This window comes from Variovorax sp. 10N420, from assembly GCF_056394705.1.
Window position 1 is genome coordinate 449,578 of record NZ_JBFTIJ010000003.1, and the last position, 54,075, is coordinate 503,652.

General features: G+C 63.4%; 59 protein-coding genes and 3 riboswitches (2 of these 62 cut by a window edge). Of the genes, 19 read left to right on the plus strand and 40 right to left on the minus strand.

The features are described from left to right. The 16 genes from AC1DEK_RS10165 to rplN all read right to left on the minus strand — a co-directional run. A protein-coding gene (locus tag AC1DEK_RS10165) for a DNA-directed RNA polymerase subunit alpha (RefSeq protein ID WP_158721727.1) crosses the window boundary here: on the minus strand, window positions 1-342 show its 5' portion. The gene continues 648 nt to the left of window position 1, outside the view; the window shows 342 of its 990 coding nt (coding positions 1-342); the start codon lies at window positions 340-342; the stop codon falls past the left edge of the window. A gap of 146 nt (window positions 343-488) precedes the next feature. Next, complete coding sequence (gene rpsD, locus AC1DEK_RS10170; protein WP_478098886.1) at window positions 489-1,112, minus strand: 30S ribosomal protein S4; 624 nt, start codon at window positions 1,110-1,112, stop codon at window positions 489-491. Window positions 1,113-1,237: 125 nt separating this feature from the next. Next, window positions 1,238-1,642: a 30S ribosomal protein S11 gene (rpsK, locus tag AC1DEK_RS10175; RefSeq protein WP_009124825.1), complete on the minus strand. Its 405-nt coding sequence runs from the start codon at window positions 1,640-1,642 to the stop codon at window positions 1,238-1,240. Between the two features lie 12 nt (window positions 1,643-1,654). Next, a complete protein-coding gene (gene rpsM, locus AC1DEK_RS10180; RefSeq protein WP_019653977.1) occupies window positions 1,655-2,020 on the minus strand; it encodes a 30S ribosomal protein S13 in 366 nt (121 codons plus the stop codon). 24 nt (window positions 2,021-2,044) lie between these two features. Continuing rightward, a complete protein-coding gene (rpmJ, locus tag AC1DEK_RS10185; RefSeq protein ID WP_038201958.1) occupies window positions 2,045-2,158 on the minus strand; it encodes a 50S ribosomal protein L36 in 114 nt (37 codons plus the stop codon). Between the two features lie 145 nt (window positions 2,159-2,303). Then, window positions 2,304-3,614 carry a preprotein translocase subunit SecY gene (gene secY, locus AC1DEK_RS10190; RefSeq protein ID WP_478125101.1) on the minus strand — a complete coding sequence of 437 codons (1,311 nt, stop codon included), beginning with the start codon at window positions 3,612-3,614 and terminating at the stop codon, window positions 2,304-2,306. Window positions 3,615-3,637: 23 nt separating this feature from the next. Then, window positions 3,638-4,069: a 50S ribosomal protein L15 gene (gene rplO, locus AC1DEK_RS10195; RefSeq protein WP_478125102.1), complete on the minus strand. Its 432-nt coding sequence runs from the start codon at window positions 4,067-4,069 to the stop codon at window positions 3,638-3,640. 23 nt (window positions 4,070-4,092) lie between these two features. Then, window positions 4,093-4,278 carry a 50S ribosomal protein L30 gene (gene rpmD, locus AC1DEK_RS10200; RefSeq protein WP_009124818.1) on the minus strand — a complete coding sequence of 62 codons (186 nt, stop codon included), beginning with the start codon at window positions 4,276-4,278 and terminating at the stop codon, window positions 4,093-4,095. Window positions 4,279-4,293: 15 nt separating this feature from the next. Beyond that, entirely contained in the window at window positions 4,294-4,812 is a 519-nt protein-coding gene (gene rpsE, locus AC1DEK_RS10205; protein WP_028250822.1) for a 30S ribosomal protein S5, read from the minus strand. 18 nt (window positions 4,813-4,830) lie between these two features. Then, a complete protein-coding gene (gene rplR / locus AC1DEK_RS10210) occupies window positions 4,831-5,196 on the minus strand; it encodes a 50S ribosomal protein L18 (RefSeq protein WP_478125287.1) in 366 nt (121 codons plus the stop codon). Window positions 5,197-5,210: 14 nt separating this feature from the next. Next, on the minus strand, window positions 5,211-5,744 hold the full coding sequence (rplF, locus tag AC1DEK_RS10215) for a 50S ribosomal protein L6 (RefSeq protein ID WP_478125103.1): 534 nt from the start codon (window positions 5,742-5,744) through the stop codon (window positions 5,211-5,213). A 24-nt stretch (window positions 5,745-5,768) separates the two neighbouring features. Continuing rightward, entirely contained in the window at window positions 5,769-6,164 is a 396-nt protein-coding gene (gene rpsH / locus AC1DEK_RS10220) for a 30S ribosomal protein S8 (protein ID WP_478125104.1), read from the minus strand. Between the two features lie 20 nt (window positions 6,165-6,184). Then, window positions 6,185-6,490 (minus strand): 30S ribosomal protein S14, encoded by a 306-nt coding sequence (rpsN, locus tag AC1DEK_RS10225; protein WP_068674578.1) that lies wholly within the window; start codon window positions 6,488-6,490, stop codon window positions 6,185-6,187. An 8-nt stretch (window positions 6,491-6,498) separates the two neighbouring features. Further along, entirely contained in the window at window positions 6,499-7,038 is a 540-nt protein-coding gene (rplE, locus tag AC1DEK_RS10230; protein ID WP_478125105.1) for a 50S ribosomal protein L5, read from the minus strand. An 11-nt stretch (window positions 7,039-7,049) separates the two neighbouring features. Continuing rightward, window positions 7,050-7,367: a 50S ribosomal protein L24 gene (gene rplX, locus AC1DEK_RS10235; RefSeq protein ID WP_478125106.1), complete on the minus strand. Its 318-nt coding sequence runs from the start codon at window positions 7,365-7,367 to the stop codon at window positions 7,050-7,052. 10 nt (window positions 7,368-7,377) lie between these two features. Beyond that, window positions 7,378-7,746: a 50S ribosomal protein L14 gene (gene rplN, locus AC1DEK_RS10240; protein WP_093105273.1), complete on the minus strand. Its 369-nt coding sequence runs from the start codon at window positions 7,744-7,746 to the stop codon at window positions 7,378-7,380. Between the two features lie 464 nt (window positions 7,747-8,210). Between rplN and proC the strand changes: the two genes are divergently transcribed. Further along, window positions 8,211-9,068, plus strand: a complete 858-nt coding sequence (gene proC / locus AC1DEK_RS10245; RefSeq protein WP_478125107.1) for a pyrroline-5-carboxylate reductase — start codon at window positions 8,211-8,213, stop codon at window positions 9,066-9,068. 48 nt (window positions 9,069-9,116) lie between these two features. Here proC and ubiA read toward each other — a convergent pair whose 3' ends face one another. The 4 genes from ubiA to recG all read right to left on the minus strand — a co-directional run bounded on the left by ubiA (window position 9,117) and on the right by recG (window position 13,856). Next, window positions 9,117-10,013, minus strand: coding sequence for a 4-hydroxybenzoate octaprenyltransferase (gene ubiA, locus AC1DEK_RS10250; RefSeq protein ID WP_478125288.1), 897 nt, complete (start codon window positions 10,011-10,013; stop codon window positions 9,117-9,119). A gap of 10 nt (window positions 10,014-10,023) precedes the next feature. Further along, window positions 10,024-10,611 (minus strand): Dps family protein, encoded by a 588-nt coding sequence (locus AC1DEK_RS10255; protein ID WP_478125108.1) that lies wholly within the window; start codon window positions 10,609-10,611, stop codon window positions 10,024-10,026. A gap of 113 nt (window positions 10,612-10,724) precedes the next feature. Then, on the minus strand, window positions 10,725-11,690 hold the full coding sequence (locus tag AC1DEK_RS10260) for a LysR substrate-binding domain-containing protein (protein ID WP_478125109.1): 966 nt from the start codon (window positions 11,688-11,690) through the stop codon (window positions 10,725-10,727). A 27-nt stretch (window positions 11,691-11,717) separates the two neighbouring features. Continuing rightward, window positions 11,718-13,856 (minus strand): ATP-dependent DNA helicase RecG, encoded by a 2,139-nt coding sequence (gene recG, locus AC1DEK_RS10265; RefSeq protein WP_478125110.1) that lies wholly within the window; start codon window positions 13,854-13,856, stop codon window positions 11,718-11,720. 75 nt (window positions 13,857-13,931) lie between these two features. Here recG and queA point away from each other — a divergent pair, with 75 nt between their 5' ends. Further along, on the plus strand, window positions 13,932-14,972 hold the full coding sequence (gene queA, locus AC1DEK_RS10270) for a tRNA preQ1(34) S-adenosylmethionine ribosyltransferase-isomerase QueA (protein WP_478125111.1): 1,041 nt from the start codon (window positions 13,932-13,934) through the stop codon (window positions 14,970-14,972). A 3-nt stretch (window positions 14,973-14,975) separates the two neighbouring features. Continuing rightward, window positions 14,976-16,148 (plus strand): tRNA guanosine(34) transglycosylase Tgt, encoded by a 1,173-nt coding sequence (tgt, locus tag AC1DEK_RS10275; RefSeq protein ID WP_478125112.1) that lies wholly within the window; start codon window positions 14,976-14,978, stop codon window positions 16,146-16,148. Here tgt and AC1DEK_RS10280 read toward each other — a convergent pair. Then, window positions 16,145-17,062, minus strand: coding sequence for an aldose 1-epimerase (locus AC1DEK_RS10280; RefSeq protein WP_478125113.1), 918 nt, complete (start codon window positions 17,060-17,062; stop codon window positions 16,145-16,147). The genes tgt and AC1DEK_RS10280 overlap by 4 nt on opposite strands. Window positions 17,063-17,148: 86 nt before the next feature. Between AC1DEK_RS10280 and AC1DEK_RS10285 the strand changes: the two genes are divergently transcribed. Further along, entirely contained in the window at window positions 17,149-17,937 is a 789-nt protein-coding gene (locus tag AC1DEK_RS10285; RefSeq protein WP_478125114.1) for an SDR family NAD(P)-dependent oxidoreductase, read from the plus strand. Here the strand turns inward: AC1DEK_RS10285 and AC1DEK_RS10290 are convergent. The 5 genes from AC1DEK_RS10290 to AC1DEK_RS10310 all read right to left on the minus strand — a co-directional run bounded on the left by AC1DEK_RS10290 (window position 17,910) and on the right by AC1DEK_RS10310 (window position 22,787). Then, window positions 17,910-19,010 carry a serine endopeptidase gene (locus AC1DEK_RS10290; protein WP_478125115.1) on the minus strand — a complete coding sequence of 367 codons (1,101 nt, stop codon included), beginning with the start codon at window positions 19,008-19,010 and terminating at the stop codon, window positions 17,910-17,912. The genes AC1DEK_RS10285 and AC1DEK_RS10290 overlap by 28 nt on opposite strands. 52 nt (window positions 19,011-19,062) lie before the next feature. After that, on the minus strand, window positions 19,063-19,269 hold the full coding sequence (locus AC1DEK_RS10295; RefSeq protein WP_478125116.1) for a hypothetical protein: 207 nt from the start codon (window positions 19,267-19,269) through the stop codon (window positions 19,063-19,065). A gap of 165 nt (window positions 19,270-19,434) precedes the next feature. Continuing rightward, window positions 19,435-20,097 carry a phosphatase PAP2 family protein gene (locus AC1DEK_RS10300; RefSeq protein ID WP_478125117.1) on the minus strand — a complete coding sequence of 221 codons (663 nt, stop codon included), beginning with the start codon at window positions 20,095-20,097 and terminating at the stop codon, window positions 19,435-19,437. 10 nt (window positions 20,098-20,107) lie between these two features. Then, window positions 20,108-22,060, minus strand: a complete 1,953-nt coding sequence (locus AC1DEK_RS10305) for an MFS transporter (protein ID WP_478125118.1) — start codon at window positions 22,058-22,060, stop codon at window positions 20,108-20,110. A gap of 25 nt (window positions 22,061-22,085) precedes the next feature. Continuing rightward, window positions 22,086-22,787 (minus strand): hypothetical protein, encoded by a 702-nt coding sequence (locus tag AC1DEK_RS10310; RefSeq protein ID WP_478125119.1) that lies wholly within the window; start codon window positions 22,785-22,787, stop codon window positions 22,086-22,088. A 158-nt stretch (window positions 22,788-22,945) separates the two neighbouring features. On the opposite strand from AC1DEK_RS10310, the gene AC1DEK_RS10315 reads away from it, so the two are divergent. The 3 genes from AC1DEK_RS10315 (at window position 22,946) to AC1DEK_RS10325 (ending at window position 26,907) form a co-directional block, all read left to right on the plus strand. Then, window positions 22,946-23,680: a helix-turn-helix domain-containing protein gene (locus AC1DEK_RS10315; protein WP_478125120.1), complete on the plus strand. Its 735-nt coding sequence runs from the start codon at window positions 22,946-22,948 to the stop codon at window positions 23,678-23,680. A gap of 144 nt (window positions 23,681-23,824) precedes the next feature. After that, a riboswitch (glycine riboswitch) is annotated at window positions 23,825-23,931 on the plus strand. Between the two features lie 78 nt (window positions 23,932-24,009). After that, entirely contained in the window at window positions 24,010-25,257 is a 1,248-nt protein-coding gene (locus AC1DEK_RS10320; protein WP_478125121.1) for an FAD-dependent oxidoreductase, read from the plus strand. A gap of 26 nt (window positions 25,258-25,283) precedes the next feature. Continuing rightward, a riboswitch (glycine riboswitch) is annotated at window positions 25,284-25,384 on the plus strand. Between the two features lie 4 nt (window positions 25,385-25,388). Next, a riboswitch (glycine riboswitch) is annotated at window positions 25,389-25,494 on the plus strand. An 87-nt stretch (window positions 25,495-25,581) separates the two neighbouring features. Next, entirely contained in the window at window positions 25,582-26,907 is a 1,326-nt protein-coding gene (locus AC1DEK_RS10325; RefSeq protein ID WP_478125122.1) for a D-amino acid dehydrogenase, read from the plus strand. Here the strand turns inward: AC1DEK_RS10325 and AC1DEK_RS10330 are convergent. The 5 genes from AC1DEK_RS10330 to AC1DEK_RS10350 form a co-directional block, all read right to left on the minus strand. After that, the gene (locus AC1DEK_RS10330) at window positions 26,868-28,136 is read right to left on the minus strand and encodes an FIST signal transduction protein (RefSeq protein WP_478125123.1); all 1,269 of its coding nucleotides are present in this window, start codon (window positions 28,134-28,136) and stop codon (window positions 26,868-26,870) included. The two genes, AC1DEK_RS10325 and AC1DEK_RS10330, sit on opposite strands and share 40 nt — an antisense overlap. A 38-nt stretch (window positions 28,137-28,174) precedes the next feature. Beyond that, a complete protein-coding gene (locus AC1DEK_RS10335) occupies window positions 28,175-28,915 on the minus strand; it encodes a PhaM family polyhydroxyalkanoate granule multifunctional regulatory protein (RefSeq protein WP_478125124.1) in 741 nt (246 codons plus the stop codon). 67 nt (window positions 28,916-28,982) lie between these two features. Further along, on the minus strand, window positions 28,983-29,882 hold the full coding sequence (locus tag AC1DEK_RS10340; RefSeq protein ID WP_478125125.1) for a copper chaperone PCu(A)C domain-containing protein: 900 nt from the start codon (window positions 29,880-29,882) through the stop codon (window positions 28,983-28,985). A 25-nt stretch (window positions 29,883-29,907) separates the two neighbouring features. Further along, window positions 29,908-32,208, minus strand: a complete 2,301-nt coding sequence (locus tag AC1DEK_RS10345) for a TonB-dependent receptor (protein WP_478125126.1) — start codon at window positions 32,206-32,208, stop codon at window positions 29,908-29,910. A 103-nt stretch (window positions 32,209-32,311) separates the two neighbouring features. Beyond that, window positions 32,312-32,668 (minus strand): DUF2946 family protein, encoded by a 357-nt coding sequence (locus tag AC1DEK_RS10350; RefSeq protein WP_478125127.1) that lies wholly within the window; start codon window positions 32,666-32,668, stop codon window positions 32,312-32,314. Between the two features lie 75 nt (window positions 32,669-32,743). On the opposite strand from AC1DEK_RS10350, the gene AC1DEK_RS10355 reads away from it, so the two are divergent. After that, window positions 32,744-33,154 (plus strand): VOC family protein, encoded by a 411-nt coding sequence (locus AC1DEK_RS10355; RefSeq protein WP_478125128.1) that lies wholly within the window; start codon window positions 32,744-32,746, stop codon window positions 33,152-33,154. Next, a complete protein-coding gene (locus tag AC1DEK_RS10360; RefSeq protein ID WP_478125129.1) occupies window positions 33,151-34,344 on the plus strand; it encodes a toxin-antitoxin system YwqK family antitoxin in 1,194 nt (397 codons plus the stop codon). The genes AC1DEK_RS10355 and AC1DEK_RS10360 overlap by 4 nt, the downstream gene beginning before the upstream one ends. 14 nt (window positions 34,345-34,358) lie before the next feature. Here AC1DEK_RS10360 and AC1DEK_RS10365 read toward each other — a convergent pair whose 3' ends face one another. Genes AC1DEK_RS10365 through AC1DEK_RS10375 form a run of 3 tightly spaced genes read right to left on the minus strand, consistent with a single transcriptional unit; the run spans window position 34,359 to window position 37,328 of the window. Further along, complete coding sequence (locus AC1DEK_RS10365; protein WP_478125130.1) at window positions 34,359-35,333, minus strand: Bug family tripartite tricarboxylate transporter substrate binding protein; 975 nt, start codon at window positions 35,331-35,333, stop codon at window positions 34,359-34,361. A 40-nt stretch (window positions 35,334-35,373) separates the two neighbouring features. Further along, the gene (locus AC1DEK_RS10370) at window positions 35,374-35,586 is read right to left on the minus strand and encodes a hypothetical protein (RefSeq protein WP_478125131.1); all 213 of its coding nucleotides are present in this window, start codon (window positions 35,584-35,586) and stop codon (window positions 35,374-35,376) included. Beyond that, complete coding sequence (locus AC1DEK_RS10375; RefSeq protein WP_478125132.1) at window positions 35,583-37,328, minus strand: FAD-dependent monooxygenase; 1,746 nt, start codon at window positions 37,326-37,328, stop codon at window positions 35,583-35,585. The genes AC1DEK_RS10370 and AC1DEK_RS10375 overlap by 4 nt, the downstream gene beginning before the upstream one ends. Window positions 37,329-37,402: 74 nt before the next feature. On the opposite strand from AC1DEK_RS10375, the gene AC1DEK_RS10380 reads away from it, so the two are divergent. Beyond that, window positions 37,403-38,176 carry a response regulator transcription factor gene (locus AC1DEK_RS10380; protein WP_478125133.1) on the plus strand — a complete coding sequence of 258 codons (774 nt, stop codon included), beginning with the start codon at window positions 37,403-37,405 and terminating at the stop codon, window positions 38,174-38,176. 19 nt (window positions 38,177-38,195) lie between these two features. Here AC1DEK_RS10380 and AC1DEK_RS10385 read toward each other — a convergent pair whose 3' ends face one another. Beyond that, window positions 38,196-39,209 (minus strand): fumarylacetoacetate hydrolase family protein, encoded by a 1,014-nt coding sequence (locus tag AC1DEK_RS10385; protein WP_478125134.1) that lies wholly within the window; start codon window positions 39,207-39,209, stop codon window positions 38,196-38,198. A gap of 98 nt (window positions 39,210-39,307) precedes the next feature. Between AC1DEK_RS10385 and AC1DEK_RS10390 the strand changes: the two genes are divergently transcribed. The 4 genes from AC1DEK_RS10390 (at window position 39,308) to AC1DEK_RS10405 (ending at window position 42,891) form a co-directional block, all read left to right on the plus strand. After that, entirely contained in the window at window positions 39,308-40,471 is a 1,164-nt protein-coding gene (locus AC1DEK_RS10390) for a DUF3108 domain-containing protein (RefSeq protein WP_478125135.1), read from the plus strand. Window positions 40,472-40,550: 79 nt separating this feature from the next. Continuing rightward, a complete protein-coding gene (gene ydiK, locus AC1DEK_RS10395; protein ID WP_478125136.1) occupies window positions 40,551-41,624 on the plus strand; it encodes an AI-2E family transporter YdiK in 1,074 nt (357 codons plus the stop codon). Window positions 41,625-41,739: 115 nt separating this feature from the next. Continuing rightward, complete coding sequence (locus AC1DEK_RS10400) at window positions 41,740-42,018, plus strand: BTH_I0359 family protein (protein ID WP_478125137.1); 279 nt, start codon at window positions 41,740-41,742, stop codon at window positions 42,016-42,018. A 33-nt stretch (window positions 42,019-42,051) separates the two neighbouring features. After that, a complete protein-coding gene (locus AC1DEK_RS10405; RefSeq protein WP_478125138.1) occupies window positions 42,052-42,891 on the plus strand; it encodes a ChaN family lipoprotein in 840 nt (279 codons plus the stop codon). Window positions 42,892-42,924: 33 nt separating this feature from the next. Here the strand turns inward: AC1DEK_RS10405 and aptA are convergent, their stop codons facing one another. Further along, complete coding sequence (aptA, locus tag AC1DEK_RS10410) at window positions 42,925-44,259, minus strand: omega-aminotransferase AptA (RefSeq protein ID WP_478125139.1); 1,335 nt, start codon at window positions 44,257-44,259, stop codon at window positions 42,925-42,927. Between the two features lie 90 nt (window positions 44,260-44,349). Here aptA and purU point away from each other — a divergent pair, with 90 nt between their 5' ends. From purU to AC1DEK_RS10430, 4 genes are read left to right on the plus strand one after another with little or no spacing between them, the layout of a single operon-like run. Beyond that, window positions 44,350-45,195 carry a formyltetrahydrofolate deformylase gene (purU, locus tag AC1DEK_RS10415; protein WP_478125140.1) on the plus strand — a complete coding sequence of 282 codons (846 nt, stop codon included), beginning with the start codon at window positions 44,350-44,352 and terminating at the stop codon, window positions 45,193-45,195. 18 nt (window positions 45,196-45,213) lie between these two features. Further along, window positions 45,214-46,719 carry an FAD-linked oxidase C-terminal domain-containing protein gene (locus AC1DEK_RS10420; protein ID WP_478125141.1) on the plus strand — a complete coding sequence of 502 codons (1,506 nt, stop codon included), beginning with the start codon at window positions 45,214-45,216 and terminating at the stop codon, window positions 46,717-46,719. Window position 46,720: 1 nt separating this feature from the next. Then, complete coding sequence (locus AC1DEK_RS10425; protein WP_478125142.1) at window positions 46,721-47,068, plus strand: CidA/LrgA family protein; 348 nt, start codon at window positions 46,721-46,723, stop codon at window positions 47,066-47,068. Between the two features lie 2 nt (window positions 47,069-47,070). After that, complete coding sequence (locus AC1DEK_RS10430) at window positions 47,071-47,796, plus strand: LrgB family protein (RefSeq protein ID WP_478125143.1); 726 nt, start codon at window positions 47,071-47,073, stop codon at window positions 47,794-47,796. Between the two features lie 86 nt (window positions 47,797-47,882). On the opposite strand, the gene AC1DEK_RS10435 is transcribed toward AC1DEK_RS10430, so the two are convergent. From AC1DEK_RS10435 to AC1DEK_RS10450, 4 genes are all read right to left on the minus strand, one after another. Then, a complete protein-coding gene (locus tag AC1DEK_RS10435) occupies window positions 47,883-48,260 on the minus strand; it encodes a helicase SNF2 (RefSeq protein ID WP_478125144.1) in 378 nt (125 codons plus the stop codon). 267 nt (window positions 48,261-48,527) lie between these two features. Next, window positions 48,528-48,905, minus strand: a complete 378-nt coding sequence (locus tag AC1DEK_RS10440) for a YXWGXW repeat-containing protein (protein ID WP_478125145.1) — start codon at window positions 48,903-48,905, stop codon at window positions 48,528-48,530. Window positions 48,906-49,019: 114 nt separating this feature from the next. Beyond that, complete coding sequence (locus AC1DEK_RS10445; protein ID WP_478125146.1) at window positions 49,020-50,291, minus strand: SGNH/GDSL hydrolase family protein; 1,272 nt, start codon at window positions 50,289-50,291, stop codon at window positions 49,020-49,022. A gap of 31 nt (window positions 50,292-50,322) precedes the next feature. Next, window positions 50,323-53,631, minus strand: a complete 3,309-nt coding sequence (locus AC1DEK_RS10450; RefSeq protein ID WP_478125147.1) for a carboxyl transferase domain-containing protein — start codon at window positions 53,629-53,631, stop codon at window positions 50,323-50,325. Between the two features lie 162 nt (window positions 53,632-53,793). On the opposite strand from AC1DEK_RS10450, the gene AC1DEK_RS10455 reads away from it, so the two are divergent. Further along, a protein-coding gene (locus AC1DEK_RS10455) for a TetR/AcrR family transcriptional regulator (RefSeq protein ID WP_478125148.1) crosses the window boundary here: on the plus strand, window positions 53,794-54,075 show its 5' end (the start). It continues 423 nt past the right edge of the window; 282 of the gene's 705 nt are visible here — the first part of the coding sequence; the start codon lies at window positions 53,794-53,796; its stop codon lies off the right edge, out of view.

The following is a 54,075-nucleotide window of genomic DNA, read 5'->3' on the forward strand; positions in this document are numbered from 1 at the left end:
CGTTTGGATATCCGAGGCCGTCACGGCGCCTTCGCCGTCTTTGCGCAGACTCAGGGTGACTTCGTCACGGTTGTGCAACTTGAAGACCACGCCTTTCAAGTTCAGCAAGATGTTAACGACATCTTCCTGCACGCCATCGATGGACGAGTACTCGTGCAGCACGCCTGCAATCGTGACTTCGGTCGCTGAGTAACCAACCATCGACGACAGTAGGACACGGCGCAGTGCATTGCCAAGCGTGTGGCCATAGCCACGCTCAAAAGGCTCGAGCGTGACCTTAGCTTTGTTAGGCGCGAGTTGCTCGACCTGAATGGTCTTGGGTTTCAGCAGGGTGGTTTGCATGCAGACTTCCTCTCAATACCCCCGGCTCGTTACACCGGTAAGGCTGGTGAAGCACCTGCCTTGCAGCAAGGCTCAAGGCAGGAACGTGAATAAAAACAATCAGCCCTCGACGAAACCCACCTGAGGCTGCGAGGAAGGCAGGTAAATCAACGCGAATACAGTTCGACGATCAACGATTCGTTGATGTCAGCTGCGAATTCGTCGCGATCGGGGACCTTCTTGAAGGTGCCTTCGGCCTTATCGGCATTAACTTCTACCCACGCTGGAATGCCGACCTGTTGCGCCAGTTGGAGTGCTTCGACAATACGGTTCTGCTTCTTGGACTTGTCGCGAACAGCGATTACGTCCCCCGTCTTGACCAGATAGGACGGAATATTGACCGATTGGCCATTCACAGTGATCGCCTTGTGCGAAACGAGCTGCCGTGCTTCCGCGCGCGTCGAACCAAAGCCCATGCGATAGACGACGTTGTCCAAGCGCGATTCAAGGATGAAAAGCAGGTTGGCGCCGGTATTGCCACGGCGACGATCGGCTTCTTCGAAGTAGCGGCGGAACTGCTTTTCCAACACGCCGTACATGCGCTTTACCTTCTGCTTTTCACGCAGTTGGAGGCCGAAGTCCGAAGTGCGCTGGCCAGAGGTCCGCCCGTGTTGGCCAGGCTTCGAGTCAAACTTAGCCTTGTCTTGGATTGAACGACGCGCGCTCTTCAAGAACAGATCGGTGCCTTCGCGGCGGGAGAGTTTGGCCTTGGGGCCTAGATAGCGTGCCACTTGATCTTCCTTTGGGTCATCTGCCGCAGGGGACTGCGGGAGCCGTCAGCGGCGTGCTGATGGCGGTGGGCTTGTAAAAAGCAAATGCGCAGCCGCTGCGAAGCGGCTGCGCGTACGTCTTCGCCTTAGATGCGACGACGCTTCTGTGGACGGCAACCGTTGTGCGGCACCGGAGTCACATCGGCGATGGAATTGATCCGAATACCGAGCGCGGCGAGCGCTCGCACCGACGATTCACGACCAGGTCCCGGACCCTTGATCTCGACGTCAAGGTTCTTGATACCTTGCTCGACCGCAGCCCGGCCGGCAACTTCCGAGGCGACCTGCGCAGCGAACGGTGTCGACTTGCGGGAGCCCTTGAAGCCCTGACCACCGGAGGACGCCCAAGAAAGAGCATTTCCCTGGCGGTCCGTGATGGTGATGATGGTGTTGTTGAAGGAGGCGTGCACGTGGGCAATGCCGTCCGCAACGTTCTTGCGAACCTTCTTGCGAACGCGCTGTGCGGCGTTGTTGGCAGGAGCTTTAGCCATGCTGGTCTATCCTTATTTCTTGAGGGACTGCGCAGCCTTACGCGGACCCTTGCGAGTGCGAGCATTGGTGCGCGTGCGCTGACCACGCATCGGCAGGCCGCGACGGTGGCGGAAACCGCGATAGCAGCCGATGTCCATCAAGCGCTTGATGTTCATCGTCGTCTCGCGGCGCAGGTCGCCCTCGATCGTGAATAGAGCGATCTGATCGCGAATCTTTTCCAGATCGGCGTCCGTCAAATCTTTGATCTTCTTCGAATACTCGATGCCACTTGCTTCGCAAATCTTGCGAGCGCGCGTGCGACCGATGCCGAAAATAGCGGTCAGACCGATTTCAGCGTGCTTGTGCGGCGGAATGTTAATGCCAGCAATACGTGCCATGTGCGTCCTCTAATACTCTTACGATCAACCCTGGCGCTGCTTGTGGCGCGGGTCGGTGCAGATCACACGCACCACACCCTTGCGGCGGATGATCTTGCAATTACGGCAAATCGTTTTGACCGAAGCCGAAACTCTCATTTCATTCTCCTAAACTCTTTTTCAACCGGCGACCGATTTCGCCTGAAACACTATGCGCGCCCGGCTTAAGTCGTAGGGCGATAACTCATTGGTGACGCTGTCACACCTGGAGGGATCCAGATACGACGCGTCCGCGTCCCTATCTTCATGACGTCTTGAAGTTCGCCTTCTTTAAGAGCGATTCATATTGCTGAGACATCATGTAGTTCTGTACTTGTGCCATGAAGTCCATCGTGACGACCACGATGATCAACAACGAAGTCCCCCCAAAATAGAACGGCACGTTGTACTTCAGAATGAGGAACTCGGGCAGCAAGCAAACAAAGGTGATGTAGACCGCCCCCGCTAGCGTCAACCGGACGAGGATCTTGTCTATGTAGCGCGCGGTTTGGTCACCCGGACGGATCCCCGGAATGAAAGCACCGCTCTTCTTCAGATTGTCAGCAGTTTCACGACTGTTAAACACGAGCGCCGTGTAGAAAAAGCAGAAAAACACGATCGCACTAGCGTACAGCAGCACATAAATGGGCTGCCCAGGTCTGAGCGCACTGGCAATGTCCTTGATCCAGCGCATGCTCTCCCCGGTGCTGAACCAGCCCACAACCGTGGTCGGTAGCAGGATGATCGAGGAGGCGAAGATCGGTGGGATCACGCCAGCCATGTTCAACTTGAGTGGAAGATGCGATGACTGACCGCCATAAACCTTATTGCCGACCTGTCGCCGCGCATAGTTCACCAGGATCTTGCGCTGACCCCGCTCGACAAAGACGACGAAGTAGGTCACCAGCACAACCACAGCCACGATGAACAGTGCTACCAGCACATTCATGGCGCCGGTACGAACCAGTTCAAGCAGCCCCCCGATCGCGTTCGGAAGACCTGCCGCAATTCCGGCAAAGATCAGGATCGAGATCCCATTTCCAAGCCCACGCTCCGTGATTTGCTCACCGAGCCACATCAAGAACATTGAGCCAGCCGTGAGACTGATCATTGCAGTAAGGCGAAAGCCGAAGCCAGGCGAAATAACCAAACCGGCCGACGACTCCAATGCAACCGCAATGCTGAACGACTGAAAGAGTGCGAGAGCCAGCGTGCCGTAGCGCGTGTACTGCGTAATCTTCCGGCGACCCGCCTCGCCCTCCTTCTTCAACTGCTCAAAGGTCGGCACGACGTAGGTCATCAATTGCATGATGATCGACGCGGAGATGTAAGGCATGATGCCCAACGCGAACACCGTGAAGCGCGAAAGGGCTCCGCCGGAGAACATGTTGAACAGGCTCAGGATGCCACCTTGCTGACCTTGGAACAGCTGCGCCAGTTGGTCCGGATTTATGCCCGGCACCGGGATGTGCGCCCCGATGCGATAGACCACGAGCGCGAGCAGCAAAAAGACAAGCCGGCGACGCAAGTCACCGAACTTACCTGTCTTTGCGAGCGTTGCCGCGTTGGTTGCCACGAAGAACTTCTTTCGGTTCGTGTTTAGGCGACGCTACCACCAGCGGCTTCAATCGCTGCTCTGGCCCCGGCACTGGCGCCGATTCCCGTCAGCTTAACCGCCTTGGTGATCTCGCCTGACTTGATGATCTTGACGACCTTAGCGATCTGGCCAACGAGACCCGCCTGCTTAAGCACCAGCACGTCGACTTCAGCCAAACCAAGATTTTCGAGGGACGTCAGCGTCACCTCGGCGTTGTACTTCAGCAAATGCGACTTGAAGCCACGCTTGGGCAACCGACGCTGCAGAGGCATTTGACCGCCCTCGAAGCCGACCTTATGGAAGCCGCCTGCGCGCGACTTCTGCCCCTTATGACCACGACCTGCAGTCTTGCCGAGGCCAGAGCCGATACCACGGCCGACTCGCCGCTTCGCGTGCTTGGCGCCGGCTGCCGGCTTGATGCCATTGAGTTCCATATACGTCTCTCTCAGCGGCTCTTTTAGAGCACTTTGACCAGATAACTGATCTTGTTGATCATGCCTCGCACCGCCGGCGTATCCTGCAGCTCGCTCACGCTGTTGAGCTTGCGCAGGCCCAGTCCGCGCACGGTGGCGCGATGCGATTCCTTGGTGCCGATCGGACTCTTGACCAATTGCACCTTCAATGTTTGTTGTTGCGTCGTCATCTCATTACCCCAGGTTTAGGCGAAGAGTTCTTCGACGGTAAGGCCACGCTTGGCTGCCACTTCAGAAGCGGTGGTCGAGTTCTTCAACCCATCCAGCGTGGCACGGACCATGTTGTAGGGATTCGAAGAACCATGGCTCTTCGCCACGATGTCCGTAATGCCCATGACTTCGAAGACTGCGCGCATCGGACCGCCAGCGATGATGCCCGTACCCTTAGGTGCTGGAATCATGACCACGGATGCGGCACCGTGGTGACCCGTCACGCGGTGGTGGAGGGTCCCGTTCTTGATCGAAATCTTTGCCAGATTGCGCCGAGCCTCTTCCATCGCCTTCTGCACCGCAGCTGGGACTTCCTTCGACTTACCCTTCCCCATGCCGACGCGGCCATCGCCGTCACCCACGACCGTGAGCGCCGCGAACCCGAGAATGCGACCACCCTTCACCACCTTGGTGACACGGTTGATCGCGATCATCTTCTCGCGCAAGCCGTCTTCGGGGCCTTCGTTCTGCGTTCTTGCCTGAATCTTTGCCATTTTGAATCTCGTGTCCGGTTAGAACTGCAAGCCAGCTTCGCGGGCGGCATCGGCCAGCGCCTTTACGCGACCGTGGTATGCAAAACCTGCGCGATCGAAAGCAACCTTCTCAACGCCGGCAGCCTTTGCCTTTTCGGCGATCCGCTTGCCAATGGCGATCGCAGCAGCGGCGTTGCCACCCTTGCCCGACCCACCTAGCGAAGCGCGCACCTCGGCTTCGGCCGTCGACGCAGTTGCGATCACCTTTGTGCCGTCGTCGGAAATGACGGTGGCGTAAATGTGCAGATTGGTGCGATTCACCGTCAAACGTGCCACGCGCTGCGTCGCAATGCGGATGCGGGTCTGGCGTGAACGGCGAAGACGCTGTGCTTTTTTGGTCAACATCATTTTGCTGCCCCTTACTTCTTCTTGGTCTCTTTGATCACAATCTTCTCGTCCACATAGCGGATGCCCTTGCCCTTGTACGGCTCTGGCGGACGAATAGCTCGGATCTCAGCGGCCACCTGGCCGACGCGCTGACGGTCGGCACCCTTGACAATGACTTCGGTCGGGGTTGGTGTCGCCACCGTAATGCCCTGCGGCATGTCCTTGTTGACCGGATGCGAATAACCAACCTGCAAGTTCAGCTTGGCGCCCTGCGCCTGAGCCTTGTAGCCGACGCCAACCAGACTGAGCTTCTTTTCGAAGCCCTTGGTTACGCCCACCACCATGTTGTTAACCAATTGGCGAACCGTGCCGCTCATCGCGTTTGCTTCACGCGATTCATTTGCTGGCGCAAAGCTGAGCTTGCCATCTTCGCTGGTAACGATGACCAGCGCATTGCGAGGCAGGTTGAGCGTGCCGCCCGAACCCTTGACGCTGATCTGGTCTTCCTTGATCGACACATCCACACCTGTGGGAATGGCGACCGGCATTTTTCCTACTCGGGACATTTCAGTTTCTCCTAGATGTCTCGTTTAGGCGACGTAGCACAGCACTTCGCCGCCAATACCGGCAGCGCGCGCCTTGCGATCGGTCATCACACCCTTTGGGGTCGTGACAATCGCCACACCCAGGCCGTTCTGGACTTGAGGAATGGCTGAGCTGGCCTTGTAGACGCGCAGGCCGGGACGGCTTACACGCTCAATGCGCTCGATGACCGGGCGACCGGCGTAGTACTTCAACGCGATTTCGAGTTCGCTCTTGCCGGCTTCAGTCTTGACCTTGAAGCCGTCGATGTAGCCCTCGTCCTTGAGGACCTGCGCGATCGCAACCTTCACCTTGGAAGACGGGACCGACACGGTCGGTTTTGCCACCATCTGCGCGTTACGGATACGCGTCAGCAAGTCGGCAATGGGATCACTCATGCTCATGTTGTTTGCTCCTGCCTGGCTTACCAGCTGGCCTTGGTGACACCAGGGATGTCGCCATTGAAGGCCAGTTCGCGGATCTTGGCCCGAGCCAGACCGAATTGACGGAAGGTGCCACGCGGGCGACCAGTGATTTCGCAACGGTTGCGCTGACGGGTCGGATTGGCGTTACGCGGGAGCTTCTGCAGACCCAGGCGGGCGGCAGCGCGCTCTTCGTCGCTCTTCTTCGCATCGTTGGCGATCGCCTTCAGTTCCGCGTGCTTCGCGGCGTACTTTGCGACCAGTTTTTCTCGCTTGAGCTCGCGCTCGATCAAAGCTACTTTAGCCACAAACCACCTCAGTTCTTGAACGGAAAACGGAAGCCAGCGAGAAGCGCCTTCGCCTCTTCGTCAGTCTTGGCCGTCGTCGTGATGCTGATATTGAGGCCGCGCAGCGCATCGACCTTGTCGTACTCGATCTCAGGGAAGATGATCTGCTCTTTGACGCCGATGTTGTAATTGCCACGACCATCGAAAGCGCGACCCGAGATACCGCGGAAATCGCGAACACGCGGCAGCGCGACAGTCACGAAGCGGTCCAGGAATTCGTACATGTGCACGCCACGCAGCGTGACCATGCAGCCGATGGGCTGGTTCTCGCGAATCTTGAAGCCTGCGATCGCCTTCTTCGACTTGGTCACCACCGGCTTCTGGCCAGCAATCTTGGTCAGGTCAGCGACAGCATTGTCGAGCACCTTCTTGTCGGCAACCGCTTCGCCGACGCCCATGTTGAGCGTAATCTTGCTCAAGCGCGGAACCTGCATAGGAGACGTGTAGCCGAATTTTTCGGTCAGGTCTTTCGCGATCTTTTCGCGATAGTGTTGTTGGAGACGAGCCATGTGAGTACCCCTTAGGCGGCCTTGATTTCTTCGCCGCTGGACTTGAAGACGCGCACGCGCTTGCCGTCCGCGACTTTGATGCCCACGCGATCAGCCTTGCCGGTCACAGCATTGAAAATCGCCACGTTGGATTGGTGAATCGGCATGGCCTTTTCGACGATACCGCCGGTCGTACCCTTCAGAGGGTTCGGCTTGGTGTGCTTCTTGACGAGATTGATGCCGTCAACGATGACATGCGAGTCGTCCTTGCGCAGCGACACGGTGCCGCGCTTTCCCTTGTCGCGTCCAGCCAATACGATGACTTGGTCGCCTTTGCGAATCTTGTTCATGGCACTGTCCTTACAGAACTTCAGGTGCCAGCGACACGATCTTCATGAACTTTTCAGTGCGCAGCTCGCGCGTGACTGGTCCAAAGATACGGGTGCCGATGGGCTCCAATTTGGCATTGAGCAGCACAGCCGCATTGCCATCGAATTTAACAAGCGAGCCGTCGCTGCGACGAATGCCCTTGGCGGTGCGAACCACCACTGCACTGTAGATCTCGCCCTTCTTGACGCGACCACGCGGAGCGGCTTCCTTGATGCTGACCTTGATGACATCACCTACGCTGGCATAGCGCCGCTTGGAGCCACCTAGCACCTTGATGCACAAGACGGATTTCGCGCCCGTGTTGTCGGCTACGTCGAGCCTGGATTCAGTTTGGATCATTTTGTGATATTCCCAACTTGTACCGCTTACCGATCGGACAACTCCGACGCGATTTAACGATCAGTCTTGGGCCCGTCGTCCACGCACCGAAACCACTTCGATGCGCTTCCGCTGGGCAGAAGCTTCGCCTTTCTGAAGCGAAGCCCGCGATTGTTGCACAGCATTTTGCGGCCGTCAACACACTACTTCGTGCGCCGGCCTGCAAGCCGACGATTTTTGGCCGGACGTCAATGTTAGTGCCACCCTCGCAGATGGCGCTTGCGTCCACCAGGGAGGGTCCAACGGCGGCGAGCGCCCTCCAGGTTGGGCTCAGCTGATCGACCCGTGGCGTAGTGACAACAGCCAACAGCTCGTGGTGGCTCCTACAAGTGATTTCAAGCGTTCAGCCGCATTCTTATTGCGACAAGGGACACAATTTCCTTCGCAGACCAGCTGCTTTAGCCTTTGAATTTACCGAAGTAGTCATGAACATCGCAGTCACCTTCCTTCCTCGCCAGGAACTCGCCCCCCTCCCGCCCATAGGCTTCATTGGGGGAGGGAATATGGCAAGCGCCATCATCGGCGGGCTTGTGAAACAAAATGCTCCCGCCAGCGCGTTCGAAGTGGTGGAGCCGCTCGCCGAAGCTCGCATCAAGCTGGCGAACGATTTCGGTATCGACGCGCAGCCGGAAGCGGGCGCCGCGCTGGGCCGCTGCGAAGTCATCGTGTGGGCAGTCAAGCCGCAAAGTTTTGCGACGGCAACGGATGCAATACGAGGACTTGCACCAAACGCGCTACATCTCAGTGTCGCGGCGGGAATTCCGTCCGACAGCATTGCCCGTTGGCTCGCCACTGAACAGGTGGCTCGCGCTATGCCCAACACACCCGCCCTCATTGGTCAAGGAATGACTGGCCTGTTTGCACGCGACGCTGTCGGCGATGAAGGTCGCAAGCTCGTCGAACAGGTCCTGGCCCCCACCGGTGATCTGATGTGGGTCGACGCGGAGCCGGCACTGGACGTTGTGACCGCCGTTTCCGGCTCTGGTCCGGCCTACGTGTTCTATTTCATCGAGGCCATGACCGAGGCAGGTATTGAACTAGGACTGACGGCAGAGCAGGCACATCGACTCGCCATTCGAACTTTCACCGGCGCTTCGGCCCTGGCAAGCAATGCGACGGAGCCGCCTTCCGCATTGCGTGAACGGGTCACTTCGAAGGGCGGGACCACCCATGCGGCGATCACGAACATGGACGACGCTCAGCTCAAAGCCAAGTTCAAGGCCGCAATCCGCGCCGCGCATGAGCGCGCCGCTGAACTCGGCCAAGAATTTGGAAAGTCTTGAAGGCGAAGCCAAGGGTCGAAGCCTTGGCCGGCAGGGCTGATGCCCGACTCAACGCAGCATGTAGCCTGCCGCGACACCGGCGAACACTGTGAAGCCGAGCCAATGATTGAGCCTGAAGGCCTTGAAACAACCGTCGCGGGTGCGATCGTGAATCAGACGCCAGTGCCAGACGGCTTGAGCGCCGGCGATGCCTATGGCGACATAGAAGATTGCGCCGAGCGCTCTTCCGGCACCGGCGGCCGCCCATCCGGCAAGGAAGATTGCATAGCTGACCATGACCATCGCCACATCGAATCGACCGAACGTGATTGCTGAGGTCTTCATGCCGATCTTCAGATCGTCGTCGCGGTCGACCATTGCGTATTCGGTGTCGTAAGCCAATACCCAGAACAAATTGCCTGCGAGCAGCCACCAGGCCAACTCGGGCACGCTGCTGCGCACGGCGGCAAACGCCATCGGAATGCCGAAGCTGAACGCGATGCCGAGGACAGCCTGTGGAACCGACACGAAGCGCTTGGCAAACGGGTAAGCCAGCGTCACCGCAAGAGCCGCGAACGACAACGAGACTGTGACGCGATTGGTGGTCAGGACCAGTGCAAAAGCAGCCAGCGCGAGGACGGCCCCGAGCGCAAGCGCTTCTCTCACCGAAACGGCACCGCTCGTGACTGGCCGCTGGGCTGTTCGCTTGACGTGGCGGTCGAACTCCCGGTCAGCAACATCGTTGACGCAGCAGCCTGCGCTGCGCATGAGGATGGTGCCGAGGACGAACACCGTCAGGAGATGCCAACCCGGCCATCCTTCGGCTGCGAACCACAGTGCGCCAAGTGTTGGCCAAAGCAGCAGGAGCCAACCTGCCGGGCGGTTCCATCGGATCAGATCCAGGTACAGCGCAAAACGCCCGCGTTGCGGCTCGGGCGCGGGTTGGAAGGGCCCACCAGCGGGCATCACCGGTGCGTCAGTCTTCAAGGAGGGAACGCAGCATCCAAGCCGTCTGGTCATGCACGGTGCAGCGTGCCGTCAGCATGTCCGCCGTGGGATCGTCTCCTGCCTCCTCGGCAACCGGGATGAATTCGCGAGCGATGCGCGAGACTGTTTCATGACCCTTGACCAGAATGCGCACCATCTCCATGGCCTTTGGCGGACTTTGCGGAACGTCGGGCACGGTCGCGATCTTGCTGAATTCAGCGTACGAGCCGGGCGCGTAGTGCCCCAGCGCACGAATGCGTTCGGCGATGACATCCGTCGAGCCCCAAAGCTCGGTGTACTGGGTCATGAACATCGCGTGGAGCGAGTTGAAGTGAGGCCCCGTCACGTTCCAGTGGAAGTTGTGCGTGGTGAGATAGAGCGTGTAGGTGTCCGCAAGCACGCGGCTCAAGCCCTCGGCGATCGCGGCGCGATCCTGGCGCTCAATGCCGATATTGATGATCGGTGCATTGCGGCTGCCCGAGGCCTCCGCGACCACGACATCGCCCTTCTTGGGCACCTTTCCGGCAGACGGAGCGCTGGTGTCTGGAGACTTGGGTTTCTTCACGACTTTGGCCATGGCGATGAGCTCTTTCTTCAAGTGAATTGACGTCAGGAAAGCAGCACTCTAGCGCAGCCTCTGCATCCGGCGCAGGATGGGTCCGTCGACGTGCGGCGCGTTTCTCACGGTTCTTAGGAAAGGCGCTTGACGCCCGGCAGCTCGCAGGCGTAGATCGCGTTTCGGAGTGCCGCAATCGCCTCGTAGCGGGTGAAGCTGCGCCGCCACGCCAGCACGACGCGGCGCGTCGGCGGCTCACCGCCTTGCGTATCGCGAACGGGGAGATAGCGCACGATCTGCTCAGGCTCCTTCCGCCCCTTGGCCCTGGGCTTGAGCGCATCAGCCGGGACCGACAGCCGCGGCACCAGGGTGACGCCCATTCCCGAGGCGACCATGTGCTTGATGGTCTCCAGCGAAGAGCCCTCGAAGCTCTTTCGGATCCCTTCAGCATTGCTGGAAAAGCGTGCGAATTCGGGGCAAACCTCCAGCACGTGGTCGCGAAAACAATGTCCCGTACCGAGCAGGAGCATCGTTTCATTCTTGAGTTCGTCGGAAGTGACGGACTCCTTGTTCGCGAGCGGATGGTTGGCGGGCAGTGCGGCCACGAATGGCTCGTCGTAAAGCTGCGCCATGGCCAAGCCCGTGTCCGGAAACGGCTCGGCCATGATGGCGCAGTCGATCTCGCCGGATCGAAGCATTTCGAGCAGCTTGGCGGTGAAGTTCTCTTGCAGCACCAGCGGCATCTGCGGGTTACGTGCAATGTTCTGGCGCACGAGATCAGGCAAGAGATACGGCCCGATGGTGTAGATGACGCCCAGGTTGAGCGGACCCGACAGCGGGTCCTTTCCACGCTTGGCGATTTCCTTGATGCTGGCCGCCTGGTCCAGCACGCTCTGCGCCTGCTGCACGATCTGCTCGCCAAGCGGCGTGACAGTGACTTCGCCCGCGCTGCGCTCAAACAGCTTGACCTCGAGTTCGTCCTCCAGCTTCTTGATCGCCACGGACAAGGTTGGCTGCGACACATAGCAGGCCTCTGCGGCTTTGCCGAAATGCCGCTCTCGCGCAACCGCGACGATGTATTTGAGTTCTGTCAGCGTCATAGTTGGAAATTATTGCTCGCCGCAAGCTCATGCCTTTAGATATTCGGCCTTGGCGCCAAGCCAGCGATCGATGTGTTTTTGCGCCAGATCGGGGTGACGGTCGAGCATTTTGGGCGCAAGCTCCCGGGCCCAGTCCAGGAGGAGAACGTCTGTGCTCAGGTCTGCGAAGCGCAGAAGAGGGGCGCCGGACTGGCGGGCGCCGAGAAATTCGCCGGGGCCGCGAATGTCGAGGTCGCGTCTCGCAATCTCGAAGCCGTCGCTGGTCTCGGCCATGGCTTTCAGGCGCGCGCGAGCAGCTTCTCCAACGCGGCCACCTTCGTTAGGTGCGTAGAGCAAGACACAGGCGGAAGCAGCCGCACCCCGACCCACACGACCGCGCAATTGGTGCAGTTGCGACAAGCCGAAGCGCTCCGCATGTTCGATCACCATCAGCGAAGCATTGGGCACATCCACGCCGACTTCGATCACGGTGGTGCTTACGAGCACCTGCAGGCGGTTGGCTGTAAAGGCCTCCATGACCGCCTGCTTCTCAGTCGTTGGCATGCGCGAATGAAGAAGGCCGACGCTGACGTCAGAACCCAGTGCATCGGCCAGTTCATCTCGCGTCTCGGTCGCGTTCCGCAGGTCCACCGCTTCGCTTTCCTCGATCAAAGGGCATACCCAGTAGACCTGTCGCCCTTGTGCGAGCTGGGCGCGAATGCGATCGACGACTTCATCCCGCCGGTGGTCCGCGACGAGCTTCGTGACGATCGGCGTGCGGCCTGGCGGCAGTTCGTCGAGGGTGGACACGTCCAGGTCGGCGTAGTAGCTCATTGCCAAGGTTCTCGGAATCGGCGTGGCGCTCATCATCAGCAGATGCGGCTCGAAATCGCCGTTCGCCTTTCCGCGAAGGGCTAGTCGCTGTGCCACGCCGAAGCGATGCTGTTCGTCAATGACGGCGAGAGCCAGATTCTTGAACCGCACCTTCTCGGAAATGACAGCGTGGGTTCCGATGACAAGCGCCGCCTGGCCGCTCTCGACGGCAGTTGTCATCGCATCGCGTTCCTTCTTCTTCTGACTGCCGGTGAGCCACGCGACGCGCAAGCCGCGCTCGGCCAACAGCGGATCGAGCCAGCCGACGAGTTTGCCGAAATGCTGAGCCGCGAGAATTTCGGTCGGCGCCATCAGCGCGCATTGGTAGCCGGCGTCGATGCAACGCGCGGCAGCCAGCGCTGCTACGACCGTCTTCCCCGATCCCACATCGCCCTGGAGCAGGCGGTGCATCGGAATCTCACGGGCCAGATCGCGCGTGATCTCGCCTCCGACTCGCTGCTGCGCACCCGTCAGAGCGAAGGGCAGCGCCGCCAGCAAGTCGCGATGCAGAGCGCCTCCGGACGCGTCAGCCTCCAGAACAGGCGCCCGTTGCGCTGCGCGCACCCGCCGCGCCTGAAGCTGCGAAAGTTGCTGGGCGAGGAGTTCGTCGGCCTTCAGGCGCTGCCAGGCTGGATGACTGTGATCCTCCAACGTGGCGACCGCGACGTCGGGCGTTGGATAGTGGAGGAAGGTCAGCGCACGACGCAGATCCCATGCACCGTGCGGAGTTGCGCCTGCCGGGAGCGTCTCGTCAAGCACGGCCCGGGCCAACCCGGAGCGAACCTCGCGCCGCAACACCGGCTGAGCCAGCCCGGCGATGGTCGAATACACCGGCGTCAACGCCTCCGGCAGCGCGGTGCCGGCAGCCTTGACGGTCGGATGCATCATCTGCCGCCCGACGAACCCGCCGCGCACTTCGCCCCGCACGCGCACCTTTGCGCCCACTGCAAGCTGCTTCTGTTGCGACGGATAGAAATTGAAGAAGCGCAGTTGACAGGTGTCGCTGCCGTCGTCGACTGTGACGATCAATTGCCGACGGGGACGAAAGACCACCTCGCATTCGGTGACCACCGCTTCGATCTGCGCCATGTCCCCGTCACGCGTATCCGCCAGTCGCACGACCTGCGTCTCGTCCTCGTAGCGCATCGGCAGGTAGAGGGCGAAATCGATGTCGCGCACCAGTCCCAGCTTGCGGAGCGCGCGTTGAACCGCGCTCAGCCCCGTGCCAGGCGCAGGCGCGGATGCGGTCGCATTTACGGTGGCCGACGCTGCAGTAGGCTTTTCCGGGGGCGAAGGTTTGGCGGCGGCGGGCATGGGACAATTCTGCCCGCCTCCTTGCATCCATTCCTCCGCTTCCTTGGCACGGGCCTGTCCGGCCCTCAAGCACTCATGCGCGACTACACGCTTTCCGATTTCGATTTCGACCTGCCGCCTGAACTGGTGGCGCAACATCCAGCTTCCGAACGCAGTGCTTCCCGACTTCTGGACGGATCCGGTCAGGCACCGGTCGACCGGATCTTCAGAGACCTCCCCTCGCTGCTCCAGGCGGGCGACCTGCTTGTCTTCAACGACACGCTTGTCGTCAAGGCCCGCCTTTTCGGCGAAAAGCCTACCGGCGGCAAGCTTGAGCTGCTCGTCGAGCGCGTGCTGCAAGGAGCTGAGGTGGTCGCGCACATGAAAGTCAGCAAGAAGCCGCAGGTGGGCACCACACTCGCGATGGTGGGCGGCTTCAGCGCAACGCTGCTCGGTCGCTGGCCGGAAGAAGATGGGGCCCTCTTCCGTTTTCGCCTGGAAAGCCCGGCGGGCGAAGACCCGTATGCGCTGATGGCCCGCTGCGGCCATGTGCCACTGCCCCCCTACATCACGCATACCGATTCGGCTGACGACGAAAGCCGCTACCAGACAGTGTTCGCCCGGGTGCCCGGCGCCGTGGCAGCACCGACGGCGGCCCTTCATTTCGATTCGGCGCTGCTCGCCAGGCTCGAAGCGCGCGGCGTGCAGCGCGCCAATGTCACCCTTCACGTTGGTGCCGGCACTTTTCAGCCCGTCAAGACGGAGAACATCGCCGAGCACACGATGCATGCCGAGCGCTATGAAGTGCCCGCCGCCACGCAAGCCGCCATTGCCAACGCCAAGGCGCGCGGCGGCCGCATCGTCGCCGTTGGGACGACCACCGTTCGCACGCTCGAATCGTGGGCCAAGAGCGGCGAGGCCTCAGGCGACACACGCATCTTCATCACCCCTGGTTTCGCCTTCGAGCATGTCGACTTGCTCGTTACCAACTTCCATCTGCCCAAAAGCACACTGATGATGCTGGTCAGCGCCTTCGCCGGTTACGAACACGTGATGGCGTTGTATGCCCACGCCATTCGCGAGCGCTATCGCTTCTTCAGTTACGGCGACGCCATGCTGCTCGCCAGAAAGCACTGATCCATGCTGAACTTTGAACTTCTCGCAACCGACGCTGGAAGCCACGCGCGCCGCGGCACGCTAACGCTGAACCACGGCGTGGTGCAGACACCCATCTTCATGCCCGTGGGTACCTACGGGACCGTCAAGGGCGTGATGCCGCGCAGCCTCGAAGAGATGGGCGCGCAGATCATTCTTGGCAACACCTTCCACCTTTGGATGCGGCCGGGACTCGACGTGATGGCCAGCTTCGGCGGTCTTCATCAGTTCGAGAAGTGGAACAAGCCCATCCTCACCGATTCGGGTGGCTTTCAGGTGTGGTCTCTCGGAGCCATGCGCAAGATCAGTGAAGAAGGCGTGAAGTTCGCCTCGCCCGTCAACGGCGACAAGCTGTTCCTCACGCCCGAGGTCTCGATGCAGATCCAGACCATCCTCAACAGCGACATCGTCATGCAGTTCGACGAATGCACGCCGTACGAGACCCAAGGCCACGTCACAACGGAATCCGACGCGCGCAAGTCGATGGAACTGAGCCTGCGTTGGGCTCATCGCTGCCAAGCCGAATTCAGTCGACTCGAAAATCCGAATGCGCTCTTCGGCATCGTCCAGGGCGGCATGTTCGAAAACCTGCGCGAAGAATCCCTGGCAAAGTTGGTCGACATGGACTTTCCGGGCTACGCAATCGGCGGAGTGAGCGTGGGTGAGCCCAAGGACGAAATGCTGCGCATCATGGCGCACACGCCGCACAAGCTCCCGGCGCACAAGCCGCGCTACTTGATGGGTGTCGGCACGCCGGAGGACCTCGTCGAAGGCGTGGCGCAGGGCGTCGACATGTTCGACTGCGTGATGCCGACGCGCAATGCCCGCAACGGCACGCTGTTCTCGCGCTACGGCGATCTCAAGATGCGCAACGCGCGCCACAAGAGCGATCCACAGCCAATCGATGCGAGCTGCACCTGCCACGCCTGCGCGGGTGCATCAGGCGTGCCATGGAACGAAGGCGGCCGCGATGGCTTCAGCCGCGCCTACCTGCATCACCTGGACCGATGCGGCGAGATGCTGGGGCCGATGCTCACGACCATCCACAACTTGCACTATTACCTGAACCTGATGCGGGAAATTCGCGAGGCGCTCGAAACGGGCCGCTTTGCCGAGTTCCGCGCGAAGTTCAAGGCCGACCGCGCACGGGGCGTCTAGGCGCACCGAAGGGCCCAGCATCCCGACAGCGATTCGCCTGGCGCCAGCACCGCGCCACCGAGTTCGCTCGGTGAGTAACGGCCCGACAGATTGATCGCATCGGTGCATTGGCTGACGGGTTCGGCGCAAAAGTGTCCTGCGCCATGCGGGCAGTACAGCACGAAGAAATCAAGCGGCTGGTCCGCCGACATCACCAGTGCACGCCCTTCATTCGGCCAATCGATGCGCGCCGTGCGCGACCAGCCGATGAAGTTGTTGTCCAGGTCGAGTTCGGACAGCAGCACGCCCTCTCGAAGCCGGCTCACTTCAGGCGCCTCTGCCAGCGCTACGGGCATGACTTCGGCGTCGCCTTTCCACATGGCAGCAGTTGTCGTCTGCAAGCGCGTGCCGTCGCGATGCGGATAGTAGGGGTGATGGCCGATTCCCGCCGGCATCGGCACTGAATCGCGATTGGTCAAGGTGACTTTGCAGCGCAGGCCGGACGAGTCGAGTTCGAACGTCTGCGCAGCCTCGAAGCGCCAGGGCCATTGGGTGTCGGCTTCGACCGCGAGTTCAAGCGTCGCCTGGGTTGCCGAAGACCGCGCGACCTTCCATGGGCGCATCCATCCGATGCCGTGCAAGGGATGCTTGCCCGAAGGTCCCGCGGCATGACCTGTCGCGATCGCGATGTCCCGGCCACCGAATCGCGCGCGGCCATCTCGAATACGGTTGCACCAGGGCAGCAGCGGAAAGCTCGCCATCGAGAACGGGTCCCGCCGCGCCAGGGCGTCGTCGGTCGCGGACCGAAGCCAATCGAAGCGGTCTCCAGACTGCTCGTCATAGAGCGCTGCAATCGATCCCCCCAATTCGGGTGCCAGCACCAGCCGCACGGATCCCGCTGAAAGCTGTATCAGCTTCGTGTCGTTTTCTTTCATGCAATTCGCACCACAGGTCATTGCGATCGCGGCATTCTCGTTCACACGGGTAGCGGATTCGCACGACCGAAGGCCAAAATACCTCGATGACAGATTCAACCTCTCCTTCCCCGTCGGCGCGCTATCCATCGCTGGCCGGCCGTACTGTCTTCATCTCCGGCGGCGCGAGCGGCATCGGCGAAGCGCTGGTGCGCGCCTTTCATGCCCAGGGCGCACGCGTCGGCTTCTGCGACCTCGACGCAACCGCAGGCCGAGCGCTGGCCAGTCATCTCGGCACGAACAGCGAGGCGCACGAGGCGCTCTTCCTCGAATGCGATGTGACAGACGTGGCGGCCCTGCAAGCCGCGATTGGGGCAATGCGCGCCCGCTTCGGTCCGATCAAGGTGCTGATCAACAACGCCGCAAATGACCGGCGCCATGAGATGGCGGACGTCAGCAGCGACGACTTCGACCGTCTGGTCGCGGTCAACTTCAAGCACCAATTTTTTGCCGCACAGGCGGTCGCGGACGACATGCGCTCGCTGGGTGGCGGATCGATCATCAACTTCGGATCGATCAGCTGGATGATCAAGGGCCGGGGGTATCCGGTCTACCAGGCCTGCAAATCCGCGGCGCGCGGACTGACCCGATCACTGGCGCGCGACCTTGGCAAGCAGAACATCCGAGTCAATTCCATCGTCCCCGGCTGGGTCATGACCGAGCGACAGCTGCAGCTCTGGGTCAAGCCCGAATCGGGCGCCGAAATCGATGCCGCGCAATGCCTCCCTGGCCGAGTCATGGCCGAGGACATTGCAAGCATGGCGCTGTTCCTTGCGGCCGACGATTCGAAGATGTGTACCGCGCAGGACTACGTGGTCGACGCCGGCTGGACCTGAAACGGCAAGTCCGGCGGCAAGTCGCGCGGCATGGCGGCGGCCATTGCGCCGGTTCCACAAGCGTGGCAGAACCTGGCGAAGGCGCTCTTGCGCGACTTGCACACGTGGCAGTGGTCGAAGAGCCCGATACCGCAATGCGGGCAAAAGTCGATGGCCGTGTTCTTCAAGTCCACGGGTCTCTCGCATCCAGGGCAAACGCTCTTCGCGAGTCGGGCGAGCGCTGTGTCATAGCTGAGCTCGTTGCGGCGAACCGTGTCGGGCTGCGCCTCAGCGAGTTTCTGACGCGCCAGATATCGGTTCAGCGCGACGATGGCATATCGCCCGACGAGCACCGTCACCACGATGCCGACCGCGTAACGCACATAGCCGCCGTAGCTCGGCAGATAGGGCACGAGTTCGACAAAAAACGCGAACAGCGCAAAGAAGATGAATCCCCAGACGAACGGCCACCATGTGCTCTTGCGCTTCTTCGCGAAGAGCCAGCCCGCAATCATCAGCAGCGGCAGCGTGAGCGCCAGTCGATAGCCGAAGACGCGCAGCTCGACTCGGCGGTTTTCGGCGTCCAGGCGAGTCCGCGCCTGGTCCTCAAGGATGGTCAGCTGCTGTTGCGCGCGCTGGCTTGACTGCCGGGCGTCGAGCGCGATTTGCCGCTGTGCGCCGACGGCCCGTTCGGCTTCGTCCTCCTTGAGCTTCAGCGCATCCAGCGCCTTGGTGCGGGAGACGAGCTCAGGGTCCTGGTCGGGCTGTGCAGTGGCGTGGCGGGTCGCGATCCAATTCGAGAAGGTCTCTCTCGCCGCGCGACTTGCCTGCCGAGCGGCGACGAGCTTGAGGTCCGCCTGCTCCCGTTCGCGCGCCGCATCCTGCTCCACCCTTTCGGCGTCGCGGACGGTTTTGCGCAGTGGATCGGCCGCGGCATGGTCGATGAAGTCATCGATGTCGAGACTGTGCTCGACGCGCGGCAGATCTCCGACGATCGTGCTCCCGAGGCCGATCAGAAAGCTGGCGAACACCACCGCCACGACCCAGAGACCGCGGCGAAACCATTTTTCAGACAGGCGCAAGGACTTGCTCATCGGGTTCCTTCTTCATTGGGAATTCAAAAAACCTGGATAACGCGATTCTGGTCTAGGGTCTCAGCGCCACATTCGGCTTGGCCTGTTCGCATGAACGGCCCGCATGCGCCTTCAACGGGAACAGGAACGTGCCCGCGAGCGCGACCACGACAGCCGTCAAGATCGCTTGCATCGCTGCTTTCAGGAGGCGGCGCGTGCGCGAAACACGCGCCTGGTATTCGCGGTCGTACGGCCCGAAATTGGTCGGGACCCTCTTCACGACGACACCTCGCTGCAGATCAAACCGACAGTCAGGGACATGTTGAAAGAGATTGTCTGCATGCAAGCCTCAGGGCGAAGTGAAGGTGCGCGGATGATGTTTCGCATCTGAACGTCGCGGAACAAGTTAACGAATCAGTGGCAACTTCCAGCGCTTTCGGTATCGCTACTCGATACTTGCCTGAGGCTTCAGCCGGCGCGCGAGCAGATCGTCACGCGTGTAGGTCCTGTCGGTTCCGGCGAGGCGCATGGCGATCACTTCGAGCGCGCCCTGCGTGGGTGCTGGCGTGCCCGGGTTCAGAAAAGCCAGAGGCGTGAGCAGACTGAGCAACACGAGACTCCAGCTCAACCGCGGATGCGGAAGCCGGTGCTGCCACAGAAGAAATGCGCCGCTGACCGCCATGCCCAGCGCGAATCCAGCCGCGACTTCGGACTTCGAATGCGCGTACAGCGCCAGCCTGGACGCACCGATGAACACCGCAAACATCAATCCGAACGACGCGGCGGAAACGCGGACACGATGCGACTGCTGAGAGGCAGCGAGCCAGCATGCCACAGGCCATACGCACGCCGATAGAGCCGTGTGACCGCTGAAGCCGGTGAAGTTGATCAAGGCGATGCCGATGCCCCAGCCCAGGAACGCGATTTTCGACACGGCGATCACGCAGCACCCGAGCCCGAACAAAAGTACCCAGCGCCACGCCGATGGGCGCGTCGCTTCGCGAATGCCGAGCCACACCGCGATCCACAGCGCGACCGGCAGCAGAAAGCCACTGTCACCGAACCAGGTCACAGCGACCCAAAACCATTGGGGAAAAGGCAAGGACATCAGTCGAAATTCATGCGCTAAGAAGCCCGCTCACGCGCCGCTGCAGGATGTCGGGCTGCACCTCGGCATGGCGCAGCGCGTCGCCGACATTGAGGCCCACCCGACTGAACAGGCCTCGCCGGAAGGGTCGCACCATCGCGACGTTTTCTCCGTCTCGCACTTCGACCCGGCTGAAGTACGAGCCCCACAAATTCGTCAGAGCCATGGGAACCACCGGAACGTCGATGCCTTCGGCGCGCGCGGCCTCGAGGATTTTCATCACGCCGCCCTTGAACGGCTGGAGCTGCCCGTCGCGAGTGATCGCGCCTTCGGGAAAGATGGCGAGGAGGTCGCCCTCCCGCAGCACCTGCACGGCCTGCGCGAAAGCGTCTTCGTAGGCGGCGGGATCTTCCTTCTGCGGCGCAATCGGAATGGCCTTGGCCAGCCTGAACAGCCAGCCCAGCACGGGTACGCGGAATATGCGGTGATCCATGATGAAGCGAATGGGACGCGGGCTCGCCGCCATGAGCAGCACCGCATCGATAAAGCTTACGTGATTGCAAACGAGGACCGCCGCTCCATCGCCCGGAATATGTTCGTCCCCTTTCACGTCGAACCGGTAGACGAAGCGGGACAGCACCCAGGCGACGAAGCGCAGCAGGTATTCGGGCATGAGCATGAAGATGTAGAACGCGACCACCGCATTGGCAATTCCCGTGAAGAGAAAGATCTGTGGAATCGTAAAACCAGACTTCAAAAGCGCGCCCGCAATGATTGAACTGGCAATCATGAACAGCGCGTTGAGAATATTGTTGGCCGCGATGATGCGCGCCCGGTGCGTGGGCTGGCTGCGCAACTGGATCAGCGCATACATCGGCACGCTGTAGAGCCCGGCAAACAGCGACAGCAGACCGAGGTCGGCCATCACGCGCCAGTGGGCCTTCTCCCGAATAAAGCCGCCCAATCCCAGTTCTCCAAGCGCGGGCAGCGCGCGCGACGCGAAGTACAGGTCGATTGCGAATACGCTCATCCCGATCGCACCCAACGGCACCAGGCCGATCTCGACCTGGCGCCGGCTCAGCGTCTCGCATAGCAGCGATCCGATGCCGATGCCGACCGAGAAAACCACCAGCAGCAGCGAGGCCACCTGCTCGTCTCCGTGGAGCACCTCCTTGGCAAAGCTCGGAAACTGGCTAAGGAAGATCGCGCCGAAGAACCACATCCACGAGATGCCAAGCAGCGAGCGGAAAACAACGATGTTCCCATGGGCCAGCTTGAGATTGCGCCACGTCTCGCTCACCGGGTTCCAGTTGATCCGAAGCTCCGGATCGGTGGCGGGCGCTTGCGGGATCGCCTGCGCAACGCCTCGCCCCGCCAGCGCGAGCAGCACGCATGCCAGTGCCACCGACGTGTGGCCGATATGCGGCACCGCGATCAGAAGACCCCCGGCGACCTGCCCCAGCAGGATGGCAACGAAAGTGCCCATCTCGACCATGCCATTGCCGCCAGTGAGCTCGCGCGCGTCCAGCACCTGCGGGAGATAGGCAAACTTCACGGGCCCGAACAAGGTGGAATGCAGTCCCATCAGGAAGACGCAACCGAGCAGCACAGCCGCATCGGCCCGCATGAAGCCCCACGCGGCGATCAGCATGATCGCGATCTCGAGGTTTTTGACGAAGCGGATCATCTTCGTCTTGTCGAACTTGTCGGTGAGTTGCCCGGAAGTCGCCGAGAAGAGCAGGAAAGGCAGGATGAACAGCGCTCCGATCGCGAGCCCCGCCATGGCGGGGGGCATCCAGCTGAGCTGTAGCTGGTAGGTCACCATGACCGTGAAAGCAAACTTGAAGAGGTTGTCGTTGGCCGCTCCAGCGAATTGCGTCCAGAAGAATGGCGCAAAGCGCCGCTGACCCAGAAGCGCGAACTGGTTGGCATGCGCATGCGGATCAGGCGTGGGGGACGATGATGCGTTGGCGGTTGTGGTCATTCGCAAAGCCTGGTTGGCAAGTTCCTCAAGCCGTTACGGCAGCGGCGCCCGGATTGTGCCGCAGCGTCTGACGGCCCATCGCCTGCAATGCGTGCAACACCGGGAGCGCCGCCAATGCAGCCATGAAGTGCTTGAGGCCGTGGCCCGAGATCAATTGCCGGGTGGCCTCGTAAATGGACGCGTCCGACAGCTCGAACAGCTTGGCCAAGACATAGAAGAAGACCACCCACCCCAGCTTCAGATCGATGGCGCCAGGCGATGATCTTGCGAGCGAGAGGACCAAAATCAGTGCCATTCCACCAAACTGCACCAGCGTCCAGGGCAAGGCATTGCCCGCCCTGTATTGGACGGCCGCCGCCACCAGGGCGCCGCTCATCGTGAGCCAGGCGGCGGGCCATCCGGCGCGCTCGCTCACCCGCTCGCAAACCGCAAGGCCGACGAGACCCGACAACGCGATGGCCATCCCTGCTCGGTCCGCCGCGAGCCGCGTCGCATCAGGCTGCACGTGATAGAAGGCGGACGCCGCCGCGGTGAAGATCAGCCCCGCGAAGAACATCCACGCACAATCCAGCGCGTTCACAGGAAGGCGAGTGGCCGCCTGGGGCAGCGGCGCGGCGTCGAGGGCGTCTTCGTGCGCCCGATCGAGCCAATGGAGCCAACGCAAGCCCCAGATGCCAATCAGGGCCAATGGCAGATTGCTCAGGACATCCAAGGACGACAGCGGCATGACGGACTCCGGTGAAAAGTTCGATCGGCGCAATCTAGGTTGCCGGCCCCTTCGGAGGCATCGAGAATCGATACGGAGCACTTTTTCACCACCGGCGGTATCGCCCGGCAGTACCGGTTCCGATATCAACATCAACACTCGCCCTTCTGTCGCCACCCATGAGCACCACCGTCGATCTGGTCGTCGCCCTCAAGAACGAACTCAAAAGCGCCCACATGACGTATGCGGACCTCGCCAGGTCGCTGGACATGGCGGAATCAAGCGTGAAGCGGATGCTCGCCAAGGGCGATATGCCGCTCACGCGAGTCGATGCGATTTGCCGGGCTCTCAAGATCGACTTCGCGGAACTCGCCCGCCGTGTCGCGGACGCTCAACCCTTGCTGAAGGAATTGACGCTCGAACAGGAAAAGGCCGTAGTGAAGGACAAGAAGCTGCTGCTGCTCGCCATCTGCGTGCTGAGCCAGTGGACCCTCGAGCAGATCGTCGCGGCCTACCGCATCAGCGAAGCCGAATGCATCGGCTATCTCGCGCAACTCGACCGCATCGGAATCATCGAACTGCGGCCCCTGAATCGCTATCGCCTGAAACTCGCCAAGACCTTCCGCTGGCGTCCCCACGGTCCGGTGATGGATTTCTTTCGCGAGAACGTTGTGCTCGACTACTACCGGGGCGGCTTCGACGGCCCCGCCGAAGGCTTGCTGCTGGTGCATGGGTCCATCAGCAAGTCGCTTGCGCCTGCTTTTCTGGACCGTCTGCAGCGTGTGGCCCAGGACTTTGCCCAACAGCATCAGACCGACCAGAAGCTGCCGCCCAAGGAACGCGAGGGCTACACATTGCTTTTGGGGATGCGCAATTGGGAGTTCGAACTGTTCACCCGCCTTCGAAGAGCGTGAACAAAGGATGAACACACAGAAACCGGTTTCTTGGATAAGATGCGCCCCGCAGAAAAGTGGACCCTTTCGTCCCACCGTCGGCGCAAACTCCCATGAACGCTCAGGTGAACCGCAAGCGCGGTTCGGTGACTGCCCCACATTGATCAATCGCCGACTGGAGAGACACCACGCCATGTGGTGCACCGAAGGAGCAAGTCCGCTGCATGCCGCATCGGATGAATCTCTCAGGTAAAGGAGACAGGGGGAGCGGCAGTCTGAACACGGGTCTTCGGCGCTGACACAGTAAGCACCAACGCCCGCCGTTCATGCCATCCCAAAAGGATTCGGACATGCGCGTGGTTGTGCTCGGCGCTGGTTTGCTCGGCGTTACGACGGCCTATTACCTTCAGCAGCTCGGTCACGAGGTGATCGTCGTCGACCGCCACGCGACCCCCGCCGCCAAAGCCCGGGGCAGGGCCGAGCCCGGCGAGCCCGCCATCGCCTTGCACGGCGGCGGTGCGGCTTCGGCCGGTGCCCGGCGAAGCAAAGGCAATGGGCCCCGGCTCTGGGGGAAAGTGCGTCGCCGCCTCTCCGAACTGCTCGACCGCGCCATCGGTGCGCCGCCTCAACGCGATCCGCTCGATCAACTGGTGCGCCTGGCAGCCTACAGCCGCAACACCGCACGGGCGCTTCATGACGAGGCTGGCATGCCTCAGCGGCCGCGCTCGAACGGGCTGATGAAGTTCTTTACCGACGCCGAAGCTTTTCGAGCGCGCGTGGCGCGGGCACCCCATTGGTCCGAACTCGGCTGCGAGGAGCGCCTGCTCTCGCCCGAGGAAGCGATGGCCTTCGAGCCCGCACTGCATGCCGTTGGCGCCGCGCTCGCCGGAGCAACGTTCTCGCCCGAAGACCCGGCACGCGATCCAGCCCAGTTCGCAGCCAGCATCGTCTTCCTGTGCCGCGCGGCCGGCGTGCGATTCATGATGAAGCACACGGTCGTTTCGCTGAAAATCCGCGATGGCCGGATCAGTCACGTGGACCTGCTCGATGCGCAAGGACAACCGGTAGCCCTGCGCGCGCAATCCTATGTGCTCGCCTTGGGCGCATCGAGCGTCCCGCATGCTGAAGAGCTCGGTATCGCCATGCCGCTGAACTTCGTGCGTGAGTACATCGCGACGGTGCCGGTCAAGGACGCGGCGCGTGCACCGCACATCGCACTGCACGATCGCCAGGGCAAGCTGCGCATCAGACGGCTCGAAAGCGCAAACGGTGTGTATCTCCGGGTCTCCTCCACGGTGCGTGTACGCGATGACGAAGAGAGCGAGCCCGATTCGGACCGCTTCCGAGCAATGCTGGGCCGCATCGACATTCTGTTTCCCGGAATGGCGAAAACCGATGAGGCATCGCTCGACACGGCGATGCACGCGGTAAGCAGAAACCGCCTGCCGATGATCGGCAAGACGCGAGTACCCAATCTTTTCCTCAATACGGCCCCCGGTACACCCACCTGGGCCCACGCCTGCGGCGCGAGCAAATCGGTCGCCCGTATCGTCAGCGGCTTGCGACCCGAACTCGACTTCGCCTTCAGGGGCCTGTAGCCAGCGCGCCGCAGCGCCCCTACAATCGCCCCACTGCAGGAGAGCAGGCCGCCTGGCGGCCTCACCGAAGGCGCAAACTCCCATAAACGCTCAGGTCGGCTCGCAACAACGAGCCTGTACTGCACCAACTGTCAGAGCCGTCTGGAGAGCCATCACGCAAAGTGATGCACCGAAGGAGCAAACCCGTTGCGGGCGCAACGGGTGAATCTCTCAGGTACCGAGGACAGGGGGAGCGGCAACTTGGACGCACGGTCCGGTTGCTTTCGTTTTCACAGCATCCGTTTTCGTTCGATCCAAGCGCTGCAACCTTAGAGGTTTACTCAAATGCGCGTGATCGTTCTTGGCGCCGGCCTGCTCGGCGTGACTTCGGCTTATTTCCTCCAGCAACTCGGCCACGAAGTGACCGTCATTGACCGGCAGGCCACACCAGCCGCCGAAACCAGCTTTGCCAACGGCGGCCAGATCTCGGTGAGCCATGCCGAGCCCTGGGCCAATCCGGGTGCACCGCTGAAGGTGCTGCAATGGCTCGGCAAGGAAGACGCCCCCCTGCTGTTCCGTCTGCGCCCAGACATGCGGCAATGGCTTTGGGGATTGCAGTTCCTGCGCGAATGCACGCCGGCACGCACCCGCCACAACATAGAGCAGATCGTTCGCCTGGGCACTTACAGCCGCGAAACGCTGCAACAACTGCGGCGGGATACAGGCATTGCCTATGACCAGCGCATGCAGGGCATCCTTCACTTCTATACGACGCAAAAGGAATTCGACGCCGCACTGGCGCCTGCCGAACAGATGCGCGCGCTGGGCTGCGACCGGCAGGTCATCTCGGCCGACGAGGCGGTGAAGCTCGAGCCCGCGCTGGCCCACATTCGCCCGCAATTGGCTGGCGCCACCTACACGGCCGAAGACGAATCCGGCGACGCGAACCGATTCGCACGCGAACTCGCCGCTCTCGCCCAGGCAGCGGGCGTTCGCTTCCTTATGAGCCATACCGTGACCGCCCTGCGCGAAGCCGGTGGCTCGATCGAGCACGCCGAAGTCACGGACGACGAGGGCAGATTCCAACGCATTCGCGGCGACGCGTTCGTGTTGGCGATGGGCTCCTTGAGCCCGCTCCTTGCCGCTCCGCTGGGCCTTCGTCTGCCGATCTATCCGGCAAAGGGCTACTCGGTCACGATGCCGGTGGTCGACGCAGCCAAGGCGTACCAGGTGTCGTTGACCGATGACGAATTCAAGCTCGTCTTCTCGCGCTACACCTCGGACACCGGCGATCGGATGCGGATCGCAGGCACCGCCGAACTCAATGGCTACGACCGCGACCTGAACCGCGTTCGCTGCGAAGCCATCGTTCGCCGCGTCCAGCAGCTGTTCCCGGGCGCCGGGGACCCTACGCAGGCGCAGTTCTGGACGGGCCTTCGCCCCGCCACGCCGAGCAATGTGCCCCTGGTCGGCGCGACGAAACTGCCGAATCTGTTCCTGAACACCGGCCACGGCACACTCGGCTGGACGCACGCTTGCGGTTCGGGCAAGTCGATCGCGCGGATCGTCAGCGGTCTCACACCGGAAGTGGATTTCAGCTTCACCGGCGCGATCGGACGCGGCGCGAAACGTCAGTCGTCGCTGGTGAAGACCGTCAACACGCCCGTGTAGCCATAGAGGTGATGGCGGGCGATCTCGCCTGCGGCGAAGAAGCCGACCAGCGGGACATCGCCCAGCGCGTGTCGCACGATCTGCAATTCGGCGCCGGGAGCGCCGAAATGCGGGCCACCTCGACCGGAGCAACTCACGTACACCGCACCGGCGATGCGGCGCGCGGGGTGCGGCGCGGCCTCGGCTTCGCCGGCGGCTACAGCGCGCGCCGTGGCCAAGGTCTGCTCCTCCGGCTCCAGTTCTTCGCGGATTTCGGCGCACACGCGCATCAGATCGGCTCGCGCCGCCTGCGCGTTGCGTCGGCAGAAGCTCACTCGCATGCCGGGCTCCGCCACGTCGGCAATCGCCACGCCGCGACGCGTCGGGTCCAGTCCGATGATGTGCCGCACACGAACGTCAGCGCCCAAGTCGCGCGTACGCCTTACGCCATCGCTGCCGGCCTCGGCCAAGCCCACCAGGGTGGCGCGCACCGCATCGACGGCATGCTCGGGCGCATCGAGCGAAACATTCAGGTCGTCGAGCAGCACGTCGAGGGCCGGCTCGCCATCGAGCTCGAGCAGCAGGTTGCCGTCCACGTGCGTGATTTCTCTTTCCTGCGACACAGGCTGGCAACCCTGCGTGACGCGCGACACCAGGCGCACGCCTTCGCCGAACACCACGCCCGACAAGCCGCCCGAGAAAACTCCGCCCACCGCACCGTGCCCGGGAATGTTGCCGTTGCCGCCGACCGCGAACTGCAAGGATCCTGCGCGCCCCGACGAGAGGCCACCGAACAGGTAGCCGGTATCGGTACGGTCAGCCATCTCGGCGATCAGTTCGGCGAGTTCCGGCGTACGCGGGTCGGCATGCACCAGCGCCATCTTCGCCGCGAAACCGCTCATCTCCGAACTCGCAAGCGGCGCCACGCCGGAGAACACACGGTACTGATCGGTCGGCAACTCGCACAGCATGACGCTGAGCGCCGGCTCGTCGAAGTATTCGGCGTTGTTCGCGGCGACGCCGACGCCGACGGTGCCGGACCAATCGGTGATCTCTGGCAGTTCGGCGCCCAGGTGATCGAGGATCTCCTGCGCATCGGCCGAGTAGTGATCGGTGATGTAGAGCAGGCCCAGCGTGGGTGCGCGCGCGTAGTCGGCCAGCGCCATCTGCGCACGCAGTTGGGCGAGCACGAGTCCGGCCGCCATGCGCCATTGCGGATGAGTGGCGTGCCCGGAAGGAAAGAGCTTCATGCGCTCGGCTTTCTGTGCGGGAAGGGAAGAAGGCGTCGTCAGTGTCCGCGCGCCCGCTTGCGCGCCGGAGTGGGCGATGTGCTGCTTCCGGCGGCACTGCGACCGCCGGCGGATTTTTTACTGGATGCGGCGGTAGCCGTCTTTCGTGGCGCTTTGCCCGATGCCGCCGGCGTCTTCTCGCCGTGCGCTTCGGTCAGCGGCGGCATCATCGGCATCTTGACCTGTGAAGCTTCGTGCAAGGCAGAGCTCGCGATCTGCTGGAACTGCTGCGTGAGTGCGCCCCACCATTGAAGCGGGTCGACCACGCCTGCCGCGCCCGCCGCGCCCTCGGGGCCGGCCGGGGCGCCAGTCTCTTTCGGTTCCACTTCCTCTTCAGCTTGCGGTTTCGCCTTCGAAGCCGCTGCGGCCGCGGGGGGCGGGGACTCGGTGCTGAACGCCGGCGTCGCGGCGGCCTGCCGGGTGAAGACGCTGGCGAGATCTTCCATTTGCACATTCATGCCGCGCAACGTGGAGAGGGTCATCTTCTGCACTTCGAGCGCCTGGATCGTCGCCTTGAGCGCATGGCCGTTTTGTTCGAGCCAGAACTGCACCGTCTTGAGTTCCTGGATCCGCTTTTCGACCTCCTCCACGCTGAGCGTGGGCGCCACCCAACTGGAGAGGCTCGGCATGCCCGGAACCGCGCTCGCGCTGGCCGCAGCGCCTCCGCTCGCCAGGTTCCGCAAGAAATCGAAGCCGGGAACGAACTGGCTGAAGGCAAAAGGCTTGCTTGCGTCGCTCATGAGGGGTCTCCGGAAGAGTGTTCTTGTGTGGGGCAGCTTACTCCAACGTCGCCGGCCTTTGGATCGCTCAGTGCTTGTGTTCGCCGCCCGCGGGCACCGCGGCGCCAGTGAGCACGGGCACGTTGATGTTCAGCGAAGTCTTCTGCCCCTTGGCATCTTCGAAGCGCAGCGTCAGAGGCACGTTGGTTCCGTTGGCCAGCGGCTGCTTCAGGTCAGTCAGCATCAGGTGATAGCCGCCCGGCTTGAGTTCGACGGTTTGGCGCGCCGGCAGGTCGAGCCCGCCCTCGACTGCGCGCATGCGCATGGTGTCGCCCTCCATCTTCATCTCGTGAACATCCGCCACGCCGGCGACCGGCGTCGAAGCCCCGACCAGTCGCGCGCCCGACGGCGCGCTGAGTTTCATGAAAGCGCCGGTGCCGCTCTGACCGGGCACCGATGCGCGAATCCACGCATCGCGCACATCGACCGCGGCAATGCCGGGCGCGAGCACGTCGAGCCGCGCCGCCGGGCTTTCGAGGCCGGCGGTGTCATTGCCGCTGGCCGGGATCTGCGCCCAGTCGGCGCTGCCGTTGTCGCAAGACTGCAGCACCTTGAACCACAACACGCCGGGCGTCGCGGGCAGCTTGCCGCGAACGACGAACTCGGCGCGCTCGTTGGCAGGAAGAGCCGACTGCGCGCTTTCGGCAGTCCAGCGCACTTCGCCGCCATTGTCACCCGCGGGCGGCGCTTCGAGCTTCCAGCCCTTGCGCGCCTGCGCATCGGAGAAGGCAAATCCCTTGGGCAGCCGCACGGCGACGCCGGTGGTGCTCTTCGCATCCTTGCATGCATGGCCGACACGGAAAGCAGCTTCGTAGTTGCTGCCGGCGGTCGCGCCGCCCGGCGGCAGCGTCACGTGGGCGAAGGCACCGCCGGCGCCAGTCAGCAGAATGCAGGCAGCGACGTGCTTGAGTTTGAATGCGGGGTTCATGGCAGATCCTTGGTGAAGAGTGGAGTCAGAGGTCGAAACGGAGTTCAGCGGTGTAGGTGCGCTGCGGGTACGGATGGAAATTCCAGTATTGGTAGTTGTTGGCGTTGTCGATGCCCAGGGCAGCGGACCAGCGTTTGTCGATCTGGTAGCGGGCTCGCAGGTCGACCGTGAAGTACCGGCTGGCGCCGAAGTAGGCGAAGCCGTTCACGTCGCTGTTGTCCAGGTTGGAATATTGGGTTCCGCTGTAGCGCGCGGCGGCGGTAAAGGCCCATTGCACATCAGGCTTGTACGTCGCGAAAACCGTCGAGCGCCAACGCGGCACGCGCGGTTGCCATTTGCCGACGCTCGCCGGATTGCCGGGGTTCGCCACGATCTTCGAATCGGCAAAAGTGAGGCTGGCGCCGACCTCGACGCCACGAACCAACACGTCCTGTCCCGTGTAGGCCAGCTCGAAGCCGGTGGTGCGCACCTTTTCGATGTTCTGAACGCGCGAGATCGTGGTGTTGGGGATCAGCTGGCTGTAGAGCGCGTCGTCTGTCGTCTCGTGGAAGAGCGTTGCACGTGCCAGGGCGTTGCCAAGGTCCTTCTCGGCCGACAGTTCGCTGGTCCATGATTTCTCGGGTTTCAGGAACGGGTCGTTGATGAAGGACAGTGCGCCGCCCGTCGTCGTTCCGTAGAGCTCGCCCACCGTTGGATACCGCACGGCGCGTCCGAGCGAAGCCTTCAGCACCGTGTCTTGCCTCCATTGGTAGGCGATCGCGGCCTTCGGTGAAAAGTCGGATTCGCCGCGATCCGGGTAGGCCAGAGTGTTGGTGGCCGTGGAGGTGAATCCATCCATGGCCTTCCAGTCCTCATAGCGCAATCCCAGCACCGCCTTCCACTTGGGCGCAAAGGACCAGGCGTCCTGCGCCCAGGCGCTCAGGGTCTGGGACCGCCCTCCCACATCGCTGACCAGGGAGGCTGGCGGGCCATCGAGCCAACTGCCGAGCACGTTGTTCTTGAGGATGCCGAGTTTGTAGGCGTCGCGGCCGACGCCGAAATCGACGATGTGGGCACCGCCCACGCCCTGCGGCCGCCAGGTGCCCTTGGCCGCGACCGTGTTCCAGCCGGTCCCGCCCTGGTCCTGCAACGTGCCGGCGCCACCAAAGTTCGCCAGTGGCGGCGCGATGGTCGGTGCGCGCTGTTGGTCGTTCGCGTAGTCGTAAAGGCTCGCGGCGACTTCCCAGTCCCATTCGCCCTGCGTGTTGCTCTTGACCGAAAGCCCGTGCATGGAGTGCGTCTGGTTGTCGTTCGTGAGCGGAAAGGCGGTGGGCCCCAGGCTGAAGCTGCGGCTCGCGATGTTCACGAGCCCGGTGTAGACCGGCTGGCCGCCCGAATTGCCGAGGTAGGTGGCGGGGCGACCCTCCGCGGTGTTCTGCCACCAGCCGACGGTGTAGGTTGCCCGTACCGTGGACGAAAAGTCGTACGCCAGCTTGATCTTGGCGTGGTCCTGGACGGTGTGGTACTGGGTGCCGGTGCCCAGGATGTACCAGGGCGTGTTGGTGGTGTTAAGGCCCAGCACGGCGCCGGTGACGGGCGTTCCGGCTCTGCCCGCCGTGCCCGAAGCCACCGTCGCGGTCGTGAAGGTCAGTGGCTGCCCCTGGCTGTCGGTGCGGCTGACGTCAATCCACCATGACCAGTCGCCGCTGCGACTGCCCAGGGAGGCGCTGGTCTGCCAGCTGTTGAAAGTCTGGTGCGTGTTGTAGAGATCAAAGGGCTGCGACGAATAGCCTGCCTTGACGTGCGCCTCCAGCTGGGTCGGCATGCGGGTGACGTAGTCGACCACCGCGCCCGCCGAGTTGCCCGGGTAGGCTGCCGAAAACGGGCCGTACATCACATCGACGCGCTCGATCTCCTCCGGCGTGACGAGCCCCCATCGGGGCGCGTAATTCGTTCCGTTGGCTATGCCGTTGCCCAGGTAATTCGACAGCAGGATGCCGTCGGCATACACGGCCGAGCGCGCGCTGTTGCCGGTGCCCGAGGCGCGGGTCGACAAGATGGCGTGGTTGTAATCGCCGATATAGCGCTTGCGCACCAGCAGGCTTGGCATGTACTTGAGCGCGTCCTCGCTGTCGGTGGCGTTGATGCGCGTCTGGATTTCTTCGCGCGTGATGCCTTCGATCGTGGTCGGGATCTGCGTGGGCAGCGAGCTCGGTTGGCCACCGGTCACCGTCACCACGCCGAGCGACTTGACCCGCTCGGGCGCGTCGTCGGCAGCCTGTGCCCACGCGCCCGCCCACGGAAATGCCGCGCTCATGGCGAGCGACAGCACGGTTTTGTTGTTCATCGAAAAGTGCTCCTCGGCGCCCTCCTGGCGCCGGTGAATTGCGGGAAGCCGGCTCGGGCGCACCACCAGAAGTGGCGCCCGGGCGTGGCAAGGCCGAATTACTTCAGAGGAGACTTGGAGGACCGCGCGCCGGCATCGGCGCCGCGGTCGCCGCGGCGATGCGCGCGGCAGGGATGGCTTGGACGGCATGCGCCAGCGGGTGGATCGCTGGCAGCACGACAGCTGGCGTGGGCGGAGGGGCGCCTGCTATGACGCACAGCGGGCAGTCCATGTGCGCGCCGCCCACTTCCTGCAGGCCATGGTCCGTCTGCACGACCACCTTGACCGCGCCGGCGCTGGAGCAGAGCAGCTCCATCGCCTGGGGATGAACCACCGGCGAGGCGATCGCCACGCCGAGCGACAGCGCAAACCAGATCAGCACGAAGCTGATCAGGCGGTGGGCGCGGCGCAGTGGGGACATCGAAAGGGATTATCAATCAACCCTCGCCATCTCCCCCCGGCTTGTGGACAATGAACGATTCGACACAAAAGTCACATGTCCATCTTTCATCTCGCCTTTCACGTCCGCGACCTCGACGTAGCGCGGGGCTTCTATGGCGGCGTACTCGGATGCGCCGAAGGACGGAGCACCGACACGTGGGTCGATTTCGATTTCTTCGGCCATCAAATCTCGCTGCACCTCGGCGAGCCATTCGCCACCTCGCGCACAGGCCGCGTCGGCGACGTGATGGTGCCAATGCCTCACTTCGGCATCGTGCTCGAACTGCCCGCCTGGCGCGCACTGGCTGCACGCCTCGAATCCGCCGGGACCGACTTCGTCCTGAAACCCCAGGTTCGCTTTGAAGGCCAGCCCGGCGAGCAATGGACGATGTTCTTCTGCGATCCCTTCGGCAATCCGATCGAGGCCAAGGGCTTCCGGTCGCTGGATACCGTCTACGACACATGACGCCGCGCTCCGCAAGCGCTGCCGCGTCGACCTTGCTACGGGTCGCGGGAGTGCTGGCCGGCCTTCTTCTGTTTGGCCCGGGCGCGGCCTACGCTGCCCAGGATTGCGATCTCAACGGCGCCGCCGTCAATCCCGCGGACGGCAACAGCACTGCCGGCAAGACCGGCTTGATGCGCTGCAGGGACCCCGACAGCCGCGAGCTGGTTCGCGAGCAAGAGGTTCGGGGCGGCACCTTCACGGGCCGCGTGCGCCTCTACGAAAACGGAAAGCTGGCGAAGGAATACTCGGTGAACGCCAGCGGCAACATGGACGGACGCGCCCGAGAGTTTTCACCGAACGGACAGGTCGTGAGGGACGCCACTTACGACGACGGCCGCGAGACGGGCCTCGTGCGCAGCTTCTATCCTTCCGGACAGCTGCGCAAAGCGACCTACTTCGCGGATGCCGCAGGCGAACGCGCATCGGTCGAGTTCACCGATCGGGGCCAGCTGTCGGCCCTGCGCTGTGGCGACAAGCCGGTGCTCGCGCCCGTTGCCGACGACGCGCGACTCTGCGGCTTCGGAAGCGGGCCGTCGCGTGTCGACCTGTTCGATGCCAAGGGAATACTGCGCTCCCGTGTGTCCTATCTGGCGGGCAAGCGCGTGCGAAGCGAAGACTTCTATGACAACGGCAAGCCCTCGGCAACCGACGAATTCCTGCCCAACCAGCGGACCGAGCGACGCTTTTCGTCCGAAGGCATCAAGCGCCGCGAAGTGGTCTCCCTGCTGAGCGAACGTGGCCCGATCAAGCAGCGCGAACAGGAGTTCTCAGAAAAAGGCACGCTGGTGCGCGACCAACGCTGGAACGCGGCCGGTGACCCGACCAGCGACGAAAGCTTCTACCTGAACGGCCAGCCGCGGAGCAAGGCGGTTTATGGCGCCGACGGCGACGCACGGCTGATCGAAATCACCGAATTCCACGACAACGGACAGCGCGCTGCCGTCGGGCGTTACGTGGCGATCGACCGCTTCCGGCAGATCCCCGTCGGAACGCATCAGCGCTTCAGCGAAAACGGCACGCTCATCGCTGAGTCGGTCTACGACGACAAGGGGCGCGTCACCCGCGAACGCGTGTGGGACGCTCTTGGCAAGCTCGAACGGGACGACGAAGTCTTCGAGGACGGCTCGCGCAAGGCGTTTGCCCGGCCCTGAGCAGCCTCGCAGCCTCAATCGAGCTTGATGCCCGCGGCCTTGATGATGGGGCCCCAGCGCTGCGACTCCGCCCGCGACAGCGCAAAGAACTGCTGAGGGGTGCCGGGCATTGCCTCCATGCCGAAGTCGTTGAAGCGCTTTTGCACCTCAGGCGCCGTGAACGCGCGATTCAGATCGGTGTTGAGCCGCGTCACTACCGCTGGCTGCATACCTGCCGGGCCGAGGATCCCCTGGAACGCGAACACCTCCGCATTGGGCACGCCGACTTCCGCGAGCGTAGGCACGTTCGGCAGCAGCTTCGAGCGAGCGCCGGAGCCGATGGCCAGCACGCGCACCTTTTTGCTTTGCATGATGGACAGGCCGGACGCCAGATCGAGGAACATGCACGGCACCTGACCGCCCATGACGTCCGCCATGGCGGGCGCCGCCCCGCGGTATGGGATGTGCGTGATGAATGTGCCTGTGCGGTTCTTGAACAGCTCCATCGCCAGGTGATGCGGCGAACCGTTGCCTGGCGACGCATAGTTGACCTTGCCCGGATTGGCCTTCACATAGGCGAGGAACTCCTTGAAATCCTTCGCCGGGAAGTTCGGGTTGACCACCAGTGCCAGCGGAAACTTGCCGATCGCGCCGATGTACGTGAAGTCCTTGGACGGGTTGAAAGGCAGCTTGGTGAAGAGATGCTCGTTGAAGGCCAGCACAGCGTTGTCGGCCGACAGGATGGTGTAGCCGTCGGGCTTGGCCCTCGCGACCAATTCGGCGCCGATGTTGGTCGACGCGCCCGGACGGTTGTCGATGACGATCTGCTGGCCCAGCGTCTGGCGCATCGCCTCTGCGAGCGTGCGCGCGATCACGTCCGTTCCGCCGCCGGCGGGATACGGCACCACCCACTTGATCAGCTGGTCCGGATAGGTCTGGGCTCGCGCCCAAGGTGCGGCGGCTGCCGCGGCGCCAGCGGCGAGGGTGGTGAGCAGGGTTCTGCGATCCATCGAATAAGTCTCCTGGTTTTTCTGAAGCGTTGACGTGAATTCAGGTGGGCCCCGCGGACAGCGACGGCGCTGGCAGATCGCGCAGCGCTTGCGCCAACGCGGCCCGACAACGCGCCTCATCGCCGATCTGCTCGAACAGCAGCAGCGCGAGCCGCGCGAGGAAAAGCGATTCTCGCTCGGCGCCAGCCTCGGTGATGGCGCGAGCACATTCGGCATAGACGCGATCACGCGCCTCGAGCGACAAGGCAGTCATGCGTGCTCCGTTTCGGCGAGCGCCGACGCGCGCTCCAGGGCATGCCGCAGCGCACCCGAAGGGACTCGGCGCCACCGCGCGGCGACGTGCCCGTCCGGCCGCAAGAGATAGACGGCGCCCTCTTCCGCACCCAGGGCAGCGAACACCGATGCATCGGCGCTTCCCGGCGGGAGCTCGCAGATCACCACCGGCAGCGGCGTCGCTTGGGCGGCCGCGATTTCGGCTGTGAGCGTGGCGTCCGTGCGCGTCATGTTAAGGACGAGCACCATGAAAGCCGGCCGTAGCCAGTCGGTGAGGTGAAGGTCCAGTGCAAGCGGTTGATCGGGCATGGCGTCGCCTGGTTGCGGGCCCGGCATCGATGCATCGTCATCGCTCGAAAGCGCCGAGTTCTCGTACTGCACCGCCTGCGTCTGGCGCGGGTTGATCAGGTTTGCGATCTCGCGGTGCGCGCCTGACAAAGACAGCGCCGCCTCGCGCAGCAAATCGAAACCTCGTGTCGGCGGCGACATGAATTCGGTGCTGCGCATCGCGCTTTCAGCGTTGATATGAAAAGCGGCAACGCGCTCCTGCGAATAACTGTCGAGCAGCGCCGCGCTCGACACGCCGCGCGCCACCAGCGCCAGCTTCCAGGCGAGGTTGTCCGCATCATCGAAGCCCGAGTTCAGGCCGCGCACCCCGAAGATCGGCATCGCATGCGCAGCATTGCCGGCGAACAGCACGCGGCCGTGGCGGTAGCTCTCCAGGGTCATCGCGCCGGCACGGTAGACAGACGTCCAGACCGTCTTCCATGGCAGGTGACCTTCGCCGATTGCATCGAGGTGACGCTGCACGAATTCGTGCACCGCAGACGGCTGGAGCGCTTCCTCGGTGCTTTGCCCGGCGCGCAGTTGATAGTCGATGCGCCAGATGTCGTCCGGCTGCCGATGCATCAGCACCGTCGAGCCGGGGTTCCACGGCGGATCGAACCATGCGCGCCGCTCCGTCGGATGTTCGCTGTGCAGTTCGATGTCGATGATCACGTAGCGGCCTTCGTAAGCCGTGCCTTCGAGGTTGAGCCCGAGCGACTTTCGCACGAAGCTCTGGCCACCGTCGCAGCCGACCAGCCACTGGGCGTTCAATGCATAGGCGCCTTGCTCATTGCGTGCCGACAGCGAGACGCCATCGGCATCCTCGACAAACCCCGTGAGTTCGGTGCCCCAGCGGATGTCGATGATCCCCGGCGTCGACTCGTTGCGGCGATTGATCTCGTCCAGCAGGTACTGCTCGATGTAGTACTGCTCGAGATTGATCATCGGCGGCAGCTTCTGCCTGGCGTCGTTCGGCATTTCGAAGCGGAACACCTCGTCCGTCTTGTAGAAGCTGCGACCGCCGGTCCACGGCAAACCCTTGGCCAGAAACGAAGGGAGCGCGCCGAGGCGTTCGACGATCTCCAGGCTCCGGCGCGAAATACATGCCGCCCGGCTGCCGACGCAAACGGTGTCGTCGGCCTCCAGGATCACGCTTCGGACGCCATGGTTCGCCAGGCCAAGCGCGAGCGACATGCCGACGGGGCCCCCTCCGGCAATCACCACCGGATGGCGAGCGGGCTCCTGTCCGTTTACCAACGATGGAAGGCGTGGTTCGTGGCGCGTGTAGTGAAACGCGCCGACGGATGGCGGCAGATCGGCCGCCTGCGGAGGCAGCGGTCCGGTTGCAGCATCGCCTGCACGCGCGGAGGGATGGGGCACGACAGCGGTAGTCATGCGAAGGGATTGTCCGGATGCACGAGAGCCGTCGTTGTCGTAACTTCGTACGAAGTGCAAACCCTTCCCCCACGATGAGACGCTGGCCAGTCAAAGGCGAAGATCGGCCGATCGCGGCGTCGGTCGTGAGCAACGTGCTCGCCGGCGTCGGCACGTCGCACTTGGCCGCCAGCTATCTGGCGGCGATGCACGCCGTGCTGCCGGTGACCTTCTGCACCGTCTTTGCAGTCGACTCGGCGGGCCGCATCGAAACCGTCTCGGCCGCCAGCTCCTACGGCAACACTGCCGAACGCACCGCCGAGCGCTATGTGGCGCAGCGCTTCGACCTGCTCGACGCCAACATGGCATGGCTGGCCGCCCGAAAGCTGCCGAAGCGGGCGCAGTTATGGCTGGGCCACCAGCGTGCGGAAGAAGTGGCCGACCCTGCCTATCGCGCGGCTTGCTACGGGGACGTTGGAATTCGCGAGCGTGCGTCGGTGCTGCTTCTCCTGCCTTCAGGGCAGCGCGCCGCCGTGAGCTTTTACAGGAGCCTCGCACAGCCGGATTTCAGCCCGGAGGACTTCCACCTGCTGGAAGCGCATGCAATGCTCTTGGCAGATGCAACAGCAGCGCACGGCCGCAGTGCGGTCGTCGCCAGGGAAGCGGCCGAGCCAACGCTCGCCTCGCGCTTGCCGGGGTTGAGCCTTCGCGAGCGCGAGGTGATCGGTCATCTGCTGGCCGGCAAGACGGCCAAGGAAGCGGCGCGAGAAATGAGCATCGAGCTCACGACCGCGAGAACACATCAGTACCGAGCGTTTCGAAGGTTGGGCGTTGCAAACATGAAGGAGTTGCTGCGTAGCCGCGCATGACGCGGGCTGGGGGCTGTCATCAGCCCCCGCCCGGCGCCACCACTTCCTGATCGATCGCCCCAAAGACCGACTGGCCGTCCTGCGCCTTCATCTCGATCCTGATCGTGTCGCCGTACTTCATGAACTCGGTCGAAGGCTGGCCGTCCTGAATCGTTTCGATGCAGCGCTTCTCGGCGATGCAGCTGTAGCCCTTCGGCCATTCCATCCGGCCACCCTTCTCGACGCCCTTGTTGCTCACGGTCCCGCTGCCGACGATGCTCCCGGCGCGCACGTTTCGCGTCTTGGCAATGTGCGCGACGAGTTGGCCGAAATGAAAGGTCATTTCCTCGCCCGCATCGCACATGCCGACCTTCCGGCCATTCCAGGTGCTTTGCAGCGCAAGGTGTACGCGGCCGCCCTGCCAGGCGTTGCCGAGTTCGTCGGTGGTGACCGCCACGGGACTGAAAGCCGTCGATGGCTTGCTCTGGAAAAACCCGAACCCCTTGGCAAGCTCGGCCGGAATCAGGTTGCGCAGGCTCACATCGTTCGCAAGCATGACCAGCCGGATCCCATCGAGCGCCTGCGCGGGTGTCGCGCCCATCCTGACGTCGCCGGTAACGACCGCAACCTCGGCCTCGAAGTCGATGCCGAAAGCCTCGCTGGAAACCACGATCGGATCGCACGGACCGATGAAATCGTCGCTGCCGCCCTGATACATCAGTGGGTCGACGTAGAAGCTCTCGGGGACCTCGGCGTTGCGGGCCTTGCGCACGAGTTCGACATGGTTGATGTAGGCGGAGCCATCGGCCCATTGATAGGCGCGCGGCAGCGGCGCCATGCACTGAGTCGGGTCAAACGGAAAAGCATGACGCGCACGGCCGCCGTTGAGCGCGTCGTAGAGATCCTGCAACTGCGGGCTGATGAAGCTCCAATCGTCCAGCACCTGCTGCATGCGGCTGGCGATGCCGGTGGCGTAATGCGCGGTGGCGAGATCGCGCGAAACGACGACGAGCTGCCCGTCGCGCGAACCGTCTTTGAGAGTGGCGAGTTTCATGGTGGCGGCCGATGCCGGCGCGGCATCGCTACTAAACTGATTGACCGGGCGGCAGTGTACCGAGATGAACCTCGCGGCCGGCACCGGGTCCACCTCCCATGCCGACGTTCACTCTCCCCGCCATGCCCGAAGCACCCCGTCCGCCCTGGCGCGTGCTGGCGTTGCTCACCGCCGCGGTGGTGATCGTCCACCTGATGCTGCTGGGGCTCGCCCCATCGGGCATGGGAGCACCCCCGACGACGCTGACCGAAAGATTCATCACCCGGACGATCGTTGTCGCACCTCCGCCCATCTCTGAGTCTGAGCCCGCCGCCGCACCAGAACCGGCAACGCCTGCCGCGGAAAACAAGCCCGCGCGTCCCCGCCCCCGCGTTCGGCCACGTCCAGCGACACCTTCGCCAACACCCGCATCCGAAGCGGCGATCCCGACCCAGCCGCAGCCCCTGCCGCAGTGGCAGGAAATCGCCCCGCCAACCAACACCTCGCCGGAGGCTACTGATATGTCGCCCGGGACCGGCAACGAAGCTGGCTCAGGAACGAACGGCGACCAAGGCGCCGCCAAGCCCGACAGCGAAGCGTCGCAAGCCAACATGCCCGGCTCGGTACCGCTGCGCATTCCAGGCTCCGTTCGCCTCGCCTTTGCCGCCACCGCGCAGCAGGGCTCGACGCCCATGCAAGGCGTGTTCGGCGATCTCGTCTGGCTGCAAGATGGCGAGCACTACGATGCCAAGCTGTCGCTCACATTTCTGTTCAAGACTTTTCGCAGCCTGCACAGCAATGGCGTCATCGGCCCGACAGGAATCGAGCCGCTTCGCTTTGCCGACAAGCGCAAGACCGAGGTCGCTTCGCATTTCGTTCGAGACCAGAAGACCGTGGTCTTCAGCAACAACGCGCCCAGCGTGCCGTTGTTGGCGGGCGCGCAAGACCGGCTCAGCGTCGTGATGCAGTTGGGCGCCTTGATGGCCGGCGACCCGGGGCGCTATCCGCCGGGCTCAGTCGTCGCCGTGCAGACGGTCGGGCCCTCCGACGCCGAAATCTGGACCTTCAACGTCTCAGGCGAAGAGCGCGTGACGGTGCCGGCAGGCGAATTCTCGGTTCGAAGGCTCACCCGCAATCCGCGCCAGCCGTTCGATGACAAGGTCGAACTCTGGCTTGCACCGGACATGGGCTATCTGCCGGTGAGGATCAAGCAGACGCAGGCAAACCAGGATTTCGCGGATCTCCAGTTGCGCGAACAGGTCCCCTTGCGCACATCGAACTAGCACCACACCCATCTTGACGATTGCCGGCCGGCCGACTTCGGGGACACTGCGGGGCATTCAAGCAAAGATGCACCGCACCATGACCGAACCCCGCACCGATTTGGCCAAGATCACGCTCAACGTTCTGAGCATCGCCCTGCTCATCGGTTCTTCGCTCTGGGTGCTGCGGCCGTTCCTGGGCGCGACGATCTGGGCCGCGATGGTGGTGGTGGCGACATGGCCGGCGCTGCTGTGGTTCGAAGCCCGGCTTTGGCGGCGCCGCAGCCTCGCGGTGCTCGTGATGGTGCTGATTCTGTTGCTCTTGTTCGTGTTGCCGCTGACGATGGCGATCTCGACCATTGCCGCCAATGCGAACGAGGTCACGGCATGGGTCAGGTCGCTCATCAGCCAGGGGCCGCCGCAGGTGCCGGATTGGCTGGGCCGGCTGCCTTTCATCGGACCGCGCTTGACGACGGCGTGGAACGCGCAGGTCGCATCAGGCGTGGCGGGGCTGGAAGCCGAAATCGCGCCTTACGCCAAGCAAGTCACCGGATGGGTGTTTGCCCAGGCGGGCGTCGTTGGCGCGCTGACGCTGCAGTTCCTGCTGACAGTCGTCATCGCCGGGCTGATGTACGCGCAGGGCGAGGCTGCGGCGGCGACCGTGCGCCTGTTCGGCCGGAGACTTGGCGGTCAGCGTGGCGAAGACGCCGTGATCCTCGCCGGTCAGGCGATCCGCGGTGTCGCGCTGGGCGTGGGCGTGACGGCCATCGTGCAGGCGGTGATGGGCGGAATCGGCCTGGCGATCGCCGGCGTGCCCTTTTCGGCGCTGCTCACGGCGGTGATGTTCATGTTCTGCATCGTCCAGATCGGCCCCACGCTGGTGCTGGCGCCGGCAGTGGTCTGGATCTTCTGGAGCGGCTCGACAGGATGGGGGATTTTTCTGCTCATCTGGACCCTGATCGTGGGCACGATGGACAACTTCCTGCGTCCGTGGCTGATCAAGCGCGGCGCCGATCTTCCGCTGTTGCTGATTTTCGCGGGCGTGATCGGCGGGCTGTTCGGCTTCGGGCTGGTCGGCATCTTCGTCGGACCGGTCATGCTGGCGGTCTCGTACACCCTGCTGGAAGCCTGGCTGGCCGATCCCGATCTCACGACCGTCGAGGCAAAGAGCTGATCCGGACACAAAACGATACAGGCAGGCTCCTACAGCGCACGAAGGATATTGAAACTGGCGCGTTGATTGCTATCTAACGACTATGAATGCCATCGACATCCTCACAGGACCCGAAATGCAAATGCTCTACGACTCCGACTCCTTCGTCGTCGTGCACGTGCAGCCGACCGAAGGAGAAGCGCCACTGGCGCCTCATCTGCCAGTTCTGGCGCGCCACGGCTTCGAGATCGTCGACAAACGCTCGGGCAAGGAGGTGTACCTCGACGGCTCATGGGCCGAACTCTTCCAACAGCAGATCGCCGCGTGGCAACTCAATACACCCACGCAGGAAGAAGTCGAGGACACCCTGGAGGGGTACGCCGAGTTGGCGCACACTCCTGTGCTCGTCCACTGATCACCCAGAGCGCTTCGGCGCTCTTTTTTTGCCATGCTCCTTCGACGCGCTTTCACGCAGACGTTCGTCGCACCAATCAGCGCAATCATTGGCGCCGCTCTCCTGGCCGGCTGCGCCGCGGGAACGACGGCCGCCGACGCTCCTGTCTCCCGCCGCGTCGCAAAGCTCCTGCCCGTCGACGCCTTGCTGCTCGGCGAGCAGCACGATGCCCCCGAACACCATGTCCTGGAGCGCCAAACCGTCGAAGCACTCGCCGCCGATGGCCGGCTGGCGGCGCTGGCCCTCGAAATGGCCGACGCAGGCAACAGCACCGGCCATCTTGGCGCCGATGCGATCGAAGCCCAGGTACAGACCGCATTGAGCTGGAACGACAACGCCTGGCCCTGGAGCGACTACGGTCCCATTGTGATGGCCGCAGTGCGTGCAGGCGTGCCCGTGATCGGCGCCAATCTGCCGCGCGAGCACATGAAGGATGCGATGAAGGACGTTTCGCTCGACGCCCAACTCGCCGATGGCGCCCAGTCGGCCCAACGCGAGGCGGTACGAAGCGGCCACTGCAACTTGCTGCCCGAGTCGCAAATCGTCCCGATGACGCGCATCCAGATCGCGCGCGACCGGTCGATGGCGCAGGCGATCGTCAAGGCGCGTGTGCCCGGCAAGACGGTGCTGCTCGTGAGCGGCGCCGGGCATGCGGACAAGATGCTGGGGGTTCCGCAGCACTTGCCGACCGACATCTCAGTGAAAGTGGTGCAGATGCAGGCAGGCGCTCCGCATGCTGACGCTGACGTGTACGACGTCGCATGGTCGACGCCTGCCCTTCCTGAAAAAGACTACTGCGCCGAGCTGCGAACGGAGCGCCGCCAGCCCGGCTGATCACGCTTCGTCAGGCGTGATGTGTGACGTGCGTCAGGCGTGCTTTTTGATCGCGTCCGACAGCGTGTTGACCAAGCTGTCGATGTGCGACTTCTCGACGATGTAAGGCGGCGCGATCACCAGAACATCGCCAGCGGGCCGCACCAGCGCGCCGTTGTGGAAGCACTCCAGGAAGATGTCATAGGCACGCTTGCCCGGCAGGCCCGCAATCGGCGCGAGTTCGACGGCCGCTGCCAGGCCGAGGCTGCGAATGCCGATGACGTTGGGCAGCCCCTTGAAAGCGCTGTGGAACGCATCGCCCAACACCTTGCCCATCTCGCCGGCGCGAGCGAAAAGCTGTTCTTTCTGGAACAGCTCCAACGTCGCGATGGCCGCCGCGCAAGCCACCGGATGGCCCGAATAGGTGTAGCCATGGAAGAACTCCACCACGTGCTCGGGCGCTGAAGTGTTCATCATCGCGTCGTAGAGCTTGTCGCGGCAGATCACGCCGCCCAGCGGAATCACGCCATTGGTCACGCACTTCGCGAAGTTCAGCATGTCGGGCACGACGCCGAAATAGTCCGACGCGAAGTTGGTGCCCATGCGCCCGAAGCCGGTAATGACCTCATCGAAGATCAACAGAATGCCGTGCTTGTCGCAGATCTCGCGCAGTTTCTGCAGGTAGCCCTTGGGCGGCAGGTACCAGCCGGCCGAACCCGCCACCGGCTCCACGATGATCGCCGCCACGTTGCTGGGATCGTGCAGCGGCAGGATGCGCTGCTCCAGTTCGGCCAGTGCATCTTCGGCCCAGACGGGCTCCTGGTTGTGGATGTAAGCATGATTGACCGGGTCGTGGATGAAGCGCATGTGGTCCACGCGCGGCAGGAATGCCGAGCCGAACACCTTGCGATTGCCCGGAATGCCACCCACCGACATGCCGCCGAAGCCAACCCCGTGGTAGCCCTTTTCGCGGCCGATGAAGACATTGCGGTGGCCTTCGCCGCGCGCGCGGTGATAGGCCAGCGCCACCTTCAGCGAAGTGTCAGCCGCTTCGCTGCCTGAATTGCAGAACAGCACCTTGTTGAGATCGCCCGGCGCCATGGCGGCAATCATCTCGGCGGCCTTGAAAGCCTTGTCGTTGCTGACCTGGAAAGCCGTCGCGTAGTCGAGCGTGTCGAGCTGCGTCTTGATCGCCTCGTTGATCGGCTTGCGGTTGTGGCCCGCGCCCACGCACCAGAGTGAGGAGATGCCGTCGATCACCTTGCGCCCGTCGTGCGTGGTGAACTCCATCCCGTCGGCCGCCACGAAGACGCGCGGGTCCTTCTTGAAGTGACGATTCGGGGTGAAGGGCAACCACTGGTTGTCCATGTTGAAGTCGCTATAGGCCATGAATCGCTCCTGAGGGGTCGTTCTTGCTTGAAAAGGTTCATTTTGGCACCGGCTGCGCCCCCCGTGCGCCCTGCGACAATGGCCGGCCTTATGAATCCCGCGTACATCCTTACCCTTTCCTGCCCCGATCGCACCGGCATCGTTCATGCCGTTTCCGGATTCCTGCTCGAACGCGGCGGCAACATCGAAGAAGCAGCCCAGTACAACGACCGCGGCACCGGCCTGTTCTTCATGCGCGTGCGCTTCGCATGCGACCAGGGCGAAGCGGCCCTTTGCGAGCAAATCGGCGAACTGGCGGCGAAGTTCGGAATGCGCTGGAAGCTCCATGCCGCTGCCGAACCCATGAAGACGGTCATCATGGTCAGCAAGGAAGGCCACTGTTTGAACGACCTGCTCTTCCGCTGGAAGAGCGGCCTGCTCTCCATCGACGTGCGCGCAATCGTCTCGAACCACCGCGACTTCTACCAGCTGGCCGCGAGCTACAACGTGCCCTTTCACCACATTCCGGTGACTGCCGCGACCAAGGCGCAGGGAGAGGCAAAGCAGCTCGAGATCATCGAAGCCGAAGGCGCCGATCTCGTGGTGCTGGCGCGATACATGCAAATCCTGAGCAACGACCTGTGCGTCAAGCTCGCCGGTCGCGCCATCAACATCCATCACTCCTTCCTCCCCAGCTTCAAGGGCGCGAAGCCCTACTACCAGGCGCATGACCGCGGCGTGAAGCTGATCGGCGCCACCGCGCACTACGTGACGGCCGATCTCGATGAAGGCCCGATCATCGAGCAGGACGTCGAGCGCGCCGACCATACCGACACGGTCGAAGACCTCACCGCACGCGGTCGCGACACCGAAAGCCAGGTTCTGGCGCGGGCCGTGAAGTGGCACAGCGAGCATCGGGTCCTGCTGAACGGGCACCGCACCGTGGTCTTCCGCTGAGACGGAGACAATGGCGCGATGAACACAGCGTCCACCGAACCGCGAAAAGTCTCGCTTCCCCGCAGAGAACTTCAGGCCAAGGTGGTCGGCGCGCTCAGGGAGAAGCTGCCGTCGCACGCCATCCTCTCGAACGACGAGGACACTGTCCCGTATGAATGCGATGGGCTCACGGCCTACCGCCAGCGCCCGCTGGTCGTTGCGCTGCCCGAGAACGAAGACCAGGTGCAGGCCGTGCTCAGAACCTGCCATGCGCTCGGCGTCCCGGTGGTGGCGCGCGGCGCGGGCACGGGCCTTTCCGGCGGTGCGATGCCGGACGCCCTCGGCGTGACGCTCTCGCTCGCCAAGTTCAATCGCATCCTCAAGATCGATCCCGTCAGCCGCACGGCCGTGGTGCAGTGCGGCGTGCGCAATCTCGCGATCAGTGAGGCGGCGGCGCCTTTCGGCCTCTACTACGCGCCGGATCCCTCGAGCCAGATCGCATGCACCATCGGCGGCAACGTGGCCGAGAACTCCGGCGGCGTGCACTGCCTGAAGTACGGCCTGACACTGCACAACGTGCTGCGCGTGCGCGGCTTCACGGCCGAAGGCGAGCCGATCGAGTTCGGCAGCGAGGCGCTCGACTGCGCCGGGCTCGACCTGCTGGCGCTTGTGATCGGCAGCGAAGGCATGCTCGCGGTGACCACCGAAGTGACCGTCAAACTCGTGCCCAAGCCCCAGTTGGCGCGCTGCATCATGGCCAGCTTCGATGATGTTCGTAAAGCCGGCGATGCGGTCGCTGCCGTCATTGCTGCCGGCATCATTCCGGCGGGCCTGGAGATGATGGACAAGCCGATGACTGCCGCGGTCGAAGACTTCGTGCATGCGGGCTACGACCTCGACGCCGCCGCGATCCTGCTGTGTGAATCCGACGGCACGGCCGAAGAGGTCGAAGAGGAAATCGGCCGAATGACGGACGTGCTGCGCGGCTGCGGTGCCACTGCCATCGCGTGCAGCGAGAACGAAGAGGAACGACTCAGGTTCTGGAGCGGCCGCAAGAACGCGTTTCCGGCATCGGGCCGCATCAGCCCCGACTACATGTGCCTGGATTCGACGATCCCGCGCAAACGGCTGGCCGACATCCTGCTGGCCATCCAGGAAATGGAAAAGAAATACAACCTGCGCTGTTGCAACGTCTTCCACGCGGGCGATGGCAACCTGCATCCGCTGGTGCTGTTCGACGCGAACGATCCGGACGAACTTCACCGCTGCGAGCTCTTCGGCGCCGACATTCTCGAAACCAGCGTTGCAATGGGCGGCACGGTGTCGGGCGAACACGGCGTCGGGGTCGAGAAGCTCAACAGCATGTGCGTGCAATTCACGGCGGCCGAGAACGAGCAGATGTTCGGCGTCAAGCGCGCCTTCGATCCGGCCGGCACGCTCAATCCAGGCAAGGTGATTCCGACGCTGCAGCGCTGCGCCGAATACGGCAAGCAGGTGTTCCGCGCCGGCAAGCCACAGCCTTTCGCCGACCTTCCGCGGTTTTGAGATGAATGGCTTGCGCGGCATGGCCTGGCTGCTGGTGTTCCAGTCGGCGGGCGAAGTTTTGTCGCGGGGCTTGTCCTTGCCTCTCCCGGGGCCAGTGCTCGGAATGATGCTGATGCTCGTCGGCCTGCGCTTTGCGGTGGTGCGCGAACCAGTGGCCGAATGCGCCACCTTTCTGCTGAGTCATCTTTCGCTGCTTTTCGTTCCGGTCGGCGTGGGCGTGATGACACATCTTGCGCTGCTCAACGAATACGGCGGCCGCATGCTCGTCGTCATCGCGTTGTCGACCTGGATCGGACTCGGCGTGACGGCAATGGTGCTGTACTGGCCGGATCGCAAACACGAGGCCTGAACATGCCCCGCTTCGTCGAACTCTGGATCTATCTTTCCGCCACGCCGCTCTTCGGCCTTACGGCCACACTGGTCGTGTATCTGCTCGCGAACGCGGCATACACACGGCTTGGCGCCGTACCCTGGGCCAACCCGGTGCTGTGGTCGGTGGTCGTGCTGGCGAGTGGGTTGCTCCTCACGCGCGTCGACTACCAGACCTACTTCGCGGGCGCGCAGTTCATTCACTTCCTGCTCGGCCCCGCGGTGGTGGCGCTGGCATGGCCGCTTTGGCAGCGGCGCGCCGAGTTGCGCGCGCGATTCGGCCGGCTGGTGCTGGCGTCCTTGCTGGGTGGCGCGGCGGCTGGCGGCTCTGCGGTCGCATTGGGGTGGGCGATGGGATTGCCGCACGACGTGGTGTTGTCGCTCGCGCCCAAGTCGGTCACTGCGCCGGTGGCGATGGGGATCTCAGAAAAGATCGGCGGCATTCCGGCACTCTCGGCCGTGTTCGCGGTGCTGACCGGCATGGTCGGAGCGCTGTCGGGCAAATACCTCTTCGATGTGCTTCGGATTCGCACCAGTGCTGAAGGCTATGCCGCGCGCGGGTTCGGACTCGGCACCGCCGCGCACGGCATCGGCGCCGCGAGGGCGCTGCACGTCAATGCGGATGCCGGCGCGTATGCCGGCCTTGCCCTCGGCATGCAGGTGGTTCTGGCGGCGCTGCTGATGCCATTGGTCTTTCGGCTCTTCTGATCTCCTGATCTTCTGCGCCGGCGCACAAAAAAGCCGGCCCATGCATTTCGCATGACCGGCATGAGGGTGGCGCGAAAGCGCGTGGGTTACAGCGCGAGCGAGTTGCCGCGCGCAGCGGCGCGTGCTTCGGCACGAACGGCGTCGCGATTGACGGCGCTGGCGAGGATCGGCGCCACACCGGCCGTTGCGCCTTCAGCGTACGGGTTCGCGCTGTGCGCAGCAGCCACGCCTTGGTCGCGCACTGCCGAGCGGGGGGTGGTGCTCGCTACAAGCGTCTGGACGCCGGACTCGGCGCCGTCGGAGTAGGGGTCGGCACGGTGCGCTGCGGTCACGGCTTCGGCTTGGATTGTGGCGCGGCTGTTTGCCGACACCAGGGGCTGTACGCCTTCGTACGTTTCTGCCTGGGCACCGGCGGCGGCCAGGAGGCTGAGGGCTGCTGCGGCGATGATCTTCGAGGTCTTCATTTCGGTTCCTTTTGACTGTGAGGATGGTTTCGAACCGGTCTTGGGTGGGGCGCCGTCCCTGGAGGGCGGCCACCTCTCTCGGGCCCTGTTCACTCAGAACTGCTTGCTGCTGCTGTCCTGTGGAGTGAATTCTGCGCTCGAATTCTTAGTAGAAACCCTAGCACTCCTGCACAAGTCTGTTGCCGAAGCCGAAACAGTCAAATGGCGAGAGCGGGAGCTCACTTCGCGCTCCAGGGCGCCGCGCCTTAGGCGGCGCCCTTCAGGAGCTCAGCTGCGAGACGCATTGTTCGGCCGGCGGTCGTAGCGGTTCGGCACGCCATCATGGTCGTTGTCCCACCCGCCAGCCTGGTATTCCCAGCGGCCGCCGTGCTCGTGCCATTGAGGCGCGCGGTAGGCGTAGCCTGGCCGGGCGCGCATCCAGTTTCCGCCTTGCCAGACATAGCGCCCGTGGTTCCATTCATAGTGGCCCGGTGCCCAGACATAGCCGGGGCGGGGTGGCGGAACGTGCTCACGACGCGGCGCGGGCGGCGGACCCACGCGCACCGAAACCACGGCCTGCGCCTGTGCGGCTGTCGGCACAACCATCGCGCCGAGCGACAGAAGTGATGCGGCACCCATCGCAAAAGTGACAGCGAGTTTTTTCATGAGGATTCCTTTGAGTTGCTGGAGACTTCATCCTCCATGCCCCATGTGAATCCTTCGTAAGCGCCCGGCGAAGTCTTGTGTAAACCTGTTTCGGCCGATCCTGCGGCGACATCTCTATTTCTGCAGCGCGCGCAAGTCGATAGCGTCAGCCATCGCCGCATGGCCCGCAACGCCGGGATGCAAGTGATCGCCCAGGTCGTACACGGGCTTCAGCGACTGGGGATCGGCAGGATCGCGCAGTGCCGCATCGAAATCGACGACGCCATCGACGCCCTGCTGGCCGCGGATCCAACGGTTCACGGCCTGCCGGCGGAGCTCTTTTTCCGCAGTCCAGTAGGGCGACCCCTTGAAAGGCAGCAGCGTGCCCAGCAGCACCTTGACGCCCCAGGCGCGCGACTCGTCGATCAACCGCTGCAAGCCCGCGGTGATCTGATCGATTTCCGGAGGGCCCAGCCGTCCGCTCGAGCCCTGCGGCAAGGTCAAGCCGATGTCGTTGATGCCGATCAGGATGATCACGTGCGTCACGCCGCTTTGCTCCAGCACATCGCGCCGGAAGCGATCGATGCCTTTGGGTCCGGCGCCGTCGCTGAGTAGGCGATTGCCCGATATGCCCTCGTTGAGCACCGAGAACTGCCCTGCACTGCCAGGCCTTCCGCGCAAGCGCAACGCGAGGCGCTCGGGGTAGCGCAGCATGCGCCCGTCGCCTTCGATGCCCGCACCTTCGGTGATCGAATCGCCGAACGCGACCACGACACGCGCTGCCCTCGGCCCGAGGACATCCAGGCCCGTCACGATGTGGTTCCAGTCGGTACGCGCGGCATCCGGCAAAGTGGCCTCGCGGACCCTGTTGCCCGGCGAGACCCAGGTCGCACCCGGCGTCAGGTGATGCACCGTCGCGAAAGGCACCGGCGCATCGACGTAGAAGCTGACCGATACGGTCTGGTTCGCGACGGCAAACGAAGCGGCGTCGCTCCAGGCTTCCGCGCCGGGCGCGATGGTGATGTCTGCATGGCCGCCGAATTGCAGACTTTGCAGTGAAGCAGGAGACACCGCGTGTCCGCCCGTGTTCCGCGCCACATTGGCCGACGCGATATGAAGCGGCTTCTTGCCGAAGCGATTCGAGAAACGAACGCGCACACGGCGTCCGCCCAGGGTCGGTTGGAGTTCCTGCCGCAAGGTCTGGTTTTCAAGCAGCGGCGGAGGCGACGTCGGCGCTGCAACCCACGGAAGCGGCTGCGCGTAGTCCTGCGGTGCCGCCGCCCAACTGCCTGCCCAGCGAACCTCATCGTGCGACTGCGCCGTCTGCGCCGTCTGCGCGAGCGCTGGCGGATGGGCCAGCGCCACGCCCAGCATCAGAGCGCCAAAGAGTCGTGCAACCAGGTTCATGCGCAAAGCAGCGCAGTTTACGGAATCCTCTTCACCATGTGTCGACGTACGCCGTGGCCGGACGGTGCGATGCGGCGGATGACGCCAGCCCGCGTACCAGCCACGATCGCGTATCGGCGGGATCGATGACGGCATCGATCTCCAGCGTTTGCGCCATGTGGATGGCCTCGCCGTTCTCGTACTGCTGCGCCACCAGCTTCTTGAACAGTGCATCGCGCTCAGGCCCTTCGGGCGCAGCTTCGAGCTCCTTTCGGAAGCCCAGCCGCACCGCGCCTTCAAGCCCCATCGCACCGAACTCGCCCGTCGGCCACGCGACGGTGAACACAGGCGCATCGAAACCGCCGGCGGTCATTGCCTGCGCTCCGAGCCCATAACCTTTGCGCAACACGACCGCGAAATACGGCACGCGCAGGTGCGATGCCACCATGAACATCCGGCACACATGCCGTACCTGCGCTTGCGCTTCGACCTCGGGGCCCACCATGAAGCCGGGTGTGTCGCACAGCGCAACCAGCGGCAATCCGTGCGCATTGCAAAGCTGCATGAAGCGCGCAGCCTTGTCCGCAGCCTCGACATCGATCGCGCCGCCGAGATGATGCGGATTGTTGGCGAGCAGCCCTACCGGCTTGCCTTCGATACGTGCCAGCGCGGTCACGATGCCGGCGCCGAATCCGGCACGCAATTCCAGCAGCGAGCCGGTGTCGACCACGCCGCGCATCGCGGCACGCACGTCGTACACACGCAGCCGGTTTTCAGGGACGGCGTGGCGCAACGCGCGTTGATCGGCGCATTCCCATGCACTCGTCGGGCCCTGGAAGTACGACAGGTACTGCTTTGCCGCGGCAACCGCCTCCGCTTCATTCTTCACGAGGATGTCGATCACGCCGTTGCGCGACTGCACGCTGCTCGGGCCGATCTGCTCCGGCGCGAACGTGCCGAGACCGCCGCCTTCGATCATGGCGGGGCCGCTCATGCCAATGTTGCTGGCCTCGGTGGCGATGATCACGTCGGCACAACCCAGGAGCGCCGCATTGCCCGCGAAGCAGCGTCCATGCACGATGCCGACGACCGGCACCTTTCCGGAGAGCGCCGCAAACTGGCTGAACGTGTGGTTGTTCAGCCCGGCAACGATCGGCATGTCCGTATCCCCCGGCCGGCCGCCACCGCCTTCGGCAAACAGAACCACGGGCAAGCCCAGCTGGTGCGCGATGCCCAGCATGCGATCGGTCTTGTGATGGTTGCGCATGCCCTGCGTGCCCGCCAGCACGGTGTAGTCGTAGGACATGACCACGCAGCGCGACTTCTCTGCGCCGAACTGCTTCGCATTGATGCTTCCGATGCCGGTCACCATGCCGTCCGCGGGTGTGTTGGCGATCAAGTCCTCAAGCGAGCGGCGGCGCGTCTGCGCGGCAATCGCCAGTGCGCCGTACTCGGTGAAGTTGCCCGGGTCGTCAGCGAGATCGCAAAGATCAGCGATGTTTGCGCGCGCAGTGCGGCCACCCTGCGCATGTCGCTTCGCGACCGCGGTGCTACGGTTCGCGTCTAGCGTGAATGCGTGCCGGTCGATGACCTTCCGCAGATCGGGGCGGATCTCGTCGAGGTCACGTTCAGTGCGCGCTTCGGCTTCGACGGCATGCGCGTCCACGGCTTCGAATCTCACCAAAGACTGCCCTTCGACGAGATAGTCACCCGGTTGCGCCATGAGGGCGATGACGCGGCCCGCAACAGGGGCGTGCAGCAGGTGCTCCATCTTCATGGCTTCGAGCACGCCGATCTGGGCGCCAGCGGGTACGACGTCGCCGACATCCACTTCGAATTGCACGAGCTTGGCGGGCATGGGTGCCTTCACCATGAGTTCGTCGTCCTCATCCTCCGCAACTGTCTTTGCAGCTTCAGTGGCCACAGAGGCCGCAGGGCGCGCGTGCTTCGCAGCGGCCGCGTTCACTTGCCCGGCGGCGGCCAGCAGATCGGCCAGATGCGCTTCGACGAATCGGGTGTGTACCGTTTGACTCCCGAATTCCGGCCGCATTGCAATGGCCTGCAGCAGCGAGAGGTTCGTCGCGATGCCCTCGATACGGCATTCCTCCAGCGCGCGCAGCGAGCGGCGCACGACGTCGGCAAAGCGCGGCGAGGACGAATGCACGATCAGCTTGGCAAGCAGCGTGTCGTAGTGCGGCGAAGGCGCGAGCCCGGCATAGCCATGCGTATCGACACGCACGCCGGGTCCGGCCGGCAGATCGAAGCGACTCAGCGTGCCGCCGGAAGGCCGCGCATTGCCTTGCGAATCGAGCGTCTCGGCATTGATGCGCCATTGCACTGCAAACCCGCGCTGAGGTGCTATGCGCCCGGTATCGACGCCGACGTCAGCAAGTGTCTGCCCCGTCGCGATGCCAATCTGCAATTGCACGAGGTCCAGGCCCGTCACCGCTTCGGTCACGGTGTGCTCCACCTGCAATCTTGGATTGGCTTCGATGAAGACGTAGGGCAGTGTCGACGAATGCTCGTCGACGAGGAATTCAAACGTGCCAAGGCTCTGATAGCCCACTGCCTTGGCCATGCGGAGCGCCGCTTGCGTGATCTGCTCGCGCAGCGCGTTGGGCAGCGAGGGGCTCGGTGCAATTTCGACCAGCTTTTGAAACCGCCGTTGAAGCGTGCATTCGCGCTCGCCCAGGCTGGCAACCGCTTTGCCATCGCCGATGACCTGTACTTCGATGTGGCGCGCATTGCGCATCACGCGTTCGACGTAGACGCCTTCGACACCAAAAGCCGCCTTGGCCTCGGACATGCAGCGTGCGTGTGCCTCTGGAAGCTCGTCGGCGTTCAGCACGGCTCGCATGCCGCGCCCGCCACCACCACCGATGGCCTTGACCATCACGCCCGCGCCGTCGGCCTTTTGCGCAGCGAAGAAGGCCTGGGCCTCCGCGAGCGTCGCGGCACCGGCGCTGCCGGGCATCACCGGCACATCGCACTGCTCGGCGAGCGCGCGCGCACGGGCCTTGTCGCCGAAGAGCGCAAGTTGATCCGGCGTCGGGCCAATGAACCGCAGGGCCGCGTCTGCGCATGCCTTCGCGAAGTCTGCGCGTTCACTCAAGAACCCGTAGCCGGGGTGCACCGCATCGCATCCATGATCGCGCGCGATCGTGATCAGCGCGGCAACATCAAGGTAAGCCGACGGGCCGGTCGCATGCAAGGGCACTGCAATGTCGGCGAGCTGCACGTGCAATGCCGACGCGTCGTCGACGGCATGGACGACGACACTCTCGATGCCGAGATCACGCACCGCGCGAACCAGCCGCACCGCGATCTCGCCGCGATTGGCAATCAGGACTTTCTTCATCATCGTCTGTCAGTCTTCAAGAAGGCGGCGCAGCACGGAGGTATTCGTGCAGCGGTTGCTGCGGACGATCGGGAAGCTGCGTTGTCTCCATGGCGTCACTCTCACAGGGTTATCGATAGGGTTGGCCGCTTGCCATCGCTGCATGGTGCCCCAACAATCCTACCCATGGGTATAACTTCGGCGACACCGCACAAACCCTCTCACGAACCATCCGGACGCGGCGATGCGGCTTCGAGAAGAAGCGATCTGCCGCAGGGCACGGGCCGGCAGCGCGCCGCGACCGCCGGCACCGACGTGCAGCGCGAGCGCATCCTGCAGGCGGCGGCGCAACTCTTTGCGGCGCAGGGCTATGCAAACACGACGATGGCGCAGATCGTGCGCGCGCTAGACGCCACCAAGCCCTTCGTCTACTACTACTTCCGAGACAAGCAGGAGATCTTCGAGACG

What these genes read in the sequence shown, in the direction of transcription:
- rpsK (WP_009124825.1), bottom strand. Translation starts at nt 1,642, where the DNA reads ATGGCTAAAGCTCCTGCCAACAACGCCGCACAGCGCGTTCGCAAGAAG.
- rpsM (WP_019653977.1), bottom strand. Translation starts at nt 2,020, where the DNA reads ATGGCACGTATTGCTGGCATTAACATTCCGCCGCACAAGCACGCTGAA.
- rpmJ (WP_038201958.1), bottom strand. Translation starts at nt 2,158, where the DNA reads ATGAGAGTTTCGGCTTCGGTCAAAACGATTTGCCGTAATTGCAAGATC.
- rplO (WP_478125102.1), bottom strand. Translation starts at nt 4,069, where the DNA reads ATGGAACTCAATGGCATCAAGCCGGCAGCCGGCGCCAAGCACGCGAAG.
- rpmD (WP_009124818.1), bottom strand. Translation starts at nt 4,278, where the DNA reads ATGACGACGCAACAACAAACATTGAAGGTGCAATTGGTCAAGAGTCCG.
- rpsE (WP_028250822.1), bottom strand. Translation starts at nt 4,812, where the DNA reads ATGGCAAAGATTCAGGCAAGAACGCAGAACGAAGGCCCCGAAGACGGC.
- rplR (WP_478125287.1), bottom strand. Translation starts at nt 5,196, where the DNA reads ATGTTGACCAAAAAAGCACAGCGTCTTCGCCGTTCACGCCAGACCCGC.
- rplF (WP_478125103.1), bottom strand. Translation starts at nt 5,744, where the DNA reads ATGTCCCGAGTAGGAAAAATGCCGGTCGCCATTCCCACAGGTGTGGAT.
- rpsH (WP_478125104.1), bottom strand. Translation starts at nt 6,164, where the DNA reads ATGAGCATGAGTGATCCCATTGCCGACTTGCTGACGCGTATCCGTAAC.
- rplE (WP_478125105.1), bottom strand. Translation starts at nt 7,038, where the DNA reads ATGGCTCGTCTCCAACAACACTATCGCGAAAAGATCGCGAAAGACCTG.
- rplX (WP_478125106.1), bottom strand. Translation starts at nt 7,367, where the DNA reads ATGAACAAGATTCGCAAAGGCGACCAAGTCATCGTATTGGCTGGACGC.
- rplN (WP_093105273.1), bottom strand. Translation starts at nt 7,746, where the DNA reads ATGATCCAAACTGAATCCAGGCTCGACGTAGCCGACAACACGGGCGCG.
- proC (WP_478125107.1), top strand. Translation starts at nt 8,211, where the DNA reads ATGAACATCGCAGTCACCTTCCTTCCTCGCCAGGAACTCGCCCCCCTC.
- ubiA (WP_478125288.1), bottom strand. Translation starts at nt 10,013, where the DNA reads ATGCCCGCTGGTGGGCCCTTCCAACCCGCGCCCGAGCCGCAACGCGGG.
- AC1DEK_RS10255 (WP_478125108.1), bottom strand. Translation starts at nt 10,611, where the DNA reads ATGGCCAAAGTCGTGAAGAAACCCAAGTCTCCAGACACCAGCGCTCCG.
- AC1DEK_RS10260 (WP_478125109.1), bottom strand. Translation starts at nt 11,690, where the DNA reads ATGACGCTGACAGAACTCAAATACATCGTCGCGGTTGCGCGAGAGCGG.
- recG (WP_478125110.1), bottom strand. Translation starts at nt 13,856, where the DNA reads ATGCCCGCCGCCGCCAAACCTTCGCCCCCGGAAAAGCCTACTGCAGCG.
- queA (WP_478125111.1), top strand. Translation starts at nt 13,932, where the DNA reads ATGCGCGACTACACGCTTTCCGATTTCGATTTCGACCTGCCGCCTGAA.
- tgt (WP_478125112.1), top strand. Translation starts at nt 14,976, where the DNA reads ATGCTGAACTTTGAACTTCTCGCAACCGACGCTGGAAGCCACGCGCGC.
- AC1DEK_RS10280 (WP_478125113.1), bottom strand. Translation starts at nt 17,062, where the DNA reads ATGAAAGAAAACGACACGAAGCTGATACAGCTTTCAGCGGGATCCGTG.
- AC1DEK_RS10285 (WP_478125114.1), top strand. Translation starts at nt 17,149, where the DNA reads ATGACAGATTCAACCTCTCCTTCCCCGTCGGCGCGCTATCCATCGCTG.
- AC1DEK_RS10290 (WP_478125115.1), bottom strand. Translation starts at nt 19,010, where the DNA reads ATGAGCAAGTCCTTGCGCCTGTCTGAAAAATGGTTTCGCCGCGGTCTC.
- AC1DEK_RS10300 (WP_478125117.1), bottom strand. Translation starts at nt 20,097, where the DNA reads ATGTCCTTGCCTTTTCCCCAATGGTTTTGGGTCGCTGTGACCTGGTTC.
- AC1DEK_RS10305 (WP_478125118.1), bottom strand. Translation starts at nt 22,060, where the DNA reads ATGACCACAACCGCCAACGCATCATCGTCCCCCACGCCTGATCCGCAT.
- AC1DEK_RS10310 (WP_478125119.1), bottom strand. Translation starts at nt 22,787, where the DNA reads ATGCCGCTGTCGTCCTTGGATGTCCTGAGCAATCTGCCATTGGCCCTG.
- AC1DEK_RS10315 (WP_478125120.1), top strand. Translation starts at nt 22,946, where the DNA reads ATGAGCACCACCGTCGATCTGGTCGTCGCCCTCAAGAACGAACTCAAA.
- AC1DEK_RS10320 (WP_478125121.1), top strand. Translation starts at nt 24,010, where the DNA reads ATGCGCGTGGTTGTGCTCGGCGCTGGTTTGCTCGGCGTTACGACGGCC.
- AC1DEK_RS10325 (WP_478125122.1), top strand. Translation starts at nt 25,582, where the DNA reads ATGCGCGTGATCGTTCTTGGCGCCGGCCTGCTCGGCGTGACTTCGGCT.
- AC1DEK_RS10330 (WP_478125123.1), bottom strand. Translation starts at nt 28,136, where the DNA reads ATGAAGCTCTTTCCTTCCGGGCACGCCACTCATCCGCAATGGCGCATG.
- AC1DEK_RS10335 (WP_478125124.1), bottom strand. Translation starts at nt 28,915, where the DNA reads ATGAGCGACGCAAGCAAGCCTTTTGCCTTCAGCCAGTTCGTTCCCGGC.
- AC1DEK_RS10340 (WP_478125125.1), bottom strand. Translation starts at nt 29,882, where the DNA reads ATGAACCCCGCATTCAAACTCAAGCACGTCGCTGCCTGCATTCTGCTG.
- AC1DEK_RS10345 (WP_478125126.1), bottom strand. Translation starts at nt 32,208, where the DNA reads ATGAACAACAAAACCGTGCTGTCGCTCGCCATGAGCGCGGCATTTCCG.
- AC1DEK_RS10350 (WP_478125127.1), bottom strand. Translation starts at nt 32,668, where the DNA reads ATGTCCCCACTGCGCCGCGCCCACCGCCTGATCAGCTTCGTGCTGATC.
- AC1DEK_RS10355 (WP_478125128.1), top strand. Translation starts at nt 32,744, where the DNA reads ATGTCCATCTTTCATCTCGCCTTTCACGTCCGCGACCTCGACGTAGCG.
- AC1DEK_RS10360 (WP_478125129.1), top strand. Translation starts at nt 33,151, where the DNA reads ATGACGCCGCGCTCCGCAAGCGCTGCCGCGTCGACCTTGCTACGGGTC.
- AC1DEK_RS10365 (WP_478125130.1), bottom strand. Translation starts at nt 35,333, where the DNA reads ATGGATCGCAGAACCCTGCTCACCACCCTCGCCGCTGGCGCCGCGGCA.
- AC1DEK_RS10370 (WP_478125131.1), bottom strand. Translation starts at nt 35,586, where the DNA reads ATGACTGCCTTGTCGCTCGAGGCGCGTGATCGCGTCTATGCCGAATGT.
- AC1DEK_RS10375 (WP_478125132.1), bottom strand. Translation starts at nt 37,328, where the DNA reads ATGACTACCGCTGTCGTGCCCCATCCCTCCGCGCGTGCAGGCGATGCT.
- AC1DEK_RS10380 (WP_478125133.1), top strand. Translation starts at nt 37,403, where the DNA reads ATGAGACGCTGGCCAGTCAAAGGCGAAGATCGGCCGATCGCGGCGTCG.
- AC1DEK_RS10385 (WP_478125134.1), bottom strand. Translation starts at nt 39,209, where the DNA reads ATGAAACTCGCCACTCTCAAAGACGGTTCGCGCGACGGGCAGCTCGTC.
- AC1DEK_RS10390 (WP_478125135.1), top strand. Translation starts at nt 39,308, where the DNA reads ATGCCGACGTTCACTCTCCCCGCCATGCCCGAAGCACCCCGTCCGCCC.
- ydiK (WP_478125136.1), top strand. Translation starts at nt 40,551, where the DNA reads ATGACCGAACCCCGCACCGATTTGGCCAAGATCACGCTCAACGTTCTG.
- AC1DEK_RS10400 (WP_478125137.1), top strand. Translation starts at nt 41,740, where the DNA reads ATGCAAATGCTCTACGACTCCGACTCCTTCGTCGTCGTGCACGTGCAG.
- AC1DEK_RS10405 (WP_478125138.1), top strand. Translation starts at nt 42,052, where the DNA reads ATGCTCCTTCGACGCGCTTTCACGCAGACGTTCGTCGCACCAATCAGC.
- aptA (WP_478125139.1), bottom strand. Translation starts at nt 44,259, where the DNA reads ATGGCCTATAGCGACTTCAACATGGACAACCAGTGGTTGCCCTTCACC.
- purU (WP_478125140.1), top strand. Translation starts at nt 44,350, where the DNA reads ATGAATCCCGCGTACATCCTTACCCTTTCCTGCCCCGATCGCACCGGC.
- AC1DEK_RS10420 (WP_478125141.1), top strand. Translation starts at nt 45,214, where the DNA reads ATGAACACAGCGTCCACCGAACCGCGAAAAGTCTCGCTTCCCCGCAGA.
- AC1DEK_RS10425 (WP_478125142.1), top strand. Translation starts at nt 46,721, where the DNA reads ATGAATGGCTTGCGCGGCATGGCCTGGCTGCTGGTGTTCCAGTCGGCG.
- AC1DEK_RS10430 (WP_478125143.1), top strand. Translation starts at nt 47,071, where the DNA reads ATGCCCCGCTTCGTCGAACTCTGGATCTATCTTTCCGCCACGCCGCTC.
- AC1DEK_RS10435 (WP_478125144.1), bottom strand. Translation starts at nt 48,260, where the DNA reads ATGAAGACCTCGAAGATCATCGCCGCAGCAGCCCTCAGCCTCCTGGCC.
- AC1DEK_RS10440 (WP_478125145.1), bottom strand. Translation starts at nt 48,905, where the DNA reads ATGAAAAAACTCGCTGTCACTTTTGCGATGGGTGCCGCATCACTTCTG.
- AC1DEK_RS10445 (WP_478125146.1), bottom strand. Translation starts at nt 50,291, where the DNA reads ATGAACCTGGTTGCACGACTCTTTGGCGCTCTGATGCTGGGCGTGGCG.
- AC1DEK_RS10450 (WP_478125147.1), bottom strand. Translation starts at nt 53,631, where the DNA reads ATGATGAAGAAAGTCCTGATTGCCAATCGCGGCGAGATCGCGGTGCGG.